Source organism: Veillonella sp. ACP1 (assembly GCF_000286635.1).
Lineage (GTDB): Bacteria > Bacillota > Negativicutes > Veillonellales > Veillonellaceae > Veillonella > Veillonella atypica.
Genome location: NZ_ALKL01000002.1, coordinates 1 through 57671, shown reverse-complemented (window position 1 = coordinate 57671; position 57671 = coordinate 1). Strand labels below are relative to the sequence as shown.

Here is a 57671-nt window from a genome sequence, read left to right as displayed (position 1 = left end):
GAATAGGATATCAGTATATTAATGTTTTCCATGCTTCTGATGGTAACACCTATAAAGACAGTGGGAAATGGGATGTTATAGGGCGTAGATTTTTTGATGGAATTAGTATTCCCCAAAGTACAGCATATTCCGGTCGCTGGATTGGACCAGATGGTACGGATAATTGGGTAAGAGATAAAAATAAGTTTAATGATTTTTTTATTCATATTACGAGTTTAATTAGTGGACAACAAGTACAATTACCTTATACAATTGGAGATGAAAGCATTATAGATGATAGTTCCGATTCGTTTATTAAGAATCCAAGAACTGGAGCCTGGGAATCTATAAAAACGGGTGCCCCTGTAAGTGAAATTGTTCTAAAGCAATTTCCTTTGAGAATTAACCCTTTAAATAATCATTTAGATTTACCAAATGTTAGCAATGATAATTCTAATATTGGGAATTCTAGTAGTGATGATGTCCCTAATATAAACGAGGATAATTCATCTAATAAAAAGGATCCACATAATAGTGGACCATCTATATCTGGACCAGTAATTGTGGGGTTAGCTAATGAAGTAAATAAGAAGAGAAATATTATAGCTCAAAAAGTCTCACAATTAAAGAATTCTTTGCCGAAATCAAAAAGTGAAGTTAAGGAAAAAGGTAATACAGGAACGGGTTCTTCAGAGAATACAATTAATGTAGATGAATTTGAAAAAACCTTTAAAAATCGTAAATATGAAGAAATGGATTTCAATGATTTTAAGAGATTAAGTTTTCAATATTTAAAACCAAAAGGATGGTCTGTAGAAGCTCATAATGGTAGATTACATGTAAGGGATAAGAATGATATTATGCGGTTACGGGTGGATCCACCTGATAAGCATACACCTTATAATCATTTACATATACATGATAAGAATGGTAAACCATTAGATAGTAACTGGAAACCTGTTGGACGTCGTGACCCTGAATCACATATAAGAATTAAAGAGGATAAAAATGATGGAACTTCAAAAAAGAATTGATATATTAGATTTATGGGATGAAATGCCATATTCATTAGATATTAAAGATTTTGGTAATACAGTCATATTAGTGTCAGAATCCTGTGAAATTAGATTTATTAACTGTATAGAGGTTAATATTAAAAGTGACATTTTATTTAAGAATAAATCAATGAAATTTCATGAATATCGTAATCATGAATATGATATTCAAGATATTAGTGTCGAACCATGTGTTGTAAAAACAGATGGAGAGATGACTCATAATAAGAAATGGGTAAGTCCAGTACTAAATGGTGTTAAAGCTAAAATAGTTATGCCTGTAATGTGTATTGATCTGATTGCTGTTGATTTTATAATTTCTACAAAGAAGGACGAAGAGAATCTAATACAGTCTAAGTTTAGCTATATAGACCTTGAATAATTAAACGTATTTTATTAAATCTTTAAACTGTTAATTTATATAGTCTCAGGGAGAATGAAATCTTTACTATTTTATCTTTAATGGACCTTTTCCGTATGGGAATATAAAATTGGAGTCAGTCAACTATAATTTAGTTATTAACGGAAATCGTATAATGTTTGACTATCAGAGATTAGTTCATACTAAATGGAGGTTCTATAATAAATGTTGGGGTGACATCATTAACGGTGTCACTACCAACATTATTTTTTTGCAAAAAAATAAGCATACAAGGCTCACATGCTTTACAATAAAAGTGTCAAAGTCCTAAAGAAAGGATGTGATCTTATATGCCTACTACTGGTTATACTGAATTTTTACATAATGTAAAAAAGAATATCTTAAATTGCAATATGAAATTGAACAGTATCCAAATCTACAATCTTATTAACTTCTTCAAGAAAGACCTCCAAGGGGGGTTCTATAATTTAGAAGCTTGCGTGGCAAAGTATTACACCATTTAAGTGTTCGTCGAATAGTTTCCTCTGAAACGGCTTTTATTGGCATTCCTTTCGGTATACATCTACGAAGTAAACCATTATGCCTTTCGTTCGATCCACGCTCCCAAGCAGAATAAGGTCGAGCAAAATAAATAGACAAGGTTTCATTTTCTAAATTAGATATCTCTGAAAACTCTAAACCGTTATCTGCAGTTATTGTTTTGCATAAGCAAGCTAGATTAACATCTTTAAACGTATTTAACCGTGCCTGCAGTGCTTCTTTTACATCAGTAGCACATGCTGAGGGACACCGTAAAGCCACATACAATCTGCTTTTACGCTCAAGTAAAGAAATTAAAACATGGTCTGTCTTATCTTTTGTTCCACGGACGGTATCTAATTCCCAATGTCCGAATTCCTCGCGCGTTTCAATATTAGGACCGCGAAGTTCTATGGATTTACCAAGTTCTCGCTTATGTTTTCTAGAAATAGATTTTCGTTGAGAATGCCGCACTACCAATGGTAAGTCAATTGCTTTTATACCTAATATGCCTTTGTGAAGATAGTTATATAAAGTTTTAGCACAAACCATTTCATTACGCATAAACAAATCCTTATGTTCAGCATATCCAACAGTAGCATTAAAGGACCAATGATCATCTAGAACCTTGCTTTCAATCCAATTTATAAAAGATTCTATAGCACCAACTTTCATGGTATTAGAAGAGCCCACACGTTGTCTTTCATATGTTGCTTGTCCAGAATCAGCTAAATATACAAGTTGAGATTTACCTTGTCGAATTTAAATTACAGTACCACGTTTTAATTCTGTATATATAGTTGTTCTAGAACGGCCAAGTGCACGTGAAATTGCCGTAATACTATCTCCTAGAACGATTCTCTTTTCTAAATAAAATCGTTTTTCGAAGTTTAAGTGTTTGTTTGTACGTAATGTCGTGTTATGATTATTATAGTCCATAGTGATTACCTCGGTTATATTTTGATTAGACACCTAAATCATAACACAAGGTTCACTATGGATTTTTATTTGTTCAATTTCATTCTATAATTAAGCTAAATAATAAAATATTACTATTCGATAAAAATAAGTTCTAATTATATTAATGGAGAAACTTATGAGGCTAGGTTTTTCGTGAATTGAATATATAGAAAGGTTAGATAATATGAATACAACTATATATGAAGCCGTAGCTAAATATAAAAAAGATGATACATTACCATATACAGAGTATTTTGGTTTAGGTCATTTTTTGACTAAAGATTTAGCAGAAAATGCAATAATGTTAGCTAAACAACTTCCTGGATTTAGAGAATTTTGCGATGAAAACTTTTATATTGAGGAATTTGTTTTAAATGATGGAGTACCAAGAAATTATAGTGTAGATGATCCTATCAAAAACAATGAAGTTTTTATATTGTGGTATGGATATGATGTTGATTCAATGTATACAGTTGGTGGAACGTTAGGTGTATTTAGTGAATATGAATATGCTACATTAGCAAAAGAAAAATATAGCACTTGGGATATATTTATTGTTCATGGGTTAGACAATTTTGGTATTGGGAAAGTTGTATTAAACGAACGTCAATGGGTAGATGGCTTTGTAAAAGTTTACGATTAAGTGCATATAGCAATAGAACCTATTTAAATATTTTTTAGTTTAATCAGATTGCGTTGCTTATTATACCTACTTAACGACTTTGAACAAGATTATATGAACAAGTAAAGATTTTACTTTTGCAAGACTCTAAAAGTATTACGTCATATGGAGTAATCATGGAAATATATAAGAATCTAAAGTTTAAGTTTAATCAATTGTCTTTTAGAGTTCGTTTGTTACTAATCGTACATTAGAGGAGCATTGTAAATATTACGAGTGTTTATATTGAGAAGGTGGAGATCATAATAAAATATATGCATATAGGTTTATTAAAAGAACTTGGTCCGAAATTATTAAAATATCTACTTATTGGCATTGCTGCAGCCTTTATACTAATCATAATTGTCGGCATCACTACTCGATATTATCATTATAATGACAACTCTTCTGCATTAATCAGATATGGATATTCTCTCTACAAAGAGGATTTGATTGATGAGATAAACTGGACTCGTGTAGGCGATAAGTTCATGGTGAAGAATTCTGACTATGCTGATTTTAAGGTAGGGTATAATCAGAGTGAATTCTTAGATAATTTAGATAGTAATAAGGACAAAATTGGTGAAGGTCTTAATACCAATAGAATTAGAGTCCAGTTATTAGAAGGCTTTATACGAATTAAATATAAAATAGTGGATTGATAAAGATGGTTTGCGATAGGGTCGTTAGTAATAAATTAAAAATAATTACAGTTGTAGTAGGAATAATCATAGGCTCATTTAGTGGTGCTCTTGTATTAGAGAAAATAGATAATACATTGGAATCCATTTATTCTGGTAGACAAGCTCTTATTTGGAATGAATATAAAAGTTTTGATCATCGTGAGCATTTTACTATCAATGCCATCTATCCTTTTAAATATGAACTTGGTAGTGTTAGACCATACTTTATTGTTGATGCACTAAGTGATAGTAATATGGCTGAACTTGAAAAATCTTTAATCTTAGATGGATGGGAGCAAATAGAGACTAATACATTTCAAAAAGAAACTAGTGGAGAAGTATTAAAATTATCTGTAAGACCAATTAACATGAATGAATTTATGATTGTATATTATTACTAACTTTTACAAATGGAATCCATACTATTAGCTATGCGGTTATCGTAATAATTAATGAATAGTTATATAGGTAAAGTTATTCAGAAATGTATTAGTGGCGTTAGGAGTCGTTATGAATGCTGGGCGTATCTTATGTAGTATTTTACTTGGTATGTATGCAATATATATTATACGGAATAATACAATAACTATTGCAGGCGCAAATACTAAGAGAAGTATTCTTCTTACGATGATACAATTAGGTCAATTATTAATGCTTGAATTAATGGTTATTTTTGGGGGGAGGATTTTACATAGTTTTTCTATTTTTTCGTTAATACTTGCAGTCCTTCTTTGGGGAGAAATGTTTGCATTAAAGCAAAATCTCAATGAATATTTTATGTGCAAGGAAGGTAAAAGCTATGGCATTAGTATTATAGGTATAGGTCGAATTGCTGTGTCTGTAGCACAGAGTATTCTTTTAATCTTTCTTGGAATCTGTAGTTGGTAAAATTTAATAAGCGCTAAAGTTAATGATGAGTCATAACTGTGTAACGGTTTCTGTAGATGCATTAGTTGATGGAAGTGGAGATCATCCTACTTTAGATCAATTAAAAGGTGCGATTCGTCCTGCTGCCGTTGAAAATTTATTGGATGAAGATTATGAAAATAATCGCGGACTTGTATATAAGGTGGAATAAATGGGATCTATTCGTAAATATCTTACTTGGTTTTTTATTATAGTTTGTATATTGGTATTAGTATATATATTGAGATTGAAGTTTACATCTTATAATAATGTATGGAATCCACATAAAGGTGCTGTTGTAGTTCTCAATGGCTCTAATGCAAATATTTATAATCCACAAGATATGGGAAATAATTTTAATCTCGATTTATCTATGCTAAAAATTAAGAACGGAATAATCACAGACGCTTTTTTTACTAAAGATAGTTTTTTTGCTATTCAGAAAGTACAGAATGGTAAGCAAGTCGATTGGTATTTAACTAATATTTTTGAAGATAAGTTAGAAAAAATTCTTATTTATACAGGAAATCAATATCATATATATCAGGTTTGGACTAGTAATGGGAACATTATTTTAAATACATCTGAAGGTTATTATCAATTAAATTTGAAAAGTGGAGAAATTTTAGAATTAGATAAAATGAATGGTATGAGTAATGAGTATCTTGTTTATAGTGAATGGCCGGAAGAGGGGGGATTTACAAATCAAAGTTTTTGCATAGATTACTCTGAAAGTGAAATATATAATTTACTTTCTAGACGATTAAGAATTAATGGCATTGTTGATAATACCGCTATTGTTCAAATTTTACCAAATACATCAAATGATGAACACGTCAGTTTAAATGCTTTTTTAGAGAGCTTAAGGTTTGGTATTAATTCCAGTGATTTTTCAATATTCTATTTGAACTTAAAAGAATCAAAATTTTTAATATTAGATTTAAGTTCTGAAGATAATCGTAAGTGGTATATGAATATCAAATATCTAAATACTGATTATAATGAAAAGATATTGAATCACTTTCAAAATGTAATTAATTATCAAGATAATATACACTAGAGGTGAAATGGCGACACAATTGAATGAGAGTTAACCATCAAGCGTGTGAAGAACATGAACATGCGCATTACAAAGGATGCTGTAATCTATGTGTCGGCGAATGCATACGTGCCGGATTATAGGATGGACAAGTTTGTCATCGAGAATATCCCCTTCATTAAGTGAGTTCGTTACAAGGTTGATCATTGAATGCCAAGTGGTCATATGGCTCGTCAAAATGTAGATACGCACCAAGAAAGTTATGTACCAACGACGATTAGAGCAGCACAACTAGCACAACTTAAAGCAAAGCGAGATACGAATATGATTGGCTCTACTGTATCTGGTAAGAAAGTTGAAGTTGATACGGGTCGTGATTTACATATTCAAAGCTTACAAGATGTAGATAACTTTAAAGAACACAGTAAGTCTGATGGCTTCTCTATTTCCTCTGAACCTAATTTCAAGGATCCAACTGGTAGTATTAGTGCTAGCGTAGGCTCTAAAGGTAAAGCGAACTCTATTACTCAATCTGCTATTTCTGATGGTATACTAACAGTAGATGGTAAAGAAATTGATACTAAGACGATTAATACCAATACAGAGAATACGCTACATCAATTAGATAAGATTTTTGATAAAAAGAAAATTGAAGAACGTCAGGAGTTGGCACGTTTATTTGCTAAAAATGCTTATGAGCAATTACATAACTGGCAACCCACCACAAAAGAAGGTAAGATTGCTAAAGCTTTTGCTCATGGTGTGATTGGCGAGTGGGCTGCACGTATGGCTGGTAATGCACCTGGTAGTGGTTTTAAAGCTACAATGACCAATGAACTGCTCATAGAAAAGATTAAGCAAATAGCGGATAATGATCCAGCATTAGCACAATGGTTGAGTGCTGCCGTAGGTGGTGTAGTTAATAAAGTAACTGGTGGCTCAGTAAATACAGGTGCAGCAGTGTCATCTTATTCTACAAAGTGGAATGAATTAGCTCAAAATGCAGGGGACAGAGAAATAGTGCGTGAGTCAGAGGTTCCAGTAAATGTAAGGGAGTTTTATAAAGAATATAAAGAAGATGTGGAAGGTTCTATAGCTAGAAAGGCTACTGAAGAAGCTATTAAGCAGTTAGCTAAATATAATATAAGGAATGATATAGGGCAGGTAAAGATCTACTTTAATGTTTATGACGGGGTAAGGTTTTTAGGACGTGTTTCTCTTGTTGTTACTGTTGCAGATACTGCCTATAGAATTGGAGAGTTTAAATATTATACTCAACCAAGGACTGATGAGGAGAGAAAAAATTGGCTTGAGTTTTATGAGTTTGATAAATAAGGGGGTAAAATGAATATTGGAATAGTTTTGTTTATAATAGGAGTAATTCTTTATATTATAGGCAATATTGCAGACGCAGGTATTTTATATGTTGTTGCTACTTTTGTTTTAGCATTTTCACTTATATTTAAATAGGTCTGTAGTATATTTTAAATTACTTAGCAGATAGTTGATCCTCTAAAATCAACTATCTGCTATTTTTATGTTCTTAAAATCGAATAATTTCAATTAAAACACCTAGAATTTTACGATTTTATGAGTGTTTTATGATAAAATAAAAGGTATGAATACTTCAACAACTCGGTCTATTACCTATAATGGTGACACAATTGAATATGAATTAACGATCAAGCGTGTAAAGAACATAAACATGCGTGTGCACAAGGATGGTAGTGTCCATGTTTCAGCGAATGCTTATGTGCCAGATTATCGAATCGATGCGTTTGTTATCGAAAATATACCTTTTATTGAGCGGGCTCGTTTTAAATTAGAAGCCTTAACGGCACAACGGATAGAGGCGTTACAGTATGTAACAGGTGAAACCGTATCTATTTTGGGTATGCCTGTGTCGCTAGAGGTGCTAGAAATATCTGGTAAGCCGCATATTAAGTTTGATGGTTCTAGTCGTATGGTGATGTTTGTTAAACCTGATTATACCTATGAAGACAAGCATAAATTAATGCAAACCTTTTGGCGCCAGCTAGGGGAAAAGGTGTTTACCCATTGGGCGAAGGTCGTGTATCAACGCTTTCACCAGCAACATATTGATGTGCCCATGCCAACGGTAAAGCAACAGCGCATGAAGAGTCGTTGGGGGTCTTGTACGCCATCAAAGCAGCTCATTAAGATGAATATGCGTTTATTAGAAGGGCCTCAGGCCTATATTGAATACGTTATGGTCCATGAGTTTGCCCATTTTAAATACTTGGATCATTCTAAGAGCTTTCACAATTTAGTGGCCCAATTTTTACCAGATTGGAAAGCTCGTAAGAAATCATTAAATATCTATTTTGCACATAGACCGTAAGGAGGTGTACCATGAAGCCATTTGTACATTTACATAGTCATACGGAATTTAGTTTATTGGACGGCATCAGCCGTTTGCCGGATATGGTGCGCCGTGCGAAGGAACTGGAACAACCAGCCCTTGCCATTACGGACCATGGTAATATGTATGCAGCCATCTATTTTTATAAAGAATGTGTAGCACAAGGCATTAAACCGATTATTGGGTGTGAAGTATATGTTACAGCAGGTAGCCGCCTTGATAAACCAGAAGGGCGTAGCCGTGAGCGATTAAAACATCTTATTTTGCTAGCCGAAACGATGGAAGGCTATCGAAACCTTGTTAAAATCGTATCGAAAGCCTCTACGGAAGGTTTTAATTATAAGCCCCGTGCTGACCATGATTTGTTGCGTCAATACAGCAAGGGCATTATTGCTCTTAGTGCGTGTATTCAAGGGGAAGTGCCTCAATATATTCTGCAAGATAATATGGACGGGGCTCGCCGAGCTGTTGAATGGTATATTGAAACCTTCGGTAAAGACAATTTCTTTTTAGAAATTCAAAATCACGGTTTACCTGAAGAGTTACGGGCTCAGCAAGTGCTATGCCAATTAGCTGACGAATATGGCCTAGGCATCGTGGCGTCCAATGATTTCCACTATGTTATGAAAGACGATGCTGATGCTCAGGATATCCGCGTTTGTATTCAAACGGGCCGACGTCGCGCTGAAGTAGATCGTTTGAAATTCCCTAATGATGAGTTCTATCTCAAATCTGGGGACGAGATGACGGAGCTCTTTGGACATATCCCTGGGGCCTTAGAAAACACAGTAAAGATTGCAGACCGATGCAATGTAGAATTTAATTTTGATGAACACCATTTGCCACACTTTGATGTACCTGAGGGCGAAACATCTAAAACTTATTTGCGCAAGGTTTGTGAACGAGAAATACCTCGTTTGTATGGCGATACATCAGAAGAACTCAAAAAACGTCTCGACTACGAACTCGATGTTATCGGAACGATGGGATTTGAAGACTATTTCCTCATCGTATGGGACTATGTGCGCTATGCGCGTGAACACGATATTCTGGTTGGCCCAGGCCGTGGTTCTGCAGCTGGTTCTGTAGTAGCTTATTTATTAGGTATCACAGGCCTTGACCCATTACAATACGATTTGCTCTTTGAACGATTCCTTAATCCAGAACGGGTAAGCATGCCTGATATCGATATCGACTTTTGCTATGAAAAGCGGGGCGAAGCCATCGATTACGTAACGCGAAAATATGGACAGGCTCGCGTGTCTCAAATCATCACCTTTGGTACGGAAGCGGCCCGCGCCGTTATTCGCGACGTAGGTCGTGTGCTCGATTTACCATTAGCCGAGGTCAATCGCATTGCGAAGATGATTCCTAATGAATTGGGTATCACCTTAGAAAAGGCCTTAAAGGGTAAAGATTTAAAAGCCTTATATGATACAGACCCTAATGTAAAAGAGTTATTTGATTTTGGCCAAAAACTAGAGGGCATTGCTCGTAATTCGTCTACCCATGCGGCGGGCGTTGTAATTTCCGCAGACCCTCTAGATGACCATGTGCCTGTACAAAACTCTAATGAAGACGGCTTTGTCACTCAATATGATAAGGATAATATCGAAGAACTAGGCCTGTTAAAGATGGACTTTTTGGGCCTTCGTACATTGACCGTTATGGGGGATGCCCTTAAGCTCATCAAGGCAAACCGAGGTATTGATCTTGACTTAGATGCTATCCCATTAGATGATAAAGCTGCTTGTGAGCTTCTTACGAAGGGCGATACATCCGGCGTATTCCAGCTCGAATCCGATGGGATTACCAAGCTCGTTATGGATTTAAAACCTGAGCATTTTGAGGATTTAATCCCTCTCGTTGCACTCTATCGTCCAGGTCCTTTGGGATCTGGCATGGTGGCGGATTTTATTGACCGTCGTCATGGTAAAAAAGAGGTGACCTATTTACATCCAATTTTGGAACCTATTTTGAAAGATACGTTCGGCGTTATTCTCTACCAAGAACAGGTTATGCAAATTGCGTCTGCCATGGGCGGTTTCTCCCTTGGTCAAGCGGATTTGATGCGCCGTGCGATGGGTAAGAAAAAGGAATCCGTCCTTAAGGCGCAACGTGAATCCTTTATACAAGGTTCTATTAACAATGGCATCGAAGAGTCCATTGCAAACGAAGTATTTGACTTGCTCGTTTATTTCGCCGGCTATGGTTTTAATAAATCCCATAGTGCGGCCTATGCGTATATTGCGTACCAAACGGCATATCTCAAGGCGCACTACTTCCCAGAATTTATGGCCGCTACCATGACAAGCTTTATGCAAAATATGGATAAGCTTACCTACTATATCAATGCCTGTAAAAAACATAATGTGCAGGTCCTCGGTCCCGATGTGAACCATTCCTTGCGTAGCTTTGCTGTACAAGGTGATGCCATTCGCTTTGGCCTTGGGGGCATCAAGAACGTAGGGGACAATGCTATCGATCGACTCATCGCTGAACGTGAGGCCAATGGTCTCTATACGAGTATTACCGATTTTTGTCGTCGCGTAGATAGCAAGGTCGTTAATAAACGGTTGCTGGAAAGCTTAATTCGCTGTGGTGCTATGGACGGATTTGAGGAAAACCGCAATCAGTTATTGCATATGTATGAAAGTGCACAGGCTGTAGGGGCTAAGCAGCAAAAGGATGCTGCCATGGGGACTATGAGTCTCTTTGGTGAAAGTACAGATGATGTTGATATGATTCCAGTACCTAATCTACCTGATTTATCGGAAGATGATAAATTGAAGGATGAAAAGGACTACACCGGATTCTATATTACGGGCCATCCATTGCAAGGCTATAACAAGGAACTGAAAGGCCTCTTTGAATTAGGGCAACTCCTTGAAAACCCAGAGCGTTTTGATGGTCAAACGATTACCTTTGGCGGTCTCATTGCTGAAAGAGGGGATAGACCTACAAAACGGGGCGATGTCATGAGTATTCTTCGCATCGAAGATTACTCTGGTTCCGCTCAAGTGGTAGCATTCCCGAAGGTATTTGCACAGAGTCAACAATTCTTGGCTGTCGATATGGTTGTTAAGGTGCGAGGCCGTGTTGATGCGGATGAAAAGGGTGTGCAGATTATTGCTGATCGCATTGCACCATTAAAGGTAAATTACAACAATGCACGACAAATCGCCATCCATATTCGAGGTGCCTATGATACGCCAGATAATAGCAATGCGTTGAAGGAAATACTTTCACAAGCAGAAGGACAAGTCCCGACAGCATTATATTTACACAAACAACGAAAACGAATTAATTTATCACCTCAATTATGCTTTGCACCTACAGATGAGATCATCGCACGCATTGAAGCGGTATTAGGTGAAGGTGCCGTAGAGGTGCAATAGAGTATATTAAATACCATCCCATTTAGGAGGATATATGAAACGTACAAAAATCGTATGTACCGTAGGTCCGGGTACGGATAAGTTCGGTATTTTAGAAGATATGATGCGCGCTGGCATGAATGTGGCTCGTTTTAACTTCTCTCATGGTTCGCATGAAGAGCAAGCGGAGCGCATGCAAATGGTGCGTGATGCGGCGATGATTGTCAATAAACCAATCGCATTATTGCTCGATACAAAGGGCCCTGAGGTTCGTCTAGGACTGTTTAAAGAAGGCAAGGTATTCCTCGAAGCGGGGCAACAATTTACATTGACTACGGATGATGTAGAAGGCACGTCAGAGATTAGTACTGTAAACCATAAAGGTTTAGTAGGCGATGTGCACGTTGGCGATACTGTTCTCTTAGCTGATGGCCTTGTAAGATTAACCATTGATGCTATTGAAGGTAATAAGATTATTACGACTGTTCAAAACAGTGGTGAAATCGGCAATCGCAAACGGGTGGCCGTGCCAGGCGTAGCGCTTAGCTTGCCACCTGTATCCGAGCAAGATGAATTAGATTTGCGCTTTGGTTGCCAACAAGGTGTGGACTTTGTGGCCGCATCCTTTATGCAACGTGCTAAGGATGTAGTGGCTATTCGTCGCATATTGGAATCTGAACAAAAGGATATTAAGATTATCGCCAAAATTGAAAATGCAGAAGGGGTTAATAATATCGATGAAATCCTCGATGTAGCAGATGGTCTTATGATTGCCCGTGGTGATTTGGGCGTAGAAATTCCTGCCGAAGAAGTACCGGTATTGCAAAAGATGATGATTGAAAAATGTAATCATCTTGGCAAACCTGTTATTACGGCTACGCAAATGTTGGAATCTATGATTCAAAACCCTCGTCCTACGCGTGCCGAAGCGAGTGACGTGGCCAATGCCATCTTAGATGGCACCGATGCGATTATGTTGTCTGGTGAAACTGCTAATGGCGCATATCCGGTGGAAGCTGTTACGACCATGACACGCATTGCAGAAGTAACGGAGCAGTCTGCTATTTATGATCATAAGAGCAGAACGCAGGAAAGCGATGATGTGACAACCACTGAGGCTGTATGTTTGGCCAGTGTGCGCGTTGCAAGTGATCTTGGGGCAGCAGCCATTTTGACATGTACCGAATCTGGTCATACTGCGATTAGTGTGGCTCGTCATCGTCCAGATTGCAAAATTATTGCTATCACACCGCATGATGAAACGATTCGTCGCATGCAATTATGCTGGGGTGTTGAGGCTATCAAGGGTCGTGAAAATATTAATTCTGATGAAATGGTAAAACAAGCAATTACCGGTGCTCTTGGGGCAAATGCCATCAACTCTGGTGATTTAGTTGTCGTTACCGCTGGCGTACCATCTGGCTCTACAGGTACTACGAATATGATTCGCGTTCATATTGCAGGCAAGGTGTTGTTATCTGGTAATGGTATCCTACGTAAATCCGCTACGGGTCGCGTATTTATTGCAGCTAATCATAAGAATGATTATGAAAGCTTCCAATCCGGCGATATCCTCGTAGTAGGGACTATGGAACCAGAATTGATGAATATTGCTAAACGAGCAGGCGGTATTGTAGCCGTTGAAGATGGGTACACATCAGATAGTGCTATTGCAGGCATTACGTATGGCATTCCTGTCATCTTAGGTGCTAAAGATGCTCATGACGTATTGCTTGAAGGTGCAGAAGTAACCATTGATGGGGAACGAGGCAAAGTCTTTGCAGGCATTGCGAATGCTAGATAAGCAATATATAATGTAATTAGGTTGGTCATAAAAAGGAGTACGACTATGGATGATAAAGAATGGCGTACCTTTGTAACCGTTGTAGATGAAGGTAATATAACAAAAGCGGCTGAAAAGTTATTTGTTTCGCAACCTGCTTTGAGCTATCGACTGCGTCATTTAGAGGATAGCGTAGGGTACTCCTTGTTGCTTCGTACCACAGAAGGTATTGCATTGACGCCACAAGGTGAAATCTATTATGACTATTGCAAACGCATGCTGCATGATAGAGAGGCCTTAGACCATGCATTGACGTCGTCTACTGGTAAGATTCAAGGTACCTTAAAAATTGCATCATCTATTAATTTTGCAGATTATGAATTACCAGCTTTGTTGAAATCGTTCCGCGAACAGTATCCAGATGTACATATTCAAGTTAAGACAGCTTTCAGCCATCAAGTTGTAAAGATGTTTAATACTGGTGATTGTATGGTGGCGTTTGCACGCGGTGGCTATGAGGTATCCGGCAATTCAGAATTGCTATTGGAAGAACCATATTGTTTGGTATACAAAGAACTGGTGCCACCAGAATCGTTAGAGAAGGTGCCTTTTATTCGATACCAAACCGATGCATCGGTGGCTAATATCATTGAAAAATGGTGTGCTGAGCATTTTGAGGCACCTCCCATTGTGGCAATGGATGTTAATTCTATGAGTACATGCCGTCACTTTGTGCGGGCTGGGCTAGGCTGGTCTATCTTAACCTATATGGGGCTTGGATCTTGTAAGGATAAAGATATTTACGTTAGCCCATTGCGTAGCAAGGATGGAACATATATTACGCGTGATACCAATATGGTATACACAAAAGAGTCGGCCAATTTAATTGCTGTCAAAACATTTATCGAGTACGTACGAGATTACTATAAAAAACACACTGTCGTAGACGATAGTATTTTTAGAGAATATCAATCATAACATGTAAGTGCATGTATACATCTTGTTAGAGGTGTATGCATGCATTTTTTTCATTTACACCTAAAAATCTATGAGTAAAATGCATAAAAAGTATGAATGACAGTTATAAAAATTTTTATGACCCCTATAAAGGTAATCTATTTTTCATTATTCTACTAAACATCTATAATGAATGTAAACTTAAACAATGTAATTGATGTCGCGAGCGATTATGTTGCCAAGGAATAGATGATCTTATGTATGCCTAAGTTAGTTAAGAAAGGTAAAGACACACATGAAAGACAAATTATGGCGCGTTGCCGTTATGGCTGCCATCGTCGCAATTGCGTGGTTCGGGGGCACACCAGAAGGCCTTAAACCACAAGTATGGCACTTATTTGGTATTTATTTAGCAACAATCGTGGGTTTGGTATTAAAACCATTTCCAGTACCTATTACAGTATTATTAGGTGTTGCCACATCTTCTATTTTATTAAACAATGTAAAAGATGTATTAGTTGGTTATAGCAATACAGCATTATGGTTAATCTTTGCAGCTTTTGCATTATCCGTTGCGTTTGGTAAAACTGGACTTGGACACCGTATTGCGTATCATTTAGTTCGCGCATTCGGTAGTACTACACTTCGTCTTGGTTATGTAACTGCATTTCTTGATTTGATTTTATCCCCTGCAACACCGTCTAATACAGCTCGTGCAGCAGGTATCGTATACCCAATCAACTTGTCCATTGCAGAAGCCGTTGGTTCTCATCCAGGTGAAACTGCTAAAAAAGCAGGTGCATATCTCTTGCAAAATGGTTATTTTGCAACTAAGGTAACATCCTTCTTGTTCGCCACAGCGATGGCACCAAACTATTTAGCTCTTGATTTTGTAACAAAATTAACAGGCGTATCTTTGAACTGGGGGCAATGGGCTTTAGCTATGTTTGTTCCGGGTCTCATCATGTTAATGTTCATTCCTCTTATTGGTTATATGTATGAACGCCCATCTGTAAAAGAAATCGATAACAAGAAAATTGCTGCCGACGGTTTAGCTGAATTAGGACCTATGAAAGGTTCTGAAAAGGGCCTTATCGTAATTGCACTTCTTGCAATTGTGGGATGGATTCTTCCAACATTTGATATTAAAATTGATGCTACTGCTGTTGCTGTCGTAGCAATGCTTGCAACATTTGTATTTGGTATCATAACATGGGATGATTTGCTCAAAACTAAAGCCGCTTGGAATACATTAATCTGGTTCGGTGGTATTTTGGGTTTATCCTCTGCATTGACAAAAGGGAAATTCTTTGAATGGTTAGCAAAATACTTAGAAGTGCATATGAATTTTGGTTTAGATCCATTTATGATGCTCCTCCTTATTGCTGTTATCTCCGTTGCAGTTCGTTACTTCTTTGCATCTGGTACTGCTTACATCTCCGCAATGCTTCCAGTATTCTTGATTGTAGGTGTTAATGCAGGTATCGATCCTACATTACTAGCTTTCGTTTTGATTGGTACAAATGCGTATGGTGGATCCGTAACTCACTATGGTGCAGCACCTGGTCCAATTATCTTCTCTGCTGGTTACAACAATGTAAAAGATTGGTGGACTGTTGGTCTCATCTCTGCCGTTGTATGTTTAGTATTGAACTTCGTAATCGGTATTCCTTGGTGGAAAATTGTTGGTTTCATGTAAGTGAAACTTTTATAATGGAGTGTTAGAATTTAATTAGTTGTATTCAATATTTGTACAAGGCTCTCGCGACGAGCCTGTACAGATTTGGGTTTTATAAATCTTTTATAAGGAAAGGATGTAACATGGCACAATTAGTGAAAGCTGCGCAAGCAGGCTTCGACGAAAAAAATGATGCATTAGTTACGGTAGAACCGATTGCTAGCGGCATCGAAATCGAATTGACTTCCAAAGTTATGCGTCAATATGGCGACCAAATTAAATCTGTTATCTTGAACACAGTTAAAGAGGCTGGTTTTGATGGCGTAAAAGTAACTGTACAAGATAAAAACGCTTGGGATTACACAATTAAAGCACGCGTGTTGGGCGCATTAGAAAGGGGGAGCAAAGCATAATGGCTAACGATAAAACATTTCCAGAAGTAAAAACTAATCCGCTTACAGAAGCGGCTAAAAAACGCTTATCCCGTTCCATGATGTTCGTTCCTGGTAATACACCAAAAATGATTAACAGTGCTGATATCCATGGTTCTGACTCCATCATGATCGATATCGAGGATTCCGTGCCTATTACAGAAAAAGACACAGCTCGTCTTTTGACTGCAGAAGCATTGAAATCCCGTAAATTCCGCGCTGAAACAGTTGTTCGTATCAACCATCCTACACAAACTCCTTATGGTTATGACGATCTTGATGTTATCGTTCCAGCTAAACCTGATATGATTCGTTTACCTAAAACTGAAGACGTATCCGAAGTTGAAATCGTAGCGAAGAAAATTGAAGAAGTGGAAAAAGCTAATGGCTGGACAGAAGGTACAATCAACATTATCGTAGCTATTGAATCCGTTCGTGGCTTGTACAATGTTCGTGAAATCTGCCATGGTCCTCGCGTAGTTGCTATCGCTCTTGGCGCAGAAGATTACCGCGCTGACCTTCGCACAGGCAAACATAAACCAGCTGTTGAATTGTTGTTCGCTCGTCAAACAATCCTTCATGCAGCACGCGAAGCAGGTATCCGCGTAATCGATACTGTATTCTCTGACGTAAAAGACCCTCAAGGTTTCCGCGAAGAAGTTGAATTCATTAAAGCGTTGGGTTATGACGGCAAATCTTGCATCCACCCAAGCCAAATCAAAATTATCCACGAAGTATTCACTCCTGATGAAAAAGAAATCGCTCATTCCGTTAAGGTATTGAACAGCTATGCTGATGCATTGCGCAACAATAAAGGCGTAATTTCCGTAGATGGTAAGATGATCGATGGTCCTATCGTAGTTCGTGCACAACGCGTAGTTGATAAAGCACGTGCAGCAGGCATTAAAGTTGAATTAGAGGAAGGAGCAGAATACGATGTTAAATAAAGTAGGTCGCGATATCCCAACAAATATCCCAGCACTAGAAGGTCGCGAAGTATATCAAGGTGAATTCGCAATTGAACCTAAGGCTAAACGCGCAGGTAAACCTGTTCATATGAGCCGTGTTGGTACTAATAAAGTTCTTGCTTCCATCGATGAAGCAATCGAAAAAGCTGGCGTAAAAGATGGCATGACATTGTCCTTCCATCATCATTTGCGCAATGGCGACTATGTTATGAAAATGGTTATGGAACGCGTTCAAGCGAAAGGCATTAAAGATATTACAATCGCATCTTCTTCCTTATCTCCATGCCATGATTTCTTAGTTGAAATGATTCAAGACGGTACTGTTACAGCTCTCGAAACATCTGGTCTTCGCGATCGTCTTGGTAAATTCTTAACACAAAACCCTGGCGTATTAAAACGCCCTGTAGTCATTCGTCCTCATGGTGGCCGTGCTCGTGCTATTGAATCTGGCGAAGTTCATATCGATGTAGCTTTTATGGCTGCTCCTACAGCTGATCCTCGCGGCAATGCAACTGGTCGTATGGGTAAATCTGCATGTGGTGCACTTGGCTATGCTAAGGTTGACTCTCACTATGCAGATACAACTGTTATCATCACTGATAACTTGGTTGACTATGTACACAACTATGCCATCCCTCAAACAGATGTAGATTATGTTGTTCCTGTTGAAAGCATCGGCGACCCAGAAGGTATTGCATCCGGTGCAATTGGCTTCACTAAGAACCCTATTCAAATTAAAATCGCTGAACTAGCTGGTGAATTCCTTGACCAAGCGGGTATCATTAAAGAAGGTTTCGTATTCCAATTGGGCGCTGGTGGTGCTCCATTGACTGTGGCTAAATTCATCGCTGAAAAACTTCGCAAACGCGGTGAAGCTGGTGGCTTTGCTATCGGTGGTGCTACAGGTATCTTGACTGGTATGCTTGAAGAAGGTTTGATCAAAGCTATCTATGATACTCAAACATTCGATACTACTGCAGCTGCATCCTTGGATAAAAACCCTGCACATATCGAAATGTCTGCTTCCATGTACGCTAACCCATGGACAGACTGCACTACAAACTACTTAGACGTAGTATTCCTTGGTGCTACTGAAATCGACCTTGATTTCAACGTAAACGTAATGACAGACTCCAACGGTGTATTGATGGGCGCTTCTGGCGGTCACTCCGATACAGCAGCAGGTGCTAAATGCACGGTTATTACTTGCCCATTGATCCGTGGCCGCTTGCCAATGATCCGTGATAAAGTAGCAACTGTGATTACACCAGGCTCCTCTGTTGACGTACTCGTTACTGAATACGGTATCGCAATCAACCCAGCTCGCACTGATTTGATTGAACGCTTCAAAGATAGCAACTTGCCTATCTATACAATTGAAGAATTACAACAATTAGCATTCGACTTAGTTGGTAAACCACAAGATATTCCTGTGTCTGACAAAGACGAAGACATCGTGGCAATCGTAGAATACCGCGATGGCTCTATCATCGACGTGGTTCGTAAACCTCTATAATTGAGTTGGTGGTGTGGATGTTGTGGAGCGCGGTAGAATCCGTTATGGTTCCGCTGGCGGTATCACCATCCCTTGCTGATTAAATAATACAAAGACCCTCTCCATGGTCCTAGGACTCACACATGCCTGAAGTTCCTCTACGGACCACGGAGAGGGTCTTTTGTCGTTAGTTTTATTTTTTACCTAGGGGATGGTGACGCCTTCAGCGGTACAGAGCAAGTGTTTATCGCGGTTCCGCACCACGAACTCTAGTATATCGGTAGTTGTACGCCTACATGATTGTAGCGGGTGCGGTATTCTACGGATTACGTTTGTGGGGGCCCGATGATGATATTCTTGCGCGTCCAGCTTACGGCTGAACATGGTTCGAATACCATCATCGGGCTATATTTATAACAGTTATATCTTTTAAGTTGTTATGAAATATGGATTATATAATAATTGTGGTACTAGTAATCATTTGATATACTATAAATGAATGGTATGTTATATTTAGCTTTATCTTGCCTGATGTGCAGTATCACTTTCATGGTATAAATCCTGATGATGTAGTTATTCATGCATATAATATGCTGTATTTTATTTTAGAAAATGACAATCCTGTGGGTGATGGTGATACTATTAGCGGCCTAGAGAATGGAGAATTGGATTCAAATGTTCAATGGACATTGCATTATGAGGATTCTCTAATTCAACCGGTGAGAGCAGTGCTTGATGTAAATATGGGTGAATATGCATCGGGCACTCGTTAGTTATTAATAGATGAAAGGTGTGAACATTATGAGTGATCAACGTGTTTTTGACATGGAGCTTGTAAAAGTCGAAAGTTTGGAGAAAGCTGTTAGGACTCCATTTTATCAAACTGATTCCACAGGTGGTTCAGTTTGGGTTATTAAACCTGGTCAAACCTTACCAAAACATTATCATCATCACTCTGATGATATATGGGTTATATTGCAAGGCAAGGGTGTATTTTATCCAACACCTGATACAGAGGTGCCTTTTACAAAGGGGCAAGTTATAGTATCTAAAAAGGGTGAATGTCATGGTGCAAAAAATACTGGAACGGAAGATATTGTCTTTGTGAGTATCGTTGCGCCAGTGCCTGCTGATTATGATCCTGTTAATACTAATTAATATGAAAGCACTTTATAGTATTTTCTTATCTTGTGATAGAGATATATTCATACTATAAAGTGCTTTTTAAGGAACGATAACAGAAAGTGGGTCACTAGTGAGGTAGAAGGACTCAAATTTCTTTATGATTTGGTTTTATACAATGTGTTTTTATGGCGTTGAATAAGAATTTTTAGTATAATATAAAGATAGATAACAAACTATATAAACTACAAATAGCAAGGAGGTTCTTATGAATCCATACATGACACAAACGCCAAATGCTAATGATGTAGCATTGGTAGAAAGTATTGTATCTCAACGGTTAAAGGGTTCCATCTTATGGATGGTTGTCGGCTTATTGACTACATTAGGTATTGGTGTTGCGACGCTAATGAATCCGTCTTGGGCGCGTTTTGCAGCTAGCAATTTTAATATCTTGTTGATTGCAGAAGTAGCCGTGGTATTTTTGTTTAGCATGCGCACGTATAAGGCCAATGTTATGTCCCTATATGCGATGTTCTTCATCTATAGTGCATTGAATGGCGTTACCTTATCACTTGTTTCGTTAGCATATGGCATCATGGAAGCTACTGTACCAGCATTGATTGGGGCATTGGCATTCTTCGTTGCCTTTTCTATTGTAGGTCTTACGACTAAGAAGAATTTAGCCGGATTAACACCTTACTTAGTGGCTGCTATATTTGGTATGATTATCGTAAGTCTTGTGTTTATGGCAGCATCGTATTTTTCGATTCCATATCTTAGTTCCATTAGTTATAGTACAATTAGCTTGATTCTTGGCTACCTTGGGGTCGTGGTATTTTCCATCTTTACGGCTGTTGATATGAACATGATTAAAAACAGTGTTACTCAATTGGCACTATCTGAAGATGAAACGATTTTAGATCGTATTGAAATTGCTGGTGCACTTAGCTTGTATCTCGATTTCATTAACTTGTTCTTATCCTTGTTGCGTATCTTTGGTAATAGACGCTAATATCTGAATAGTGTATGTGAAAGCACCTTATATACTGTTAGAAATCTTTATGGAGATTTTACATAACAGATATAAGGTGCTTTTTGTATGTTACATATTCTAATTTGTTATTCCTATATTCTATATAATATCATTGACAGAGGACATTTGTTTTTTTAATATATTATGGTACGTATCATATAGTAAGTAGAAAGGATTCATATGAACTCATCATCTGTACCAGAGCCTCAAAGTGGGGCCATCGATTTCAAGGATTTTACAAGGCGGCGTATGTTGCATGTCATCCTACCATTATTTATTGTTTCTATTATTGCCTTTTTAGACCGTGTAAATATCGCCTATGCAGGCTTGACCATGAAGGAAAATTTACCATGGTTAACACCAGAAATATTCGGTATGGGCGCAGGTATATTCTTTATTGGCTATGTTTTATTTGAAGTCCCTGCATCTCTGTTAGCATCGAGATTTAATGCGATGCATTGGGTAGCGCGTATCATGTTTAGTTGGGGCATTGTATGTGTCCTCATGACGACAATGACTACGGAGTGGGAGTTCTTCTTATATCGATTCTTGTTAGGTTTATGTGAAGCGTCATTATATCCGGTTATCTATTCTTTATTGATACCTAATTGGTTTTTACCGAGAGAACGGGCAAAGGCAATTTCCTTAATGCTTACCTCTCTATTATTCTCTAACATTATCGGCGGTCCATTAGCAGGCGTATTGCTCGATACGACATTCTTTGGATTACATGGATGGCGTACGTTGTTTATTGTAGAAGCATTACCAGCTGTTATCTTTGCTTTCATTTTTGCATTCTGGATGAAAGAAAAACCAGAAGAAGCCGCTTGGGTAACTGATGCAGAGAAAGAATATATCAAAGAAGAGCTTGCTAAGGAAGAAGCTGAAAAACAATCCGTAAAGAAATACACTATTTGGCAAGCCTTGAAAGATCCAAAAGTATTGCGATTAGCATTAATTTATTTCTTGTGGGTTATTGGGTTCTGGGGATTCAGTTTCTGGATGCCACAAGTGCTTAAAAGCTTATCCGGATGGCCACCAAGTGTTGTAGCTTGGTCTATTGCCATTCCGATGAGTGCGGCATTGCTCGTACAAGTTTTCTGTGGCTATTCTTCAGAGAAACGCAATGAAAAACGTTGGCATGTGGCGACCACATTATTTGTTGGTACCATAGGTTTTATTGCCACACCACATAGTCCATCACCTGAAATTAGCTTGTTATTCATTTGTTTAACGGCTGTAGGCGTGTATGGCGGTATGGGCGTATGGTGGACGATGCCAACTACATTCTTATCTGGCGCAGCTGCAGCAGGTGCGATGGGCCTTATCAATTCATCCGGTAATATGGGCGGTTGGGTTGGCCCTTATATGCTAGGCTTCATCAATGGACATACAGGTAGCTTTACTTACGGTTACTATGTAATGGGCGCTTGTATGTTCCTAGCAGGTCTATTGATTTTGACATTACCTAAATCTATGGAACACAAGGAAGATTAAGTTAAAAATTAAATACAAATTTAAAAAGAGTTATATTTTTTATTCTTTTCTATGACGGATATTGAATAAATATATAGCTCTTTTTCTTTTAGTAAATATATTATTTTATGTATAATAAGAGTAATGTAATCTACAGTAAAAAGAGAGGCTACTATGTATAAAACGTTATTATTAGCAAGCGTATTAACAACTTTTACACTAGGTGTATCTGTAAGTGCGATATCATTACATGATCCGACGGGTGAAGGTAGAGCTGCCTTTGAGAAAATTGCAGTGTACAACCGTGACATTGTTAAAGTTTCAGGTCCTTATGATTCATGGGAGGCAGCTGTTAAGAATTTAGAACGCGCTAAATATATTGGTGATTTAGAACAACATAAGACGATAGATAAATTACAGAGTCAATTGAAACCTATATTAGGCGGTTATTATGTATCAGCATATTACGTAGATTTTAGTATCCTTACTCATGATGAGGGGATTGTTATAATAAAACCGACCGGTAATGATGTAGGTGAGACTAAATATATTGTAGAGTATAAAACTCAAGAGCATTATATTGATTCAATATTATGGAATCCTTTTGTAGAGAAAGTTATTACAGTAGCAGATCCGATTATTTCTTATGAGAATCAGTATGGAACGGGAAAACTTATAGTTGTGACAGCCTTTGGATATCAAGAGGATGTTCAAGGTTTTCCAGATAAGGGACTTATAGCTGCAAATAAAGCTTATAAGGCTGCTGAAGATACGTTAGTTAGTAGAGTGTTGGAATTAGGATGGGTTGATACATCTCGTGAAGCAGAGTTACGAGATTATTTAAATACAAATGATGGTGTTCATAAGGGGTACACTTTGGATGCCATGGGCTTTGGTGTTATGGCTCAAAAAGATCTCTTTCTTTATATAGATGATAAAGGTAATTTCCATCATAGGCACTACTCTGTTGTGAGTGAATGGGAAAAATCCTATAATAAGAATTTCAGTTTATATAAGCACATTCCCCTTGATAAAAAGATAAAAGCTATTACTGTGGTTCAAACGGATTAAGGCAGATATAATAAAAAGCCAGATACAATGTAAATACTTTTTAGTATGTATTGTATCTGGCTTTTATTTATTTTTTTACATCTGGTACATTACCAGGGTTCATGTCTAGGTTAAGATCTGTGGATTTTAACGGATTAGGATCTCCATCAGGAGAAATAACCTTTAGTTCTGGATGCAACCATTCTAATTGTTTTAGTTCCCAATCATATCTAGCACCATCATTTTGTAACTGCCGGATATATTTTTGTAATTCTTCGATTTGATCACTATGTTTATTCGCCATGCCTTCTAAAATATATAGACGTCCGGCCACACTATCTATGGTGGAACCGTCGTGATCTTCGTCGACGCGCCATTGTAGTTCGGATATTTGAACTTGCTGAATGATGATGACGATGATGAGAACTATAATAACGGCCCACATGGGCGTTTCTTTAGCTTTCAAAAGGGCCCGCAATTTAGCTGCGAGCCCAGATGGTTTGTTCATTATTTATGAGCCTCCAATTGTAGACCAGGTAATGGCAATTTGGAGTTTACAAAGTCTAACCACAAGCGAGAAGCGTGGGAGAGGTAATGACCTTTTTTCCAGATTACATATAAGGTATGGATGATTTCTGGAACGAGAGGTCGTACCACAACCTTGGACCCAACCTCTGTGTTCTCGCCAACCTCAGGGCAGAGGCGAGATGGTAATAGGGCGATGGCTAAATCGGCACTTACTGTTTGTAACATGAGGTCACGTTGGCTTGTTTCGAATACGATATGAGGTTGGAAACCTGTGTGCTTACATGCTTTGATAATTTCATCATGTAAATTGAAATCGTCCTTGTGAAGAACAAAGGATTCTTCTGAAAGCATATCCAATCGAATTTCTGGTTCCTTGGCAAGTGGGCTAGTTTTAGGAACGATAACGGATAATGGGTCAGATGTGAGATAGAAGGATTCAAATTCCTTAGGATTTGGCTTTGTACAGATGATACCGATATCAATCAAACCTTCTTGTACACTAATTTCGACCTTCTTAGAACCTTGTTCATATAATTCTAAATCGATTTGTGGGTATACCTTTTTAAATTCACCTAATAGTTGCGCAAAGATTGGTGCATCGGTAATAGGTGGAATACCAATTCGGATGGAACCTTGCTCCAAACGAAACTCGTTTTCAAAATCTGTTTTTAAATGTTCAAACATAAATACTACGCGTTTCGCGTGTGTTAAAAAGATGGTACCTCCATCAGTGAGTTCTACGGATTTAGCATTACGCATGAAGAGAACAACACCAAGTTCGTCTTCTAAGGCTTTGATTGTACGGCTAATCGCGGATTGTGAGATGTGTAAGTTTCTTGCTGCTTTACTAAAACTCTTTTGATCAGCCACTTCTACGAAGTATTTTAAATGGTGGAAATCCATAACTAACCCCCTAATATATAAAAGATATTACAAACCTAATTTAAAAATTGATTTTGGTAAATGAGAATAATTATTACTAAAACGCAATTAGCTATTACTTTAAGTAAAGCATGGATAGCGATATTGGCAAGGCGCCAAGCGCTGTATGTATTGCGTTGATATAGCCCGCCACGTTATAATGAGTCTATAGGGCTATATCAAGTTATGATATTAGGAATTATGGTTGTGCCCACTACAAAATAGTTTGTACTACATAATGCCATAAATATATATAACATATATATTATTGCATTATTTTTTCATGTACGCAAGTTTGTAATGGTTGTTATTCCTAAACATAATGATAGATTAAGCAAGTGTTCTATTTTTGCTAAATGCTTAAGGAGGCAATAATCACATGAGTCGTAAATTTAAAACTATGGACGGCAACCAAGCGGCTGCTCACGTTTCTTATGGTTTTACAGAAGTTGCTGCGATTTACCCAATCACTCCATCTTCTCCAATGCCAGAACACATTGACGAATGGGCTGCATCTGGTCGTAAAAACATCTTCGGTAACACTGTTCAAGTTGTAGAAATGCAATCTGAAGCAGGCGCTGCTGCTGCTGTTCACGGTTCCTTGCAAGCTGGTGCATTAACAACAACTTTCACATCTTCCCAAGGTTTGTTATTGATGCTTCCTAACTTATACAAAGTAGCAGGCGAATTACTTCCAGGCGTATTCCAAGTAGCTGCTCGTGCATTAGCTGCACATGCGTTGGCTATCTTCGGTGACCACCAAGACGTAATGGCTGCTCGTGCAGCTGGCTGTGCTATGCTTGCAGAATCCTCCGTACAAGAAGTAATGGACTTGTCTGCAGTAGCTCACTTGACAGCTATTAAAACTCGTGTACCGTTCATCAACTTCTTTGACGGTTTCCGTACATCCCATGAAATTCAAAAAATTCAAATCTGGGACTATGAAGAATTAAAACCATTAGTAGATATGGAAGCAGTTCAAGCATTCCGTAAAAACGCTTTGAACCCAGATGCTCCTGTAACTCGTGGTACTGCAGAAAACCCTGACGTTTACTTCCAACATCGTGAAGCATCCAACAAATTCTACTTGAACGTTCCTGACGTTGTAGAACACTACATGAACGAAATCAACAAATTGGCTGGTACTAACTACCAATTGTTCAACTACGTAGGTGCTCCTGATGCAACTGACGTAATCGTTACTATGGGTTCCTCTGCACAAGTAGTAGAATCCACTGTAAATTACTTAAATAAATTGGGTCGCAAAGTTGGTTTCATCAACGTTCACTTGTTCCGTCCATTCGCAACAGATCGTTTGTTGAAAGCTATTCCTCAAACTGTAGAACGCATTGCTGTTCTTGACCGTACAAAAGAACCAGGCGCTTTGGCTGAACCATTGTTCTTAGACGTTCAAGCTGCTGTAGTTGACGGTGGTCGTAACATTAAAGTTATCGCTGGTCGTTATGGTTTGAGCTCCAAAGACGTTATCCCTGCAGACATCGTTGCTGTATTCGATAACTTGAATGCTGAAAATGGTAAGAAATTCTTCACATTGGGTATCAATGATGATGTTACATTCTTGTCCTTAGATCGTGCTGAAGGCGTAGAAGTTGAAACTCCTGGTTTGACTGAATGTAAATTCTGGGGCTTCGGTTCTGACGGTACTGTAGGTGCAAACAAATCCGCTATCAAAATCATCGGTGACCACACTGACTTGTATGCACAAGCATACTTCGATTACGACTCCAAAAAATCTGGTGGCGTAACAATGTCTCACCTTCGTTTTGGTACTAATCCAATCAACTTACCTTACTTGATTACTGAACCTCAATTCGTAGCATGTCACCGTCAATCCTACGTACATGAATACGACTTACTTCGCGGTATCAAAAAAGGCGGTACATTCTTATTGAACTGTACTTGGTCCCCTGAAGAATTGAACGAACATTTACCTGCTAAATTACGTCGTCAAATCGCAGAAAAAGAATTGAACTTCTACATCATCAATGCTGCGAAAATCGCTGCTGAAATCGGCTTAGGCGGTCGTATCAACATGGTAACTCAAGCTGCATTCTTCAAATTGACTGAAATCATCCCTGTAGATGATGCTATCAAATACTTGAAAGAATCCGTAGTTACTTCCTATGGTAAAAAAGGTCAAAACATCGTTGACATGAACAACGCTGCTATCGACCAAGGCGTTGGTGCTCTTGTAAAAGTAGACGTTCCAGCTGACTGGAAAAACGCTGTTGATGAAGGCGGTCACAAAGCTAAACCAGGCTGTGAATCCTGCCCATCTTTCGTTCAAAACATTGCACAACCAATCAATGCACAAGCTGGTTATGATCTTCCTGTATCCACATTCGCTGGTTACGAAGATGGTACATTACCTGCTGGTACTGCTAAATTCGAAAAACGCGGTCCTGCATTGTTCGTTCCAAAATGGATGCCAGAAAACTGTATCCAATGTAACCAATGTTCCTTCGTATGTCCACATGCTACAATTCGTCCAATCTTGGCAACTGAAGCAGAAGTGGCTGCAGCTCCAGAACATTTCGATACAATCCCTGCATTGGGCGCTAAAGACCTTCAATTCCGTATCGCAGTATCCCCATTAGATTGCTTGGGTTGCGGTAACTGCGTTGATATCTGTCCAGCTCCTAAGGGCAAAGCTATCGTAATGACTTCTATCGATTCCGAAATCGAACAAGCTGAAGCTTGGAACTACGCTGTTAACCTTCCTGTAAAAGAAAACCCTATGAAGAAGGAAACTGTTAAAGGTTCCCAATTTGAACAACCATTGTTCGAATTCTCCGGTGCTTGTGCGGGTTGTGGTGAAACTCCATACGCTAAATTGTTAACTCAATTGTTCGGCGATCGTATGATGATTGCGAATGCTACTGGTTGTTCCTCTATTTGGGGTGCTTCCATGCCAGCTTCTCCATACACAACTAACCAACAAGGTCAAGGTCCTTCCTGGGCAAACTCCTTGTTCGAAGATAATGCTGAATACGGCTATGGTATGTACATCGGCGTTAAGAAAATCCGTGAACAATTGCTTGAAGTAGCTAAGAAAGCTGTTGAAACAGCATCTGGCGAATTGAAAGAAGCATTGGAACAATGGATTGAATTCGCTAACCTTGGCGCAGCTACTCGTCAACGTTCCGCACGTTTGGTAGCAGCAATCGAAGCTGAAGGTGCTACAACTCCAGAATTGAAAGAAATTCTTGATAAAAAACAATTCTTAATCAAACGTTCTCACTGGATCTTCGGTGGTGACGGTTGGGCATACGATATCGGTTTCGGCGGTGTTGATCATGTATTAGCTTCTGGCGAAGACATCAACATCTGGGTATTCGATACTGAAGTATACTCCAACACTGGTGGTCAATCCTCCAAATCTACTCATGAAGCTGCTGTAGCTCAATTCGCAGCATCTGGTAAACGTACTAAGAAGAAAGACCTTGGCATGATGGCTATGTCTTATGGTTATGTATACGTAGCACAAGTAGCTATGGGTGCAGATAAAAACCAATTGATGAAAGCTGTTACAGAAGCTGAAGCTTATCCAGGTCCTTCCTTGATTATCGCTTACAGCCCATGTATCAACCATGGTATCAAAGCTGGTATGGGTAAAGCTCAAGAAGAACAACGCAAAGCAGTTGCTTGTGGTTACTGGGATCTTTACAGATACAACCCTCAACTTAAAGCTGAAGGTAAAAACCCATTCTCCTTGGATTCCAAAGAAGGCAACTACGACGAATTCCAAAACTTCCTTAAAGGTGAAGTTCGTTATGCTTCCTTGGCGAAAGCTGCTCCTGACGCTGCAGAAGAATTATTCGCTAAATGTGAAGAAGACGCTAAAGAACGTCGCTTAAGCTATGTTCGCTTACAAAAAGGTTTCGAAGACATTAAATAATTAATTTCTCTAAACTGCATATACAAGAGGCATCCTCATTGAGGATGCCTCTTTTGCATCTATCATCCTTATGAATAGGTGTATAGTACACATGATTTTGGTATAATAGATAGTATATATGTGTATTATTCATGTATTGTTTATACAATATATGTTTTTAATGATAGAGGATATTATGACTACGAATACAAATGACGTACAACAAACCATTTATAGTGAATTAGGCTATAAATCTATGCCATTCCCATATACCACACCAGCTACTCTTGAAGCCTATGCGGCTCTCGTGGGTATTTCAGCACCTAACCCTAAAACTGCAAGAGTATTAGAATTGGGAGCAACCTATGGTGGCAATATTATCTCCCAAGCATTATTTAATCCTGATGCAACATTCGTAGGTATTGAGCTTTCACAAGAACAAGTTGAAAAGGGCAACGAAGTGATTGCGAATGCAGGGCTAACAAATGTTTCCTTAGTTCAATCTGATATTGCATCTATTGGTAGTGAAATTGGTACCTTTGATTACATTATCGCCCATGGTGTGTATTCTTGGGTTGATGACGGTGTTAAAGATGCATTGTTGCGCCTTATCGATGAACATTTAGCAGAGGATGGCATCGCCTATGTGTCGTATAACACATATCCTGGTTGGCATACGATGGAAGAAGTACGTCAGTTAATGATGTTCAGCAACCGTGATAAAGCTCAGTTTAATCACAAGGAAAAGGTACTGCATGGCAAAACGATTGGTAGTATCGTAGGTAGTCAAATTTTAAAATATGACAATCTAAAGGAACGAAATAGTAAATTCTTAGGTGCTCTTCGTTCTGTTATGCAAAAAGATGAATACTATGTTGGTCACGATCATTTAGAGCCAAACAATGATCCTGTATATTTCTATCAATTTAATGACCATTTAGGAGCGCATAATTTGGCATATCTATGCGATGCTGATTTAACTTTATCTATGGTACGTAGCTTTGATGCTGATATTGCGGATACACTAGATAAACTCGCACTTAATGACCATGTAGCTCAAGAGCAATATTTAGATTTTATGCTAGATACGACCTTTAGAAAATCTATTATATGTAAGGCTAAGCATGCAGAATCTGTAACCTACGACATGGGAAATCCTGAACTTGTAAATTCTGTACCTATGCGAACCATTATTAACAGCTTTACCTATACAATTCTCTTCAATGAAGAAGCATTGTCTATGTTTGAAAACGATATCGTGCGCGATACATTCCAGTCCATTATTAAGGATGGCGGTCAGTTTAATATGATCGAGGCTTTAGCCATTGTAAAAGCTGCTAATGATGCTGCTAAGGGCGATGATGCAAGCTTAGAAGCCGCTGTTAATGCGTTATATGTAGCTATGGCAGAACATATTGTACGCGGTGGTCTACGTTTCTTGAAACACCTACATTCTAAAGCTTACTATATGGAGGGACAATCCTTTGTACCTGCTAGATTTACAAAGTTTGTGAAAGCTTTAGTTGAATCTGGTACAGACATCATGTATGGGGCTACCTCTGAAAATGAAGCCGTGGAAAATCTGTCCGATGAAGATTTGATGTTTATGGAAATCCTTAATAAACCAAAGGCAAAATCTACTATTGTTAATGCGATTAAAAAGAATATCTTTGGCGGCGCACAAGCTGGTCAGGCAAAAAATCAAACAGCTATGGCTGAAGCGTTCTATGCTGAATTGACGAAACGCATGGAAACATTAGGCTATTTAGAAAATAAAATTAAATAAAGGTATTTCCTGTGTAGCATATGATAATAATGTGCGATGGGGGATAGATAAAGGCTAATTCTCGATATATAGAATTAGCCTTTATTTTTATGTTCAATATTTTCTTTTTATTTTATAAATATTACATTTTGTTATGTTAAGTTGCATAAAAGATATAGGAAAGATGAAGAAATGCATGAAAAACACATGAAGTAAACATGACTTTTATGATATACTTTGTATGAGTGATTTTGTGTACATGTAAAAATATGGTCATAGTAGGCCATATTTTGTTGTTAGTTAGTATAAGTATATTGTAAAAGGAGTTTTTCCATGGCATCTAAAAAGGCAGTACTAGTATATATACTAGAAATCCTACGAGATGAAACAGATGCAAATCATACATTATCTCAAGAGGAAATTCGTAGCATCTTAGCAAAGAAATATGAATTGACGGTAGATCGTAAAACCTTAGGGCGTCATCTAAATGATTTATATGAATCTGGTAATTTTAATATTGAATGTGAAGAATCTGCACTAGGTACAGATGGTTCGATTCGTCGTACCAATTTTTATATGATTCATCCCTTTGAAGAGGCTGAGTTACATTTGTTAATCGATGGTCTATTAGCATCACGTCATATTAGTGTAAATCAGCGTAAAGACTTGATTGATAAGGTATCTGCCTTGGGAGGTCGTTATTTTAAATCCCATGGAAAACAAATTAAGAGTACACCTGATTCTCTTGTGAGAAGTCAGGATCTATTCCTAAATATTGATCTCATTGAAAAAGCGGTGACGGAAGGGAGAAAAATTTCGTTAGTCTATTATCAGCCTAGTACAGATAATAAATTATATCCTAATCTTGATTATGCAGGTAATGAGCGAAATTATATTTTTAACCCCTACCAATTAGTATCTAGTCGAGGACTCTACTACTTGGTAGGTAACCACGATAACCATGATGATATGTCTACACTACGTGTAGATCGAATTGGCAACATTAAGTTATTGGATATTCGCCGTAAGCCATTGCGGGAAATCCAAGGCTATCACAATCAAAATACCTTTGATGTAGATAGATACATGAAGGAACATATCTATATGTTTGGTGGTGAATCAGTAACGGTAGTGTTTGAAGCAAAACGCAGTATCGTTAACCAAATTCTCGATTGGTTTGATGGAAATGTAACATTTTTAAACGAGACGCCTCAAAAGGTGGAGTGTCGTGTTCATGTTAATCGGGAGGCTTTCAAATATTGGGCACTACAATATATGCAAAGTGTGAAAGTATTATCGCCAGCATCATTAGTGTTCGATGTGCGTGAAGCTATTCGTGATGGATTATCACAATATGTATAAGAAGAAGGGCTGTAAGTATAACAGCCCTTTATTACGAAAAAGGAGCTATTGAGAAATCAATAGCTCCTTTTATGCGTTTTTAGAGAATATGCAATTTTTCTGCTTCTTTATAATCTTTTAATACTGGACGTGGTGGTAATTTATCAAAAATGCTGACAATATAAATCGCAATAGATGAGAAGATAAATCCTGGTACGATTTCATAAAGTCCAAAGAAGGCAAATTGTTTCCAAATTAGAACTGTAAGACCACCTACGACGATACCCGCAATACAACCACGGCGCGTCATGCGTTTCCAGAATAGGGAGAAGATGATAGCAGGACCAAAAGAGGCACCAAAGCCAGCCCATGCGTAAGCAACCATCGTAAGGATGAGGCTATCTGGATTTAATGCTAAGAAAATGGATATAGCCGCTACCAACAATACAACAATACGGCTTACAAGCACGAGTTCTTTGTCGGTTGCTGTTTTGTGAATGATATTAGCGTAAAAATCATTAGCAATAGCAGAGGCTGTTACTAATAGTTGAGCGGATGCAGTACTCATGATAGCTGCAAGCACAGCAGACCAGATAAGGCCAGCCATAAATGGCGTAAATAAACGTTCCGTCATAACGAGGAATATCGTCTCTGCATCTGTACCAACTAATTTTTCTGGTAACATATATACATGACCGATGAGGCCTACGAAAATAGCTGCTAATAAGGAAAGGATAACCCAAACCATAGCAATATTTGTGGATTTTTTTAGTTCCTTTGCATCGGAAATCGCCATGAAGCGAACTAGGATATGTGGCTGACCGAAGTAGCCAAGCCCCCAACCAAGGGAAGAGATGATGCCGATGACAAGAGCAAACATATCACTCGTATCACCCCAGAGGTTTAATCCTTGAGGAAATTCACTTTGGATGAGTTGCATCGTATCAATAGGACCACCTAAGTACATGGCTGCCGTAATAGGTACAGCCAAGATGGCGAAGAACATCAACGCCCCTTGAATACAGTCCGTCCAAGATACGGCGAGGAAACCTCCGAGGAAGGTATAAAATACTACAATGCCCGCCGTAATAAATAGAGATACCGTATAGTCTAAACCGAAGATAGTATTGAATAATTTGCCTCCTGCCACAAATCCAGAGGATGTGTAGATGAGGAAGAAGATTAATATAAACAATGCGGAAATAACAGCTACCGAATGGGATTGATCATGGAACCGATTTTTTAAATAATCCGGCAATGTTAAGCTGTCGCTAGCTACCTCCGTATGGTTACGCAATCTACGGGATACGAATCGCCAGTTGGCCCAGGTGCCCAAGGTAAGTCCTACGGCAATCCATACACCGGAAATACCCGTAGTATAGGCCAGACCCGGTACCCCCATAAGCATCCAACCGCTCATGTCGGAGGCTTCGGCACTGAGTGCCGTAATCCACGGTCCTAGCTGTCTACCTCCCAATATATAGTCACCAATACTGTTCGATTTGCGATAATAGTAGACCCCGATGTACATCATCAGTCCTAAATACAAGGCAAAGGCGATTATGATCATTATGTTGTTGTGTGTCATGCCTATATAAAACCTCCTTAGGGTTGTTCACCACGTTAAAATATATACTAATTATTGTATCATAAATTGCCATTCTATAGGATATGTAAATCATATAATTTATTAGTAAATATTGATGATATTGTTAAAATTACTAAACAGTATTATATGAAAATAATTCAAAAAATACCTCAAAAAATGATACAATAAATAGACACGATATTTCATTTTGATATGGCATATAACATTGTTAATTTTGTACACATAGGAAAGGAGGTATACCGATGGAGGCTATTAATTCTCGTGATAGAGCGTTACAACTACTGCAAACCTACTTTGGGTATACATCCTTTCGGTCCGCTCAGGAGGCTCCTGTAGAGTCTTTGTTAAAGAACGAGGATGTAGTGGCCATCATGCCTACTGGGGCAGGTAAATCGATATGCTTTCAAATTCCAGCTCTTTGTAAATCGGGGCTTACCGTCGTATTCTCGCCCTTAATATCTTTGATGAAAGACCAGGTTGATGGCTTGGTGGATCAAAATATACCGGCTGCCTTAATCAATAGTACATTAACGCAAACAGAATTTAATAAGACCATGTACGATGTACGTAGTGGGAATATTAAATTATTATATATTGCACCAGAGCGATTAGGTTCTAATTTTTTCTGCAATGTGTTACGCTCTATGCCTATCTCTCAAGTCATTGTTGATGAAGCGCACTGTATTTCACAGTGGGGTCATGATTTTAGACCATCCTATCGATTGATAGGTGATTGGTTAGCTAGTTTGCCTAAGCGTCCCGTAGTGGGGGCTTTCACAGCGACGGCTACGAAGGCAGTAGAAAATGATATTAAAACATTATTAGGTCTCGATCATGCGAATGTGTATGTTACGGGATTTGATAGGCCGAATTTATCGTTTTCCGTCGTGCGCACACCAAAGCGCATGGATTATGTAGTCGATTATGTGCGGCGTCATAGTCATGAAAATGGTATCATCTATTGCTCTACGCGCAAGGATGTAGAACGAGTCTACGATAATTTGACACGGGCCGGAATCCAAACTGGATATTACCATGCCGGATTATCCGATGAGATGCGCAAAGATATGCAAAATAAATACGCCTTCGACCAATTACAAGTTATGGTAGCTACCAACGCATTTGGCATGGGTATTGACAAGAGCAATGTGCGGTATGTGTTGCATTACCAAATGCCGCGTAATATGGAGTCCTACTATCAAGAGGCGGGCCGTGCTGGACGCGACGGCGCACCGGCAGAATGTATTCTGCTCTATAGTGGGCAAGATGTGCGCGTTCATAAGTATTTGATTGAACAAGGTCATTTAGAACCACAACGTGAGCAGGTAGAACTTAGAAAACTGCAGTCCATGATTGATTACTGTTTCTGTAGTACTTGCCTAAGAAAATATATGCTCGCCTATTTTGGTGACATCGTTCCGTGGCTCGAATGCAGTAACTGTAGTTCCTGTAATACAAAAGGGGAACGTGTTAATGTCACGAAAGAGGCAAAGGCCATATTCCGTGCCATTATCGCCACCGAGGAGCGGTATGGTGCCTCTATGATTTCCTCCATCGTGCGCGGAGAACGGACTGACCGCATTACGCGAGCAGGTCTTGATGCATTATCCGTATTTGGGTATTTATCGGATGTAGGAGATAAGGAGATTAAGGGCCTCATACAACAATTTGTGGCCTCTGGATACTTGCGGAGTTCTATGGGGAAATATCCGGTCTTATCCGTCACCGCCGGTGCAGAAGAGGTACTAGCAGGGCATAAAGAGGTAGAAGAAATTAGGCAAGAGGTCATCGTGCCATCTCGTAAAACGAAAAAATCAGCCTCTATCTCTCGCTCCGAAGTACCCCGTTCTGGTTCTGGTGGGCTATTTGAACATTTACGTCAACATCGCAAACAACTGGCATCGCAACTTAGTGTGCCGCCGTATATTATATTCCCTGACACGGTGCTTATCGATTTAGCCAATATACGGCCTAAAACATTAGGTGAATTTGGCAATATAAAGGGCGTAGGGGAAGCAAAATTAAAGAAATATGGACTTTCATTTTTAGAGGCCATTTCACAATATAAGGGGTAACAAATTGGCGTTTCTATAACGCTATATTGAGTGATTTCAAATATAATTAGGGGGAACTATGAGCTTAGCAGATACACAATATCTCAATATTATTGAAAATATATTAGATCATGGTATATATGGTCAAAATAGAACAGGCATAGCCACATATAAATTGCCACAACAAATCATGCAGTTTGATTTACAAGAGGAATTTCCGATTTTAACTACAAAATTTGTGGCTTTCAAAACAGCTGTGAAAGAATTGTTATGGATTTGGCAAATGCAGTCCAATGATGTGCGTAAATTACAAGATATGAATGTCCATGTATGGGATGAATGGATGCGCGAAGATGGGACTATTGGTAAGGCCTATGGTTATCAAATTGCTAAATATAAACAATTAGATAATCTCATCAAAACCATAAAAGAAGATCCAGACAGTCGCCGCATGATTGTTACCTTATGGAATATTGAGGATTTGCCTGATATGGCTTTGCAACCTTGTGCGTATGAAACATTGTGGGATGTAGGTAATGGCTATTTAAACTGCATGCTCATCCAACGCAGTGGCGATATGGGGCTTGGGGTTCCATTTAATACGGCTCAATATGCAGCCCTCTTATGTATGATTGCCCAAGTGACTGGCTTGAAGCCTGGTAAGTTTACCCATGTTATTAATAATGCACATATTTACGAAAATCATGTGGATGCATTGCGCGAGCAATTATCTCGTCGAGATCAAGCGTTGCGTGCGCCCAAAATTCGTGTAAATTCAGATATCACCGATTTTTATGAATTCTCACCGGATGATATCGTGTTAGAAGGGTATGAACATTTAGGTAAATTGGCTATGACCGTAGCCGTATAGGGGGATACTATGTTAGCACTTATCGTAGCGGTGGCGCATCATCGCGTTATCGGCAAAGATAATTCTCTGATTTGGCATTTGCCCAATGATTTGAAATTTTTCAAGGAAAAAACGACAGGCCACGTTATTATTATGGGGCGTAAGACCTTTGAAAGCTTGCCCTTTTTATTACCTAATCGGGAACATTGGGTGATTACAAAAAATAAAGGCTTTAATGCACCGGAAGGGGTACGTGTATTTTCTTCACCCGAGGCTGTTGTAAAGGCTGCTAAAGAGATAGATGTAGCCTATGTTATCGGGGGCGCACAAATCTACGAAGCCTTTTTACCGTATGTAGATGTAATGCATATTACGGAGGTTGACCATGAATTTGAAGGGGATGCTCATTTCCCTGAATTTGATGCGTCAGCTTTCACAATTACCTCCGTTGTAGAGGGGACGGTAGATGATAAAAATACATATCCTCATCGATTTGTAACATATGAAAGAAAAGGACATAACTAATGGAATCAATGTTTGCCATTATTGCAAAGGAATTGGGTGTTAAGCCTGGTCAAGTAGAATCAGCAGTTACGCTCTTAGACGAAGGTAACACGGTGCCATTCATCGCTCGTTACAGAAAAGAAGTAACAGGTGAATTACAAGATGAACAACTGCGAACTATCGAAGAACGCATTAAATATTTGCGCAATTTAGAAGCACGGCGTCAAGAAATCATTAATGCCATTACGGACCAAGAAAAGATGACCGATGAATTGATGGCATCCTTGATGAAAGCCGTAAAATTACAAGAATTAGAGGATTTGTATTTACCATATCGACCTAAGAAACGGACACGGGCCATGATTGCCCGTGAACGCGGACTTGAACCATTAGCGGATATGATTTTGAACGATACGGTCACATCAGGCAATCCTCTAGATATCGCAAAGGAATATGTTTCTGAAGAGGTGCCTACGCCAGAAGATGCCATTCAAGGTGCATCGGACATCGTTGCAGAAATCGTCAGTGATAGTGCTGATTTCCGTGCTACCCTTCGCAAGCGTATGTGGAAGGAAGGTTTTATCCAGGCGGAGCTCGTAGAAGATAACGAGCACAAGGACCAATTCCTTCAATATAATGAGTATGCTGAACCAGTTCGTCAGATGCCGTCCCATCGTATCTTAGCGGTTAATCGAGGCGAAAAATTAGGGGCCCTTAAATTAGCGTTAACCGTACCCGATGAATCCTATATTCAATACATGGTGCGTGGCATCACTAAAAGTGAACAATCCATTTTTAGCGATGTGAAAGCTAGCGCCGTCGCAGATGCGTACAAACGCTTGATGTTCCCTGCCCTTGAACGGGATATTCGCAATGAATTAACCGAATCTGCAGATGAACAAGCGATTAAGGTGTTTGGTGTAAATCTTAAAAATCTCTTATTACAACCACCATTGGCAGGTCATGTCATTATGGGCCTTGATCCGGGCTATCGTACAGGTTGTAAGATGGCTATTATCGATGCACAAGGCAATGTACTTGATTATGGTGCTTACTATTTAACGAATAGTGAAAAGCTAAAACAAGAAGCACAAAAGAAGCTAGCTGAAAAAATCCGTAAATTTAAGGTTACCTTATTGTCCATCGGTAATGGTACTGCTTCGTATGAAACGGAACAATTTGCGTCTAAGATGATTGAAGAAGAAAAGCTAGATTGCCATTACATCATTACTAATGAAGCGGGTGCATCTGTGTATTCCGCATCAAAATTGGCTATTGATGAATTGCCAGATTTAGATGTAACGATTCGTGGCGCCGTATCTATTGCTCGTCGTGTACAAGATCCGTTAGCAGAATCCGTCAAAATTGACCCTAAATCTATCGGCGTTGGTCAATACCAACATGATGTTAACCAAAAGCAATTGTCTCATACATTGGATCAAGTTGTTGAATCCGTAGTTAACCATGTTGGGGTAGAGCTTAACACCGCATCACCAGCTATTTTGCAACATATTGCAGGTATTTCTAGTACTGTAGCCAAGAATATTGTGGCCTTCCGCCAAGATAATGGTGGCTTTACGAGCCGTAAACAATTGTTAAAGGTACCTCGTTTAGGTCCTGCAGCGTTTACGCAATGTGCGGGCTTCTTACGATTAAACGGGGCTAACAATCCGTTGGATAATACATCTGTTCACCCTGAGTCTTATGAATTGGCGGAACGCATCATTGGCGAGCTTGGCTTTACATTGAAGGATTTGCAAGATAAATCCCAATTAGAAGCATTACAAGTGAAATTGCCATTGGTTGATGTAGATAAGATGGCTCATAAGCTTGATGCAGGCATTCCAACGGTACGAGATATTATCGCTGCTCTCGCTAAGCCGGGTCGTGACCCTCGTGAGGATCTACCAGCACCGCTTACACGTAAGCATGTGGTTAGTCTTGAAGATATCAAGGTCGGCACCGTTGTAAAAGGAACTGTTCACAATGTGGTGGACTTTGGTGCCTTTATTGATTTTGGTTTAAAAACGAATGGTTTATTACATCGTAGCGAACTATGTACGGCGAAACAACATCCTTCTGATGTACTTGCTGTAGGCGATATTATTGAAGCCGAGATTATCTCTGTAGATGTAAAGCGAAATCGTATCGGATTATCCGTCAAGTCATTGAGAAATAAAGACAAGAAAAAGGCCTAATTTTATTAGGGGAATTCGTAAAAAATTATACATGTCAAAATTGAACATGATTAAAAGGAGTCCTTTAGGTAATAGAGGACTCCTTTTTTACAACTACACTTATCGAAAAAAGTTATATACCTATCGATTTTGGTATAGAATAAGGCTATTGAGAATGTAATAAAATCGCTATATCGAAAACAATAAAACAGATTGAAGTATTTAGATATTAGGTGTATGATGAACCCATAGAAGATAATTAATAGTCATTATCCATTAAAGGAGGAAGTACTATGAGTTTACATATTAACGAAAGATATGGCCTATTAATCAATAATGAATGGGTACCTGCATCTGATGGTGCTGAATTTAATGTATATAACCCTGCCAATGGCGAGCAACTTGCTATTTGTGCAGAGGCGACAAAGGATGATGTTGATCGCGCTGTAGCCGCTGCAACTGAGGCTTTTAAAACATGGAAAAATGTGTCCCAAGTCGATCGGGCCGATTATTTATTAAAGATTGCTGATGCGATCGATGCGCATAAAGAACATTTGGCGCAAGTAGAAACCTACGACAATGGTAAACCTATCCGTGAAACATTAAATGTAGATATACCGTATGGTGCAGATCATTTCCGTTACTTTGCTGGCGTGCTTCGCGCAGAAGAAGGTTCGGCACAAGTATTTGATGAAAATACATTGAGCCTTATTATTCGTGAACCAATCGGCGTAGTAGGTCAAGTAGTACCTTGGAACTTCCCGTTCCTAATGGCTGCTTGGAAACTGGCACCAGCTCTTGCAGCAGGTTGTACAGTTGTTATCAAACCATCTAGTCATACATCTCTTAGTCTCTTAGAACTAGGTAGCATTTTGCAAGACATCTTACCTCCAGGTGTTGTAAACATTGTAACGGGTAAAGGTTCTAAATCTGGCCAATATATCCTTGATCATCCAGGCTTCAGCAAACTTGCTTTCACAGGCTCTACAGAAGTAGGCCTAGATGTATATAAAGCGGCATCTGAACGCTTGATTCCTGCTACATTGGAATTAGGTGGTAAATCGGCGAATATCTTCTTTGACGATGCGAACTGGAAACAAGCTCTTGATGGGGCAATGCTCGGTATTCTATTCAATCAAGGTCAAGTGTGCTGCGCTGGTTCCCGTATCTTCGTACAAGATACAATTTATGATAAATTTGTAGCTGAACTTTCCGCATTATTTGATAAGGTAAAAGTTGGATTGCCTTGGGATGAATCTACACAACTAGGTTCCTTGATTTACGAAGCACAAGTTAAGAAAGTACTTAGCTATGTAGAACTTGCTAAGGAAGAAGGCGCTCGCGTTGTAGCTGGTGGTGAACGTATTACAGATGGCGAATTTGGCAAAGGTTGCTTTGTAAGACCGACACTTATCGTAGATGCTACAAATGATATGCGCGTAGCTCGTGAAGAAATCTTTGGTCCGGTGGCAGTAGTGATTAAATTCCATAGCGAAGACGAAGTAATCGAACAAGCCAATGATAGTCTATACGGTCTTGGTGGTGGCGTATTTACTCAAAACCTTAACCGTGCTATCCGTGTAGCTCGAGCTATCGAAACAGGTCGTATGTGGGTTAATACATATAACTCCATCCCAGCAGGCGCACCATTCGGTGGTTACAAACAATCTGGTATCGGCCGTGAAACTCACAAAGTTATCTTGGAACACTACACTCAAATGAAAAATATCATTGTAAATTTGAGCGATAAACCATCTGGTTTCTATGATTTAGATTAATAATTTAATAGCTTCTCCTTTTACTTATATTTGATAAGAAGGCACCTCGAAGGAGGTGCCTTTTTGGCATAGCTTGAGGACAGTCTTTTATATATGGATGTATACCATATGTTATAATTAAGGTCATATAAGAGTGTACTATAGAAGAAACTGGAGAGACAATGAATCATATTCCTTTCAAAAAACTGTATAATCCCCAATATGATTTATTATCTATTAAGGATAAGGAAGAATTATTAAGTCAAATCGGAAAAATATATAATTTAGAGTTACTATGTTTTGATGAATTTGATGCATTTGGTAAATCCACCTATACGGCAATATATCGTTCATATGATGGCATAGATTTTGTATTTGTTCCTGGGGATACCGTTAGACTCGGTCTTAATTTTGACAATAAAAAGTTGCAAGATATTTTTGATAAAGAAAGCTTAATGGATCTTGCCTACGTATTTTTAGATGGTTATGAAGATGAAATTTATAGTGAAGAGGATATTTTAACTAAGATTAGCGAAGCACTGGCAGATGAGGCAATAATATCCAACATAGAAAAGTATCTTACGCATAATTTTACTCAAGAGGGTGAATTTATAATACATCCGCTTTTAGTACAAAAAACGTATAGTGAAACCTGTTGGATACCTATTTCCGATGAGGAACTTATACAAAATAAAGAGTGGCAAAATATGATTAAAAAAGCGGAGATAAAAGGCCTTTCTGAAGTTATGGTTCACAACACAGTTTGCTTATATAAAACAGATGATAGCAATTGGTGTGGCAAATATTATGAAGTCACCACATTTAAGAAACTGTTACAAAACATAAAAGATAATGGATACTCTCTTCCTACACAAAGAGAATGGGAGTATTTATCTGGCAAGGGGTGTAGAACTATTTTTCCTTGGGGGAATAATATAGATTTCTCTATGAATTTAAAACATATGGAATGGATGGATAATGATGGAGAGTATACATTAGAAAAGGAAAACTTTTTTGGATTGATTATCGATGATGATCCATACTGCAGAGAAATCGTATATGATGATGAGGGATTTTCCTATAAAGGTGGAGATGGTGGCCGTAATATATGTGGGGGATTAGGTGTTGTTTGGGGTTATTTTCCGGTTTCGCCATACTTTAAAGATAAGGAATTATCAATAGGTGATTATATAAATGGTGGATATGATTTCTTTAGGAGGATTATAAGAATTGATGATAGGTGAAGCTCAAGGAGGACATTTAATTGCAAAGATATTTAATGGTTCTGGTGATAAAGCTACAATGACCAATGAACTGCTCATAGAAAAGATTAAGTAAATAGCAGATTATGACTCTTCGCTAGAACAATGGCTGAGTGCTGCTGTAGGTGGTTATACTTTACATGTTATTGGTGTTGAAGCTGGTACACTTATATCTGTCAATCGAACCGTGGTTAAATGCGTAGGATATCAAAATCAACTTTAGAAGGGATGAGAAATAATGTTTGTTAATCCATGGCAGTTTTGAGTGGCAATCGTTCTTATGATTTGGGGGACATATTTTATTACATATCGTTTCTGGTGTCGTCGAAAAGGTATTTCCGTAGAGATTTTGTCAGTTAAGCCTAGAATTATTAAAGAACTTCCTAATTTTATAGTTATTTATGGATATGATGTTAAGTATCTATTAAATGGTGTAGAATATACAGCTCAAAGCCTAGAGTTTTACATTACAGTATTGGTTCCAGGGCCGATGATCCCTTATAGTATGACGGGAAAATTGTTACAGAATGGAAAGGTAAGTCTTGATAAAGTAAAAACAAATATGACATATGGCGTTGTATTGTGGGTATTTGCTATTATTTTCTTGGCTGAGTTATATTAATAGTTATTTATCTAATCGAATAGAGGTGTGTTTATTAGAAATGGATAAACATGCCTCTATTGTGTATTTAGACATATTTAACTATTAATTACTCTAACATAGATAAGGATTATATTACATCCTTATTTATACATGTCTTTCAGCTCGTAATACAATATGGGGTGCATCTTCAAAACTAAAGCCTATATAAGATTATAAAACTTATTAATCATAGGTGTTTTATTGTTATTCCAATAATGATGTTATAGTAAATACACGGTTAATATCATATGTGTATTACATATGATTACCACCTTAATTATATTGTCAGTGATGAAATCAAAATTATACTTTTTTATATCATCATTTTAGTACAGTCTTAGAGTATCATTCACAAGAAGTTATAACCTTATTGGGGGCAGTAAAATCAAGGTTTGTGTTTTTTATCAATACATTTTGTCCTATAACCCCAATTTTTTGTGTTTCTTATATTATAAAGGGGCTGCAACTAGAATGCGGAAAACCGCATTCTGTTACAGCCCCTTTCGAGTTATTCATTATAATTTTGTTTCCATAGCATTAGAAGACATTTTTTATGATGTAGTTGATTACGATGAGTGGAACGATACTAACTACTAAGGTTATTGCTGTATCGCGTACAGACATATTGTATTCTGCAATACATAGTTTTAATAAAGCAAATGCGGTCCACCCATAAACTAAAACATTTAAGATGAATATAACTGTTCTTACTAGACCATATGGGAATGTGGCAGTATAGATGCCTATCATGAACGGCATGAGCACGATATTTTGAACTAACACAAGTAGAGCATATACACTTACACCATACATGAATTGTTTAATTGTATCTGGTAAGTTTACGTTTACTGTAGGATATGTACGCTGACAGTAAAAATTAAAGATATAGCTTGCTAGTAGAGCAGGGATGATAGCTTTCAAAAGTCCTTTAAATATAAGACCCAATAAGGTAGTGAATGAAAAAATGGTAAAGAATTTATAGCCTACAATGCTTGTTGTAATGCAAGCTAAGATATAGGTTAATATTGCCATTGCCAGATACGTAATAATACCCATTGGTAGGGCTTCACTAAGGGTGCCCGTGTTTTTGAGTTCATTGCTACCTTTTTCAGGGGATAAGGTGAGTGTTAATAGATGTGTCCAATTGATTACGTTCATAATTTTCTCTCTCTCTAAATTAAAATGAATATATATACTGATTATTATAATCAGGTATATGTATATTAAATGAAAGAGAAGCAATCGTTTTATGAAAATCCTTTTAAAGCACTATTTAGTTTTGTTGACGTTAAATATTTTTAAATATTCTGGCAGGGTAGGTGAACCATCAGCTGATTTTACTTCTACACGAATATTCATTGTTGTGTTGAACTGAGGATACATATTTTTACATTCCTCACAAAGTTGATTGATGCGAAGAAAGAGGTTTTGAATATCATGATTGTGGACCTCATCATATGGAATAGTGAGGCTGAAACTCCAAGCATCTTCTCCGAAAAGGTATCTTCTATAAGATACATAGTTTAATTCTTCATCGGTGAGATATTTTTGAAATAAAGGGTATATGGTTACCAAAGGAATATTTGTATAAATGAATTTATCTGTAATAGGGATGCCGCCACCATCGTAATTTACGTTTTCTTCCTGTATTAAAATAGGTAGATTTGGATAGGCGTCGAAGGTTGCGGTCCAGGTGTGGTTAATGTGTTCTTCTATGGTGTAAGGCATATGAGGGTAGTTTTGAGATATATATTCTTTTACTTCCTCAGTAGAATAGTGTGTGAATAGGTGGCATCCAGATGTGGTGAGTAGTATAGCGAGAAACACCATAGTTGTAAAGGCTTTATGCTGTATTTTCATTTCAATGGATCTCCTTCGATTATAAAGGCGTATTCATTACAATAGTATTATACTTAACATAATTTCTTTATTAATATTGGGATAAGCGGAATATTTTTCTGTACTCTTCCGGTGCATCAGAACCATCAGACGGTTTTATGATGACTCTAATATATATTTTTTCTTTGAAATCTGGATATGTTGCAGCATATTCTTTGCAGAATTGATCCATTCGATTGTAGAAATTTGTTACATCATGGTTTTCTATGGCTGAATAGGGGATAGGCATTTCAATATACAAAGTAGATGTATCGTATGTAGCATAGGATAATTCTTCTGTTGTTAGATAGTTTTTCATTAATGGGAATGCAGTTATTAACGGGATATTGGTTATCAGTATTCGCTCAACTTGTGGCACAACAGGTGCCGAGGTGTGCAAGACTTCAGATATTTCAATGGGCATTTGTGGATATTTGTCAAAGGTGATTTGCCATGTATTGCCCCTTCGTGACTCTAGGTGGTAGGTCAGATTAGGATAGTTCTTATTTATATATTGGTGTACCTCATCCTCACTGTAATGGGAGAGAAGATGACAACCTGTTGTCATTATGAGAGAGAATATAACTAATGGTAATAATACAAATCGTTTAAGAGTAAGTGGTTTCATTGTATGTTCCTTTTATAATGCTCTTGAATGTTCAGTAAAATTGTAATATCTTAAAAGGCATTGCTTTATTATTGGCGGAATTTTGGGGTATATTATATTAATTATATTATACCTAAATTATATGTTTACTCATATAGTTGATTAGTATAGCGGATATATGTATTAGAAAATAGTTTGATGTAATAGCTTTCACCCTCGAAATATGATATACTATTCTAACGCGCATAATTCGTGCGCGATAGGAGGAAACACATTTAGATGTTAGAAAAATTTGAACAATTAATGATTAGCGAACCTGTTCTACGTGCGTTAAACGATATGGGCTTTGAAGAGCCTACGCCAATTCAACAGGAAGCTATCCCAGTTGCCATGAGCGGTAAAGATATGATCGGTCAAGCTCAAACAGGTACTGGTAAGACAGCGGCCTTTGGCCTACCTGTATTGGAACGCGTAGACGGCAGTAATCGTCACGTTCAAGTAGTGATTTTGTCCCCTACACGCGAATTAGCTATTCAAGTAGCAGAAGAGCTTAATAAAATGGCTCAGTATACGGATATTACGGCATTACCTATCTATGGTGGCCAAGATATTAACCGTCAATTCCGTGCATTGAAAAAGAATCCGCAAATCATTGTTGCCACACCAGGCCGATTGATGGACCATATGGACCGCGGTTCTATTAAATTTGAAGACGTTAAGATTGTCGTTCTTGACGAAGCTGATGAAATGTTAAACATGGGCTTTGTAGATGACATCAACAAAATTTTAGGGGCTATCCCAGAAGATCACCAAACATTGCTATTCTCTGCAACAATGCCTAAGGCGATTCGCGAGTTAGCAGAAACATACCTTACAGAGCCAACGTTGATTCGTATGAAACCTACGCAAGTAACGATGGATCTTATCGAACAATACTATATCGAGGTACAAGACCGTCAAAAATTTGACGTGTTGTGCCGTTTGTTCGACTTACAAGCGCCAGAGTTGGCTATCATCTTTACACGTACGAAACGTCGTGTTGATGAAGTAACAGAAGCTCTTAAAAAACGTGGCTATATGGCGGAAGGTATCCATGGTGATTTATCACAACAAAAACGTGATAGTGTAATTCGTCAATTCCGAGAAGGTACAATTGACATTCTTGTAGCTACTGATGTGGCTGCTCGTGGCCTTGATATTTCCGGCGTATCTCATGTATATAACTATGATTTGCCACAAGATCCTGAAAGCTATACGCACCGTGTAGGTCGTACAGGTCGTGCAGGTAAGGCAGGCGAAGCCTATACATTTGTTATCCCTCGTGAAATTGAACACCTTCATGCTATTGAACGTTTAACAAAACGTAAAATTGCAAAACGTCGTGCTCCATCTTTGGGCGAAGTTCTAGAAGGTCAACAACGCCTGGCTGTTGAAAGCTTAATTGAAATGGCTGGCAATACAGAAGAGTTGGCACCATTTAAGGTGAATGCAGAAGAGTTGTTGAATGATACTGATTCCGTTACATTGATTGCGGCAGCACTTAAATTGTTAACGAAAGAACCAGATACAACACCTGTAAATATTACAGAAGAAAAACCTTTACGCGTGCGTCGTCGCCGTGAAGGTGGTCGTGGTGATCGTCGTCGCCGTGATGGAGACCGTCGTAGAGATGGGGACCGCCGCCGCGATGGTGATCGTCGTCGTGATGACCGTCCGCGCCGTAGTCGTGATGATCGCAAAGGTGACCGCCGTGATAGCCGTCGTCGTGATGATCGTCGTAGCGACCGTCCTAGAGCCGATCGTAAACCACGTCATCAAGGTGAAGGATTTAAACCATATTTTAAAGACTAATTACAGTGTGACTTTGGTTTAATACAGATTAATAGTAAATATGAGTTATGAGAAACGTGGATTGTATAAATCCACGTTTTTTATTGCTTAAAATCTACTAGAATGGTACAATAAATAATAATTATTGTTTGAAAATGGACCATAGAGTACCGATATGTTTCCAAGTGGAGAAAGGTAGATTATTATGGATATCGCACAAATTTTGCGAAGCGAAGGGTTTAAGGTAACCCCTCAACGAATTGCAATTTATGATGCTTTGCGTGGTCATCACAATCACCCAACAGCAGAGATGATTTATCATAGCTTGCGTCCTACACATCCAAGCATGAGTTTAGCAACCGTATACAAAACAATGGAGATTTTTGAAAAAATTGGCCTTGTTAAGGTATTGGAAGTGGGCGATGAACGCGCACATTATGATTGGGATACAACAGCTCATGCACATATTCGCTGTGTTCGTTGTAACAAGGTAGAAGATATGATGAATGTCGATCTACATGCTATTGCTGATATTGCTGGAAAAGCTAGTGCTTATCAAATTACAGGACAGCAAATTACATTCGAAGGCGTATGCCCAGAATGTGCAAAAAAAGAAAGTCACTAACAGACGCCCCCTGCGTATACTCATGCAGGGGGTTTTTGAGTAAAAATAGAGTGGAAAGGAAATTTAATGTTTATTATAGGTTCACATTTATCAATATCAAAAGGGTATTTACATATGGGAAAGGAAGCCACTAAGATTGGGGGCAATACATTTCAATACTTTACGCGCAATCCTAGGGGTGGTAGCATGCGTGCTCTCGATGTGGAGGATATGAATAGCCTTAGTGCGTATATGAAAGAACATAACTTTGGTACCTTGTTAGCTCACGCGCCTTACACGTATAATCCATGTGCAGCTAAGGAAGATTTGCGCGCTTTTGCAAAACAAGCCATGACAGAAGACTTAGAACGCATGGAATATTTACCAGGCCAGATGTATAACTTTCATCCCGGCAGTCATGTAAAGCAAGGTGTTGACCAAGGCATCGAATACATCGTAGAGTGCTTGAATGAAATCTTATTCCCAGGCATGAAAACAACGGTTCTTTTAGAGGTTATGGCTGGTAAGGGCACGGAAATCGGATCTCGTTTTGAAGAAATTGCTCGTATTATTGACGGTGTAAAATTAAAAGAGTACATGGGTGTTTGTGTAGATACTTGCCATATTCACGAAGGTGGTTATGACATCGTTAATAATTTAGATGGTGTCATCGACGAGTTCGATCGTATTGTTGGGCTCGACCGTTTGAAAGCGATTCACTTGAATGATTCAAAAAATCCTATGGGGGCACATAAAGACCGTCATGAAAAAATTGGGGAAGGTCATATCGGTATCGATGCAATTGCCCGCATTGTGACACATCCTAAACTGACGAGCTTGCCGTTCTATTTAGAAACGCCAAATGAATTAGATGGCTATGCAAAAGAAATTGCTATGTTGCGCTCTATCGTAGATAATCAATAATCAAGCAAAATAAATTGAGTTATATAATAATTGGTATAAACTAAATATATAAGGTATAGGGAGAACTGGAAAGGGGGATGAAATGCGTTTTTTACATACTGCGGATTGGCATTTAGGTCGTATTTTTTATGGTCAGTATTTAACAGATGACCAAGCTTATGTGTTGGAGCATCAGTTCTTTACTATTTTGAAAGAAGAAAAAATCGATGGCATCTTGCTGGCAGGGGATGTATTTGATCGGGCGGTACCCCCCATTGAAGCTATTGAATTATGGGACTCTATCATTACTCGTCTCGCTATGGATTATAAGGTTCCTCTATTTGTAGTGAGTGGAAACCACGATGGAGCGGAACGCCTTGAAGTGGGACGGTCTATGCTAAGTGAATCGGGCATTCATATTTGGGGCTCCCCTCATCATGCATTACAACCCTTTGAATTTGAAGGCGCTGATGGTAGGGTGGCCATTTGTCCTATGCCGTTTAGCGAACCTCGTCGCATAGGTGACGCTTTGGGACTGAACTCCAGTGAATCAAAACCAGTTGATACGGATATGACTGATGATACTTTATTTTCCTATGTAGATGATAAGGATCAAGAAGCGGTCGCACTTAATTTACATAATTATGACCAAATGTATCAGGCTTGGAGTGATTATCTATATAAACAAGTGCCAAAACGGATGCGTAGCATTGCCATTAGTCACGCCTTTGTAATGGGTGGCGAAGTAGGTGGTTCGGAACGAACATTGTCTGTAGGTGGTAGTGAACAGGTGAGCCCTCACGTTTTTAAAAACTTTCACTATACAGCTCTTGGACATTTACATGGACCGCAACGGATGGGGGCAGACCATATTCGCTATAGCGGATCGCCATTGAAGTATTCCTTTGATGAACATGAGCAGAAGAAATCTTTTACTATTATTGATATGGATACAAACGGGAAGGTAGATATTAGTACAATCCCTGTAGAGGCGAAGCGGGATGTAGTCATCTTGGAAGGTTATTTTGAGGACCTTTTAAATAATACAGCCCTCCAAACGAAACATAAGGATGATTACGTGCAGGCACGCCTCCTAGATACGATGCCTATCATGGATGGCATGGCGAAGTTGCGTCAGGTCTATCACCGATGTATGACCATTGAATTGGCAGGGCGCATAGCAACACCTGTGGTAGATATGGGGGATGCCGTATTTAAAGAGTTAAACGAGCGTGAATTATTTAATCAGTTTGCTGAAACCGTGTGGAAAGAGCCGTTAACAGAGGCGGAACAGTCCTATATCGACTCTGTGTGGGACCGAATTATCAAGGAGGACTAGATGAAGCCTATATCACTAACAATAGAAGCCTTTGGTCCGTATCGAGATTCGGTTACCTTGGACTTTAGTGCACTCCAAGACCATACCATGTTTCTTATCTCTGGTCCCACGGGGGCAGGTAAAACATCTATATTAGACGCCATGGTATATGCTTTGTATGGCGAACCAAGTGGAGAAGTGCGGAAAACCGATGCTATCCGCAGCGATTTTGCGGAACCTGAGCGGATGACGCGTGTAGATTTTTCCTTTGCTATCGGAGATGCTCAATACCGTGTTGAAAGATTACCAAAACAGATGGTAGCCAAAAAACGCGGCACAGGTATGCGCGAACAGAACGCTAGTGCCACTGTCTATGAAATGAAAGCTGGTGAGTGGAAGGTTATTGCCACCTCTGCGGCTGACATTCGCGATACGATTCAACGAATCATAGGTTTTCGGAAGGATCAATTTTTACAAGTGGTTCTATTGCCACAAGGGGAATTCAGAAAACTCCTTGTCGCCTCTACAAATGAACGGGAGGAATTACTACATACGCTCTTTAGAACAGAGATATATCGAAAACTACAAGAGGCTCTTAAATCAGCTTATGATGACGAAAAAGCTGGCATTGAAGAAAATTTGATGAAACAAACGGCGTTGATACAGTCTATTCCTCACGATGAAGAGACTCCAGTGCTAACTGTCGAACATGTACGTGAACTATTATCTAATCGAGTACCACATCGTGATGTACTTGTAGTAGAACGAGATAGGGCGGTTAATGAGGTAGAACAATTTAATGCCTTGCGTAAGGAATGGGCCCTATATAATCAAGCGCAACAATCTCTAGCACAGGCTACATCTCGATTAGATTTGGTGAAAGCTAAAGAACCTGAACGCACACAATTGAGTGAAAAGGTTCAATTCCTCAATTCCTTATCTCCAGTTCATGCATTGTATCAACAATATATTGATAAACAGTCTAGTTTAACAACATTAGAACGGGCACTGTCCGATGCAGAAAAAAGTGTGGACACTGCTACTCAACATGAGACTAACTGTATAGAGGTTCATGAAGCGTTAGCATCTCAAGCTGAGACGATACAATCTAAGAGGACTACTTTGGCTCAACTCCAACAACAGTCTGAAAAGTTTGATGAGTTAGGATTGTTGAAAAAAAAGATGTCTACACTACGTGGTAATGTAAAACAATTGGATAGTAAAAAAAGTGAAGCGGACCTAGAGATACAACGCCAGCTCATCAAACAGATAGAAGTAGATGTTGAGGGTTTACGTAAACGCTTTCAAGAGAATAGTACACTACTGGAGCAGGTTCCTGTTATTCAAGAACAGCTTAATCATGTGCACAGATATTCTGAGTTGGTAGAAGAAATTAGTCAGGTTCAAAAAGAAATCGACATTAAGGATGAGACCTTAGCAGCTCTTGATAAAACAGTGAAAGAGGCGAAGGTACATTTAGAGCGGCTAGAGCATTTAATGCAAGAAGGGCGCGCGTATGAACTGGTTCCTTTCGTGAAAGAAGATGAGCCTTGCCCAGTATGTGGATCTACAGAACATCCTCATTTAGCAACTAAGCCAGAATTATATCCTACTAAGGATGAGGTTGAAGCTGCTCGAGGTATTCGTGATAAAGCGTTACAACAACAAGCGAATGAAGTTGGTCAAAGGGATGCGTTAGTGGGGCGGATGCATGAATTATCTAACCATATGGACGCACAAGTTTCGATTCTTCAGTCCTCTATAGATGGTTTTTCTAAGGAAAACTTTGCATCGCTTCAACAAGTTCTGTTATCTCAAATGGAACGATTCAAAACGTTACGTGGTGAATCTGAACAGCTAGGTAAGACTATTTCTGATGCGGAGCGTAGGTTAAGCACCGCTAAGGATACGTTGGCTAAATCAGAACTTGCACATAATGAGTTGCTTAAAGCATTGCATGAACTAGAGATTAGTATCAGTTCTGTACAAGCAAAAATAGATTCCTTATCAGAGTCGTTGCCTACTACGGATATAGAGTTGTGGCGTAAACAAGTGACATTCTTAGCATCAGAAATTAAAGAGTATGATGCGCAGTTAACAGTGACCACAAAACAATTAGAGGAGGCTCGAGGGCAGCTAAGTGCTAAACGAGGTCGACTAGAAATCTTATCTGCTCAAGTAAAAGAAGAACAAAAGAATCTAGATTCGCTCCATGGGGAATATATACAGTCATTGCAATCTATATCGTTAAGTGAAATTGATTTTGTAGAAGCATTGAGTGACTTTAATGCGTTAGAGGATTTTAAATCTAAGTTATATGACTTGGAAGAGGCCTTTAGTACAGCACAAGCTGTATATGATGCGGCACTAAAGACTACGGAGACTGTGGTTAAACCTAGCGATACTGTTTCGGATGAAGTATATGATGCATCGGTAGAACGTCGTGATACATTGGTGGGCCATTTAGCGGCTTGGGATAAAGAAACACAGCATATAGAAACTACACTTGCTTCACTAGAGGAAATTGAATCGGCTATGGGTGAGGCCCGAGAGAAGGTAGCCTTCTTAAGTCGATTGAATGATCTTGCTAATGGGGGGGAACAAGGTTTTAAAAATGTCACCTTTGAGCGTTATGTATTGGGGGCCATTTTAGATGAGGTTGTTTATGCAGCCAATTTACGTCTTCAAAAGATGAGCCGTAGCCGTTACTCTTTGGAGCGTTCAGACTATACCGGTGGCGGCCGTGGGAAGCAAGGCCTTGATTTGGCCGTAATGGATGCTTTCACAGGACAATCTAGACCTGCGAATACCTTGTCTGGGGGAGAAACATTCTTGGCTTCTATGGCACTTGCCTTAGGTCTTGCCGACGTAATTCAAAGTTATGCCGGTGGTATTCATATGGATACGATGTTCATTGATGAAGGGTTTGGTACACTTGACCCTGATACATTGGAGCTCGCTATGGAAACATTGGTACAACTACAATCATCGGGGCGCCTCATCGGTATGATTTCTCATGTACCGGAATTGAAAACTCGTATACCTGCTCATTTAGAGGTCACACGTGGTGATGATGGCAGTACGGCAAAATTTGTGATTAACTAGCTATACATTTACAAAATGTGATACTATTAAAAGAGGATAATTCCTACAAAAACATACTGTATTTACATAAGGAGGTCCTATGAAGTTTTCATTTGCTCATAATAATATAAATGTTAAGGATCTTGATAAGAGTTTAGCCTTCTATAAAGAGGCTTTATTACTTGAGGAATCTCGTCGCTTGGAAGACCCAAGCGGTGCTTTTACCCTTGTATATTTAAAAAGTCCATATACGGCACATGAATTAGAACTTACATGGTTGCGCGATTGGGATCGCCCTTATAATTTAGGGGATAATGAATTCCACTTGGCATTTTATGTAGATGACTACGAAGCAGCTCTAAAAAAACATAAAGAGATGGGTGTTGTAGCCTATGAAAATGCCGACATGGGTATTTATTTTATCGCTGATCCTGATGGATATTGGACAGAAATCATTCCGGCGGGTAAATATTAATGGAATATATGTTAACTCGTTTGGAGTGGTTGGTTGGTCCTGATAAAATCCAAACATTAAAGGATACATCTATTGCGCTCTTTGGTGTTGGTGGTGTCGGCGGTGGGGCTCTCGAGGCTCTAGTACGTGCTGGTGTAGGGCGCATCGTTATTATTGATGGTGATTCCATTGCACCTAGCAATTTGAATCGTCAAATGATTACGACACACGATACCATTGGAGAACGTAAGGTTGAGGTTGCAAAGGCGCGAGCTCTTTCCATTAATCCTGATGTAGTGATAGAAACTCACGACATTATGTATACTGAGGAGAAATATCCTGGATTTATTCAAAGCTTGAACGTTGATTATGTGATCGATGCCATTGATATGGTAACGGCAAAACTCAATATTATCGAGGTTTGTCAACGTGAAAGCATCCCCGTTATTTCCTGTATGGGTGGCGGTAATCGCTTTTACCCAGAGAAACTTATGATTGCAGATGTCAATAAGTCTCATACATGCCCGTTGGCACGCGTTATGCGCCGGGAACTTAAGAAACGGGGTATAAAAAAACAATTAGTTTTATTTTCTACAGAAAAACCGACAAAACCACAGTTCCGCGGCGAAGCAACGAGCCCAGGAACATGTAGTTTTGTGCCACCAGTGGCAGGTTTTATATTAGCAGCACATGTGTTGCGTACAATTTTGGAGGTACCTGAACAATGAAACAAGCAAAAATCCATATGGCAAAAGGTGGAGACATTGTAATTGAATTATTTGACAAAGAAGCACCTGGCACAGTACAAAACTTTATCGACCTTATTAATAAAGGTTTCTATAATGGATTGACATTCCATCGTGTAATTCCTGGATTCGTAGCGCAAGGTGGTTGCCCTAATGGCAATGGTACAGGCGGTCCTGGTTACACAATTAAAGACGAATTGATTGGCAATCCTCATAAACACGAACGCGGTGCGTTGTCTATGGCTCACCGTGGTCCTAATACTGGCGGTAGCCAATTCTTTATCGTATACGAACCACAACCTCATTTAGATGGTGTACATACTGTGTTTGGTAAAGTAATCGAAGGCATGGATGTAGTTGATGGTATCCATCAAGGCGATATCATGGAAACAGTGGAAGTAATCGAAGGTTAATCTCATGAATGATGTATCTGTTAAACATCCGGAGTGGCTTGATATCGATGTAAATGGGACTATATCACACGGCTATGATCAAGAATGGTTTGATGATGAATGGCAACGTTTGTCTGGTTGTGGCCCTACATCAGCTACACAGGTATTGAGTTATTCTGAATTTCGAGATGGCCTATTAGATGTGTCTACTACGGCGAATCATACATTAGCATTAGAACGTATGAATGTTGTGTGGAACTATGTAAAACCAAGATTTGGTGGTGGCGTTTATAAAACGCAATGGATGGAACGCGGCCTTAGTCGTTTGTTTGATGATAAGAATTTGCCTTATGAGGTACACATGCTTAATGTGTCGCCCTTTTCTGCATCCCGCGTAGAAGTAGAGGCGGCGGCGCAGTTTATTCACGATGCATTATCACAGGATGTTCCTGTAGCGTTCTTAAATCGTCATAAAGGTAAAGAACCTGCGCTCTATACATGGCATTGGGTGCCTATTTATAAGATGTTCATGGATGGTGATGATATTCGTTGCGGTATTTTTGATGAAGGGGAAATCCGTGATTTTTCACTAGTTCATTGGTTGAAAGATACCATCCTTGGCGGTGGATTCTGTTATATAACTAAGAAATAATATTAGTATTATGAGAGCGATGGTGAAAGCTATCGCTCTACCTATATAGGAGGTTATTATGAGTCAATGGATTACAGAAGAGCAAACGCCTCATTTACGTCTCAGTGCTGAAGCAGAAGAGGTACTTTATTCTGGTGAATCTGAATTTCAAAAAATTGAAGTATTTAAGTCTAAAGAATATGGCATGATGCTTGCATTAGATGGTGTATTCCAAACGTCTGAACGGGAGGAGTTTATCTACCATGAAATGATTGCTCATGTACCATTGTTTTTGCATCCAAATCCAGAACGGGTATTGATTATCGGTGGCGGTGATGGCGGTGTAGCTAGAGAATGCGTACGCCATGATTGCGTTAAAGAAGTTACCATGGTTGAGATTGATGGTAAAGTTGTAGAATTGGCAAAACAATACCTACCTACTATTTCTAAGGCTATGATTGAAAACAATCCTAAGTTAACAGTAAAGATTGGTGACGGTATTGGCTTTATGGCAGAGGCTGAAGATTATTATGACGTTATTATTGTAGATTGCTCTGATCCAATTGGTCCTGGTGAAGGATTATTTACGGAAGAGTTTTATAAAAATACGTTGAAAGCTCTAAAAGCAGATGGTTTATTTGTACAACAAACCGAATCTCCTATGCTTCATCAACCGCTCGTTGAGAAGGTGTTTGGTTATGTAAATAATCATTTCCCAATCGCTCGTTTGTACACCGCATACATTCCAATCTATCCGGCCGGGATGCATTGCTTTACGGTTGGATCTAAAAAATACGACCCATTAACATGGGAACCAAATCGTGAACAAAACTTTGAAACTAAGTACTATAACAAGGATATTCAAAAGGCTGCGTTTGCATTACCAAATTTTGTAAAAAACTATTTGCCAAATAAATAATTTATATGTATAATAGGGAAGCACCATTCGTTAAGAAACATTTTAACGGTGGTACTTCCTTTTTATTAGGATGTGAAAGAGTTTTATATTAGAAGTATATAGCTTGTTAATTTCAAAACTGAAAGTTAAATGAAATTAGAAAAAGTTATTGACACAAACTTCTAAAACAGATATAATTCTCTTTGTTACGAAGACAGTGTCTTCGATACCTACAAGGTGGTGGGTATGGTGAAGCGGTTAACACGGCGGATTGTGGCTCCGTTACGCGTGGGTTCGATCCCCACTACTCACCCCATAACCTACACATCGTAATCATTGTAGGGGTGTCGCCAAGTGGTAAGGCAACGGACTTTGACTCCGTTATGCGCTGGTTCGATCCCAGCCACCCCTGCCAACATGGTTCATTAGCTCAGTTGGTAGAGCACCTGACTTTTAATCAGGGTGTCCCGCGTTCGAGTCGCGGATGAGCCACCAAATAAAACTCACAAACGAAAGTTTGTGAGTTTTCTATCTCTAATTTTAGAGAATTTGGTTATGATGGTAAGTATATTGTGGAAACACAAGTAGTCAAAAATAAAACAAAACTTCTTAAAAAAGTGGTTGACGTTTTATGAGATGACTGATATACTTTAAAAAGTCGTTAGAACGTTAAAACTTCTAATGTACAGATCTTTGAAAACTGAACAATGATAGGTAATCAATCATATGATTGAACATATGCCAGAGTGCGGGTTTTGACATAGTCAAAACCAACCATAATTCAAAGTTACTTAAATGTAACGACAACACATAATGAGCTATTCAAATAGCTTCAAGATATCTTGGAGAGTTTGATCCTGGCTCAGGACGAACGCTGGCGGCGTGCTTAACACATGCAAGTCGAACGAAGAGCGATGGAAGCTTGCTTCTATCAATCTTAGTGGCGAACGGGTGAGTAACGCGTAATCAACCTGCCCTTCAGAGGGGGACAACAGTTGGAAACGACTGCTAATACCGCATACGATCCAATCTCGGCATCGAGACTGGATGAAAGGTGGCCTCTATTTATAAGCTATC

The 57671-nt window shown here is 38.8% G+C and carries 52 protein-coding genes, 3 tRNA genes and 1 rRNA gene (1 of these 56 running past the window's edge); 48 read left to right on the top strand and 8 right to left on the bottom strand.

What is annotated here, in order from left to right; translation table 11 throughout:
* Both HMPREF1151_RS01280 and HMPREF1151_RS01275 read left to right on the top strand, forming a co-directional pair.
* Window positions 1-1013, top strand: partial view of a hemagglutinin repeat-containing protein gene (locus HMPREF1151_RS01280; RefSeq protein ID WP_009660768.1) — the 3' end only. The gene continues 5575 nt to the left of window position 1, outside the view; only the last 1013 of its 6588 coding nucleotides appear in the window; its start codon lies off the left edge, out of view; it ends in the stop codon at window positions 1011-1013.
* Entirely contained in the window at window positions 988-1416 is a 429-nt protein-coding gene (locus tag HMPREF1151_RS01275) for a hypothetical protein (RefSeq protein ID WP_038141112.1), read from the top strand. Before HMPREF1151_RS01280 ends, HMPREF1151_RS01275 begins: the two co-directional genes overlap by 26 nt.
* Window positions 1417-1851: 435 nt before the next feature.
* Here HMPREF1151_RS01275 and HMPREF1151_RS01270 read toward each other — a convergent pair whose 3' ends face one another.
* Together HMPREF1151_RS01270 and HMPREF1151_RS09960 are read right to left on the bottom strand one after the other, a co-directional pair.
* Window positions 1852-2697 (bottom strand): IS30 family transposase, encoded by an 846-nt coding sequence (locus tag HMPREF1151_RS01270; protein ID WP_369759130.1) that lies wholly within the window; start codon window positions 2695-2697, stop codon window positions 1852-1854.
* On the bottom strand, window positions 2698-2874 hold the full coding sequence (locus HMPREF1151_RS09960; protein ID WP_009660773.1) for a helix-turn-helix domain-containing protein: 177 nt from the start codon (window positions 2872-2874) through the stop codon (window positions 2698-2700). It abuts the gene before it with no gap.
* Window positions 2875-3079: 205 nt separating this feature from the next.
* On the opposite strand from HMPREF1151_RS09960, the gene HMPREF1151_RS01265 reads away from it, so the two are divergent.
* The 21 genes from HMPREF1151_RS01265 (at window position 3080) to HMPREF1151_RS01175 (ending at window position 23961) form a co-directional block, all read left to right on the top strand.
* Window positions 3080-3538 carry a hypothetical protein gene (locus HMPREF1151_RS01265; protein WP_009660762.1) on the top strand — a complete coding sequence of 153 codons (459 nt, stop codon included), beginning with the start codon at window positions 3080-3082 and terminating at the stop codon, window positions 3536-3538.
* Window positions 3539-3831: 293 nt separating this feature from the next.
* A complete protein-coding gene (locus HMPREF1151_RS01260) occupies window positions 3832-4218 on the top strand; it encodes a hypothetical protein (RefSeq protein WP_038141109.1) in 387 nt (128 codons plus the stop codon).
* A gap of 5 nt (window positions 4219-4223) precedes the next feature.
* Window positions 4224-4640, top strand: coding sequence for a hypothetical protein (locus tag HMPREF1151_RS01255; RefSeq protein WP_009660748.1), 417 nt, complete (start codon window positions 4224-4226; stop codon window positions 4638-4640).
* Between the two features lie 109 nt (window positions 4641-4749).
* The gene (locus tag HMPREF1151_RS01250; protein ID WP_009660763.1) at window positions 4750-5127 is read left to right on the top strand and encodes a hypothetical protein; all 378 of its coding nucleotides are present in this window, start codon (window positions 4750-4752) and stop codon (window positions 5125-5127) included.
* A gap of 22 nt (window positions 5128-5149) precedes the next feature.
* A complete protein-coding gene (locus HMPREF1151_RS09765; RefSeq protein WP_009660749.1) occupies window positions 5150-5317 on the top strand; it encodes a hypothetical protein in 168 nt (55 codons plus the stop codon).
* On the top strand, window positions 5318-6205 hold the full coding sequence (locus tag HMPREF1151_RS01245) for a hypothetical protein (RefSeq protein WP_009660744.1): 888 nt from the start codon (window positions 5318-5320) through the stop codon (window positions 6203-6205).
* Between the two features lie 204 nt (window positions 6206-6409).
* Entirely contained in the window at window positions 6410-7519 is a 1110-nt protein-coding gene (locus HMPREF1151_RS09560) for a hemagglutinin repeat-containing protein (RefSeq protein ID WP_050988780.1), read from the top strand.
* Window positions 7520-7528: 9 nt separating this feature from the next.
* Window positions 7529-7654, top strand: coding sequence for a hypothetical protein (locus tag HMPREF1151_RS09935; RefSeq protein ID WP_255324118.1), 126 nt, complete (start codon window positions 7529-7531; stop codon window positions 7652-7654).
* Between the two features lie 124 nt (window positions 7655-7778).
* Window positions 7779-8546: a SprT family zinc-dependent metalloprotease gene (locus tag HMPREF1151_RS01235; RefSeq protein ID WP_038141106.1), complete on the top strand. Its 768-nt coding sequence runs from the start codon at window positions 7779-7781 to the stop codon at window positions 8544-8546.
* 11 nt (window positions 8547-8557) lie between these two features.
* Window positions 8558-11965, top strand: a complete 3408-nt coding sequence (locus HMPREF1151_RS01230; RefSeq protein ID WP_009660758.1) for a DNA polymerase III subunit alpha — start codon at window positions 8558-8560, stop codon at window positions 11963-11965.
* 34 nt (window positions 11966-11999) lie between these two features.
* A complete protein-coding gene (gene pyk, locus HMPREF1151_RS01225; protein WP_009660761.1) occupies window positions 12000-13748 on the top strand; it encodes a pyruvate kinase in 1749 nt (582 codons plus the stop codon).
* A 45-nt stretch (window positions 13749-13793) separates the two neighbouring features.
* On the top strand, window positions 13794-14705 hold the full coding sequence (locus HMPREF1151_RS01220; RefSeq protein WP_009660779.1) for a LysR family transcriptional regulator: 912 nt from the start codon (window positions 13794-13796) through the stop codon (window positions 14703-14705).
* A 274-nt stretch (window positions 14706-14979) separates the two neighbouring features.
* A complete protein-coding gene (locus tag HMPREF1151_RS01215; protein WP_009660759.1) occupies window positions 14980-16383 on the top strand; it encodes a DASS family sodium-coupled anion symporter in 1404 nt (467 codons plus the stop codon).
* A 122-nt stretch (window positions 16384-16505) separates the two neighbouring features.
* On the top strand, window positions 16506-16775 hold the full coding sequence (gene citD, locus HMPREF1151_RS01210; RefSeq protein ID WP_005379312.1) for a citrate lyase acyl carrier protein: 270 nt from the start codon (window positions 16506-16508) through the stop codon (window positions 16773-16775).
* Complete coding sequence (locus tag HMPREF1151_RS01205) at window positions 16775-17740, top strand: CoA ester lyase (RefSeq protein ID WP_009660774.1); 966 nt, start codon at window positions 16775-16777, stop codon at window positions 17738-17740. Before citD ends, HMPREF1151_RS01205 begins: the two co-directional genes overlap by 1 nt.
* A complete protein-coding gene (gene citF, locus HMPREF1151_RS01200; protein ID WP_009660755.1) occupies window positions 17730-19277 on the top strand; it encodes a citrate lyase subunit alpha in 1548 nt (515 codons plus the stop codon). The genes HMPREF1151_RS01205 and citF overlap by 11 nt, the downstream gene beginning before the upstream one ends.
* Before the next feature lie 503 nt (window positions 19278-19780).
* Window positions 19781-20029, top strand: coding sequence for a DUF4261 domain-containing protein (locus HMPREF1151_RS01195; RefSeq protein ID WP_009660756.1), 249 nt, complete (start codon window positions 19781-19783; stop codon window positions 20027-20029).
* Window positions 20030-20057: 28 nt separating this feature from the next.
* Window positions 20058-20414, top strand: coding sequence for a cupin domain-containing protein (locus tag HMPREF1151_RS01190; protein WP_009660754.1), 357 nt, complete (start codon window positions 20058-20060; stop codon window positions 20412-20414).
* Between the two features lie 232 nt (window positions 20415-20646).
* Window positions 20647-21393 carry a Bax inhibitor-1/YccA family protein gene (locus HMPREF1151_RS01185; RefSeq protein ID WP_009660780.1) on the top strand — a complete coding sequence of 249 codons (747 nt, stop codon included), beginning with the start codon at window positions 20647-20649 and terminating at the stop codon, window positions 21391-21393.
* Window positions 21394-21594: 201 nt separating this feature from the next.
* On the top strand, window positions 21595-22911 hold the full coding sequence (locus HMPREF1151_RS01180; protein WP_009660750.1) for an MFS transporter: 1317 nt from the start codon (window positions 21595-21597) through the stop codon (window positions 22909-22911).
* A 153-nt stretch (window positions 22912-23064) separates the two neighbouring features.
* Window positions 23065-23961, top strand: coding sequence for a hypothetical protein (locus tag HMPREF1151_RS01175; protein ID WP_009660745.1), 897 nt, complete (start codon window positions 23065-23067; stop codon window positions 23959-23961).
* 67 nt (window positions 23962-24028) lie between these two features.
* Here HMPREF1151_RS01175 and HMPREF1151_RS01170 read toward each other — a convergent pair whose 3' ends face one another.
* Entirely contained in the window at window positions 24029-24448 is a 420-nt protein-coding gene (locus HMPREF1151_RS01170) for a hypothetical protein (RefSeq protein ID WP_009660787.1), read from the bottom strand.
* On the bottom strand, window positions 24448-25371 hold the full coding sequence (locus HMPREF1151_RS01165) for a LysR family transcriptional regulator (RefSeq protein ID WP_005378410.1): 924 nt from the start codon (window positions 25369-25371) through the stop codon (window positions 24448-24450). Before HMPREF1151_RS01165 ends, HMPREF1151_RS01170 begins: the two co-directional genes overlap by 1 nt.
* A 397-nt stretch (window positions 25372-25768) precedes the next feature.
* Between HMPREF1151_RS01165 and nifJ the strand changes: the two genes are divergently transcribed.
* The 3 genes from nifJ to HMPREF1151_RS01150 all read left to right on the top strand — a co-directional run bounded on the left by nifJ (window position 25769) and on the right by HMPREF1151_RS01150 (window position 32414).
* Window positions 25769-29308: a pyruvate:ferredoxin (flavodoxin) oxidoreductase gene (gene nifJ, locus HMPREF1151_RS01160; RefSeq protein ID WP_009660785.1), complete on the top strand. Its 3540-nt coding sequence runs from the start codon at window positions 25769-25771 to the stop codon at window positions 29306-29308.
* Between the two features lie 175 nt (window positions 29309-29483).
* On the top strand, window positions 29484-31073 hold the full coding sequence (locus tag HMPREF1151_RS01155) for a class I SAM-dependent methyltransferase (protein WP_009660770.1): 1590 nt from the start codon (window positions 29484-29486) through the stop codon (window positions 31071-31073).
* A gap of 312 nt (window positions 31074-31385) precedes the next feature.
* Complete coding sequence (locus tag HMPREF1151_RS01150) at window positions 31386-32414, top strand: YafY family protein (protein ID WP_005378417.1); 1029 nt, start codon at window positions 31386-31388, stop codon at window positions 32412-32414.
* 79 nt (window positions 32415-32493) lie between these two features.
* Here HMPREF1151_RS01150 and putP read toward each other — a convergent pair whose 3' ends face one another.
* Window positions 32494-33981, bottom strand: a complete 1488-nt coding sequence (gene putP, locus HMPREF1151_RS01145; protein ID WP_005379325.1) for a sodium/proline symporter PutP — start codon at window positions 33979-33981, stop codon at window positions 32494-32496.
* A 263-nt stretch (window positions 33982-34244) separates the two neighbouring features.
* Between putP and recQ the strand changes: the two genes are divergently transcribed.
* The 8 genes from recQ to HMPREF1151_RS01110 all read left to right on the top strand — a co-directional run bounded on the left by recQ (window position 34245) and on the right by HMPREF1151_RS01110 (window position 43228).
* The gene (recQ, locus tag HMPREF1151_RS01140) at window positions 34245-36077 is read left to right on the top strand and encodes a DNA helicase RecQ (RefSeq protein WP_009660767.1); all 1833 of its coding nucleotides are present in this window, start codon (window positions 34245-34247) and stop codon (window positions 36075-36077) included.
* Window positions 36078-36135: 58 nt separating this feature from the next.
* A complete protein-coding gene (locus tag HMPREF1151_RS01135) occupies window positions 36136-36927 on the top strand; it encodes a thymidylate synthase (protein WP_005379338.1) in 792 nt (263 codons plus the stop codon).
* A gap of 9 nt (window positions 36928-36936) precedes the next feature.
* Entirely contained in the window at window positions 36937-37431 is a 495-nt protein-coding gene (locus tag HMPREF1151_RS01130) for a dihydrofolate reductase (RefSeq protein ID WP_009660751.1), read from the top strand.
* Window positions 37431-39608, top strand: a complete 2178-nt coding sequence (locus HMPREF1151_RS01125) for a Tex family protein (RefSeq protein ID WP_009660753.1) — start codon at window positions 37431-37433, stop codon at window positions 39606-39608. Before HMPREF1151_RS01130 ends, HMPREF1151_RS01125 begins: the two co-directional genes overlap by 1 nt.
* A 272-nt stretch (window positions 39609-39880) precedes the next feature.
* Entirely contained in the window at window positions 39881-41365 is a 1485-nt protein-coding gene (locus HMPREF1151_RS01120) for an aldehyde dehydrogenase family protein (protein WP_009660781.1), read from the top strand.
* Between the two features lie 161 nt (window positions 41366-41526).
* A complete protein-coding gene (locus HMPREF1151_RS01115) occupies window positions 41527-42588 on the top strand; it encodes a hypothetical protein (RefSeq protein WP_009660772.1) in 1062 nt (353 codons plus the stop codon).
* Window positions 42575-42682, top strand: a complete 108-nt coding sequence (locus tag HMPREF1151_RS09875; protein WP_232197996.1) for a DNA/RNA non-specific endonuclease — start codon at window positions 42575-42577, stop codon at window positions 42680-42682. The genes HMPREF1151_RS01115 and HMPREF1151_RS09875 overlap by 14 nt, the downstream gene beginning before the upstream one ends.
* 204 nt (window positions 42683-42886) lie before the next feature.
* On the top strand, window positions 42887-43228 hold the full coding sequence (locus HMPREF1151_RS01110) for a hypothetical protein (protein WP_009660764.1): 342 nt from the start codon (window positions 42887-42889) through the stop codon (window positions 43226-43228).
* A gap of 558 nt (window positions 43229-43786) precedes the next feature.
* Here the strand turns inward: HMPREF1151_RS01110 and HMPREF1151_RS01105 are convergent.
* From HMPREF1151_RS01105 to HMPREF1151_RS09955, 3 genes are all read right to left on the bottom strand, one after another.
* Window positions 43787-44407, bottom strand: coding sequence for a hypothetical protein (locus HMPREF1151_RS01105; RefSeq protein WP_009660784.1), 621 nt, complete (start codon window positions 44405-44407; stop codon window positions 43787-43789).
* A gap of 111 nt (window positions 44408-44518) precedes the next feature.
* Complete coding sequence (locus HMPREF1151_RS01100; RefSeq protein WP_009660769.1) at window positions 44519-45109, bottom strand: hypothetical protein; 591 nt, start codon at window positions 45107-45109, stop codon at window positions 44519-44521.
* A gap of 70 nt (window positions 45110-45179) precedes the next feature.
* Complete coding sequence (locus tag HMPREF1151_RS09955; protein ID WP_009660760.1) at window positions 45180-45755, bottom strand: hypothetical protein; 576 nt, start codon at window positions 45753-45755, stop codon at window positions 45180-45182.
* Window positions 45756-46013: 258 nt separating this feature from the next.
* Here HMPREF1151_RS09955 and HMPREF1151_RS01090 point away from each other — a divergent pair, with 258 nt between their 5' ends.
* The 14 genes from HMPREF1151_RS01090 to HMPREF1151_RS01025 all read left to right on the top strand — a co-directional run.
* Window positions 46014-47585: a DEAD/DEAH box helicase gene (locus HMPREF1151_RS01090; RefSeq protein WP_009660776.1), complete on the top strand. Its 1572-nt coding sequence runs from the start codon at window positions 46014-46016 to the stop codon at window positions 47583-47585.
* A gap of 184 nt (window positions 47586-47769) precedes the next feature.
* Window positions 47770-48189, top strand: coding sequence for a Fur family transcriptional regulator (locus tag HMPREF1151_RS01085; protein WP_005379327.1), 420 nt, complete (start codon window positions 47770-47772; stop codon window positions 48187-48189).
* A 66-nt stretch (window positions 48190-48255) separates the two neighbouring features.
* Window positions 48256-49092: a deoxyribonuclease IV gene (locus tag HMPREF1151_RS01080; protein ID WP_005379311.1), complete on the top strand. Its 837-nt coding sequence runs from the start codon at window positions 48256-48258 to the stop codon at window positions 49090-49092.
* Window positions 49093-49174: 82 nt separating this feature from the next.
* Window positions 49175-50410 (top strand): exonuclease SbcCD subunit D, encoded by a 1236-nt coding sequence (locus tag HMPREF1151_RS01075; protein WP_009660786.1) that lies wholly within the window; start codon window positions 49175-49177, stop codon window positions 50408-50410.
* Window positions 50411-53494: an AAA family ATPase gene (locus HMPREF1151_RS01070; protein ID WP_009660752.1), complete on the top strand. Its 3084-nt coding sequence runs from the start codon at window positions 50411-50413 to the stop codon at window positions 53492-53494.
* A gap of 79 nt (window positions 53495-53573) precedes the next feature.
* Complete coding sequence (locus tag HMPREF1151_RS01065; RefSeq protein ID WP_004695332.1) at window positions 53574-53948, top strand: VOC family protein; 375 nt, start codon at window positions 53574-53576, stop codon at window positions 53946-53948.
* Window positions 53948-54655 (top strand): ThiF family adenylyltransferase, encoded by a 708-nt coding sequence (locus tag HMPREF1151_RS01060; protein WP_009660771.1) that lies wholly within the window; start codon window positions 53948-53950, stop codon window positions 54653-54655. Before HMPREF1151_RS01065 ends, HMPREF1151_RS01060 begins: the two co-directional genes overlap by 1 nt.
* A complete protein-coding gene (locus HMPREF1151_RS01055; RefSeq protein ID WP_005378394.1) occupies window positions 54652-55086 on the top strand; it encodes a peptidylprolyl isomerase in 435 nt (144 codons plus the stop codon). Before HMPREF1151_RS01060 ends, HMPREF1151_RS01055 begins: the two co-directional genes overlap by 4 nt.
* Before the next feature lie 4 nt (window positions 55087-55090).
* Window positions 55091-55717, top strand: a complete 627-nt coding sequence (locus HMPREF1151_RS01050) for a hypothetical protein (protein ID WP_005380325.1) — start codon at window positions 55091-55093, stop codon at window positions 55715-55717.
* 58 nt (window positions 55718-55775) lie between these two features.
* On the top strand, window positions 55776-56615 hold the full coding sequence (speE, locus tag HMPREF1151_RS01045; protein WP_009660782.1) for a polyamine aminopropyltransferase: 840 nt from the start codon (window positions 55776-55778) through the stop codon (window positions 56613-56615).
* A gap of 219 nt (window positions 56616-56834) precedes the next feature.
* Window positions 56835-56910 (top strand) — tRNA-His (locus HMPREF1151_RS01040).
* A gap of 24 nt (window positions 56911-56934) precedes the next feature.
* Window positions 56935-57009: transfer RNA gene (locus tag HMPREF1151_RS01035), tRNA-Gln, on the top strand.
* Window positions 57010-57013: 4 nt separating this feature from the next.
* A tRNA-Lys gene (locus tag HMPREF1151_RS01030) sits at window positions 57014-57089 on the top strand.
* A gap of 344 nt (window positions 57090-57433) precedes the next feature.
* A 16S ribosomal RNA gene (locus tag HMPREF1151_RS01025) occupies window positions 57434-57671 on the top strand; the annotation flags it as partial.

Excerpts from the sequence above, each read along its gene's own strand:
- HMPREF1151_RS01275 (WP_038141112.1), top strand. The coding sequence starts at position 988 with ATGATGGAACTTCAAAAAAGAATTGATATATTAGATTTATGGGATGAA.
- HMPREF1151_RS09960 (WP_009660773.1), bottom strand. The coding sequence starts at position 2,874 with ATGGACTATAATAATCATAACACGACATTACGTACAAACAAACACTTA.
- HMPREF1151_RS01265 (WP_009660762.1), top strand. The coding sequence starts at position 3,080 with ATGAATACAACTATATATGAAGCCGTAGCTAAATATAAAAAAGATGAT.
- HMPREF1151_RS01260 (WP_038141109.1), top strand. The coding sequence starts at position 3,832 with ATGCATATAGGTTTATTAAAAGAACTTGGTCCGAAATTATTAAAATAT.
- HMPREF1151_RS01255 (WP_009660748.1), top strand. The coding sequence starts at position 4,224 with ATGGTTTGCGATAGGGTCGTTAGTAATAAATTAAAAATAATTACAGTT.
- HMPREF1151_RS01250 (WP_009660763.1), top strand. The coding sequence starts at position 4,750 with ATGAATGCTGGGCGTATCTTATGTAGTATTTTACTTGGTATGTATGCA.
- HMPREF1151_RS09765 (WP_009660749.1), top strand. The coding sequence starts at position 5,150 with ATGATGAGTCATAACTGTGTAACGGTTTCTGTAGATGCATTAGTTGAT.
- HMPREF1151_RS01245 (WP_009660744.1), top strand. The coding sequence starts at position 5,318 with ATGGGATCTATTCGTAAATATCTTACTTGGTTTTTTATTATAGTTTGT.
- HMPREF1151_RS09560 (WP_050988780.1), top strand. The coding sequence starts at position 6,410 with ATGGCTCGTCAAAATGTAGATACGCACCAAGAAAGTTATGTACCAACG.
- HMPREF1151_RS09935 (WP_255324118.1), top strand. The coding sequence starts at position 7,529 with ATGAATATTGGAATAGTTTTGTTTATAATAGGAGTAATTCTTTATATT.
- HMPREF1151_RS01230 (WP_009660758.1), top strand. The coding sequence starts at position 8,558 with ATGAAGCCATTTGTACATTTACATAGTCATACGGAATTTAGTTTATTG.
- pyk (WP_009660761.1), top strand. The coding sequence starts at position 12,000 with ATGAAACGTACAAAAATCGTATGTACCGTAGGTCCGGGTACGGATAAG.
- HMPREF1151_RS01220 (WP_009660779.1), top strand. The coding sequence starts at position 13,794 with ATGGATGATAAAGAATGGCGTACCTTTGTAACCGTTGTAGATGAAGGT.
- HMPREF1151_RS01215 (WP_009660759.1), top strand. The coding sequence starts at position 14,980 with ATGAAAGACAAATTATGGCGCGTTGCCGTTATGGCTGCCATCGTCGCA.
- citD (WP_005379312.1), top strand. The coding sequence starts at position 16,506 with ATGGCACAATTAGTGAAAGCTGCGCAAGCAGGCTTCGACGAAAAAAAT.
- HMPREF1151_RS01205 (WP_009660774.1), top strand. The coding sequence starts at position 16,775 with ATGGCTAACGATAAAACATTTCCAGAAGTAAAAACTAATCCGCTTACA.
- citF (WP_009660755.1), top strand. The coding sequence starts at position 17,730 with ATGTTAAATAAAGTAGGTCGCGATATCCCAACAAATATCCCAGCACTA.
- HMPREF1151_RS01190 (WP_009660754.1), top strand. The coding sequence starts at position 20,058 with ATGAGTGATCAACGTGTTTTTGACATGGAGCTTGTAAAAGTCGAAAGT.
- HMPREF1151_RS01185 (WP_009660780.1), top strand. The coding sequence starts at position 20,647 with ATGAATCCATACATGACACAAACGCCAAATGCTAATGATGTAGCATTG.
- HMPREF1151_RS01180 (WP_009660750.1), top strand. The coding sequence starts at position 21,595 with ATGAACTCATCATCTGTACCAGAGCCTCAAAGTGGGGCCATCGATTTC.
- HMPREF1151_RS01175 (WP_009660745.1), top strand. The coding sequence starts at position 23,065 with ATGTATAAAACGTTATTATTAGCAAGCGTATTAACAACTTTTACACTA.
- HMPREF1151_RS01170 (WP_009660787.1), bottom strand. The coding sequence starts at position 24,448 with ATGAACAAACCATCTGGGCTCGCAGCTAAATTGCGGGCCCTTTTGAAA.
- HMPREF1151_RS01165 (WP_005378410.1), bottom strand. The coding sequence starts at position 25,371 with ATGGATTTCCACCATTTAAAATACTTCGTAGAAGTGGCTGATCAAAAG.
- nifJ (WP_009660785.1), top strand. The coding sequence starts at position 25,769 with ATGAGTCGTAAATTTAAAACTATGGACGGCAACCAAGCGGCTGCTCAC.
- HMPREF1151_RS01155 (WP_009660770.1), top strand. The coding sequence starts at position 29,484 with ATGACTACGAATACAAATGACGTACAACAAACCATTTATAGTGAATTA.
- HMPREF1151_RS01150 (WP_005378417.1), top strand. The coding sequence starts at position 31,386 with ATGGCATCTAAAAAGGCAGTACTAGTATATATACTAGAAATCCTACGA.
- putP (WP_005379325.1), bottom strand. The coding sequence starts at position 33,981 with ATGACACACAACAACATAATGATCATAATCGCCTTTGCCTTGTATTTA.
- recQ (WP_009660767.1), top strand. The coding sequence starts at position 34,245 with ATGGAGGCTATTAATTCTCGTGATAGAGCGTTACAACTACTGCAAACC.
- HMPREF1151_RS01135 (WP_005379338.1), top strand. The coding sequence starts at position 36,136 with ATGAGCTTAGCAGATACACAATATCTCAATATTATTGAAAATATATTA.
- HMPREF1151_RS01130 (WP_009660751.1), top strand. The coding sequence starts at position 36,937 with ATGTTAGCACTTATCGTAGCGGTGGCGCATCATCGCGTTATCGGCAAA.
- HMPREF1151_RS01125 (WP_009660753.1), top strand. The coding sequence starts at position 37,431 with ATGGAATCAATGTTTGCCATTATTGCAAAGGAATTGGGTGTTAAGCCT.
- HMPREF1151_RS01120 (WP_009660781.1), top strand. The coding sequence starts at position 39,881 with ATGAGTTTACATATTAACGAAAGATATGGCCTATTAATCAATAATGAA.
- HMPREF1151_RS01115 (WP_009660772.1), top strand. The coding sequence starts at position 41,527 with ATGAATCATATTCCTTTCAAAAAACTGTATAATCCCCAATATGATTTA.
- HMPREF1151_RS01110 (WP_009660764.1), top strand. The coding sequence starts at position 42,887 with ATGATTTGGGGGACATATTTTATTACATATCGTTTCTGGTGTCGTCGA.
- HMPREF1151_RS01105 (WP_009660784.1), bottom strand. The coding sequence starts at position 44,407 with ATGAACGTAATCAATTGGACACATCTATTAACACTCACCTTATCCCCT.
- HMPREF1151_RS01100 (WP_009660769.1), bottom strand. The coding sequence starts at position 45,109 with ATGAAAATACAGCATAAAGCCTTTACAACTATGGTGTTTCTCGCTATA.
- HMPREF1151_RS09955 (WP_009660760.1), bottom strand. The coding sequence starts at position 45,755 with ATGAAACCACTTACTCTTAAACGATTTGTATTATTACCATTAGTTATA.
- HMPREF1151_RS01090 (WP_009660776.1), top strand. The coding sequence starts at position 46,014 with ATGTTAGAAAAATTTGAACAATTAATGATTAGCGAACCTGTTCTACGT.
- HMPREF1151_RS01085 (WP_005379327.1), top strand. The coding sequence starts at position 47,770 with ATGGATATCGCACAAATTTTGCGAAGCGAAGGGTTTAAGGTAACCCCT.
- HMPREF1151_RS01080 (WP_005379311.1), top strand. The coding sequence starts at position 48,256 with ATGTTTATTATAGGTTCACATTTATCAATATCAAAAGGGTATTTACAT.
- HMPREF1151_RS01075 (WP_009660786.1), top strand. The coding sequence starts at position 49,175 with ATGCGTTTTTTACATACTGCGGATTGGCATTTAGGTCGTATTTTTTAT.
- HMPREF1151_RS01070 (WP_009660752.1), top strand. The coding sequence starts at position 50,411 with ATGAAGCCTATATCACTAACAATAGAAGCCTTTGGTCCGTATCGAGAT.
- HMPREF1151_RS01065 (WP_004695332.1), top strand. The coding sequence starts at position 53,574 with ATGAAGTTTTCATTTGCTCATAATAATATAAATGTTAAGGATCTTGAT.
- HMPREF1151_RS01060 (WP_009660771.1), top strand. The coding sequence starts at position 53,948 with ATGGAATATATGTTAACTCGTTTGGAGTGGTTGGTTGGTCCTGATAAA.
- HMPREF1151_RS01055 (WP_005378394.1), top strand. The coding sequence starts at position 54,652 with ATGAAACAAGCAAAAATCCATATGGCAAAAGGTGGAGACATTGTAATT.
- HMPREF1151_RS01050 (WP_005380325.1), top strand. The coding sequence starts at position 55,091 with ATGAATGATGTATCTGTTAAACATCCGGAGTGGCTTGATATCGATGTA.
- speE (WP_009660782.1), top strand. The coding sequence starts at position 55,776 with ATGAGTCAATGGATTACAGAAGAGCAAACGCCTCATTTACGTCTCAGT.